We start from the raw sequence: 57,320 nt of genomic DNA on the forward strand, positions 1-57,320 counted from the left end.
CGGCCCCGCGCGCCACCCGCGCGGCCTCGTCGAGACCGGAGAGGTCCCCGTCGTCGACACCGGTGCCGCGGGCGGTCGTGATCTCCGCGTCGGGGAACTCGGCGGCGAGTGTCTCCCGCAGGGTGGGCAGCTCGATGCCGAGGGGGGTGCCCGGGTGGCGGACCCCGATGTGCTGGGGGAAGGAGTAGCTGCCCAGGACGGCGGCGGGGTCGTCGGCGTTGGGGCCGATCAGGGCGATGCGGTGCGGCCTGTCGAGGGGCAGGGTGCCGTCGTTGGTGAGCAGGACGACCGCCTTCTCGGCGATCTCACGGGCCAGGGCGCGGTTCTCCGGGTTGTCCAGGTCGATCCGGCCGCGCAGGGCCTCCGGGTCGTCCGCCTCCGGCCCGTCGAGCGCCGCCGGTACGGGGTTCCAGTCCGGGTCGAGCAGGCCGAGGGCCACCTTCTGGGTGAGCACCCGGCGCACGGCGCGGTCGACCAACCGCTCCGGGACGCGGCCGTCGGTGACGGCCTCGACGAGCGGCGCACCGTACGTCTTGACGTTGGGCAGTTCGACGTCGACACCCGCCTTGAGCGCGGCGCCCGCGGCGCCCGCCCAGTCGGCGGCGACGCCGTGCAGGGTCTTGAGGAAGGCGATGGCGAAGTAGTCGGCGACGACGGTGCCGTCGAAGCCCCAGGTGTCGCGGAGCAGCCCGGTGAGCAGGTCCTCGTCGGCCGCGGAGGGCATGCCGTCGGTGTCGGTGTAGGCGTTCATGACGGAGCGGGCGCCGCCCTCGTGGATCGCCATCTCGAACGGCGGCAGCAGCACGTCGGCGCGCTCCCGCGGCCCCACGGAGACGGGGGCCAGGTTGCGTCCGGCGCGGGAGGCCGAGTAACCGGCGAAGTGCTTGAGGGTGGCGACGGTCCCGGCGGACTCCAGGCCCTGGACGTAGGCGGTGCCGATGGTGCCGACGAGGTAGGGGTCCTCGCCGATGGTCTCCTCCACCCGACCCCAGCGGGCGTCTCGGACCACGTCCAGGACGGGGGCGAGCCCCTGGTGGACGCCGACGGAGCGCATGTCGCGGCCGATGGCGGCGGCCATCCGCCGCACCGCGTCCGGGTCGAAGGTGGCGCCCCAGGACAGCGGGACGGGGTAGGCGGTGGCGCCCCAGGCGGCGAAGCCGGCCAGGCACTCGTCGTGCGCGAGCGCGGGGATGCCGAACCGGTTCGTGGCGGCGATCCGGGCCTGGGTGCGGGCCAGGGAGAGGGCGCCCAGGGCGGGGTCGACCGGGACGGTGCCGAAGGGGCGGGTGAGCTGGCCCAGTCCGGCGGGCAGGAGCGCGTCGAGGTCGACGGCCTCCTCCATGTCGTGCTGGTGCGGGGCCACTTCGCCCCCGTCGTCGGAGGCGCCCACCCACACCCCGTACAGCTGGGCGATCTTCTCCTGGAGGGTCATCGCGCCGATCAGCGCGTCGACCCTCGCGGCGACGGAGGCGGTGGGGTCGTTCCAGAGGGAGATCGTGGAGGTGTTCTCTGCGGCCACGTCGGCGTTCACTTTCCTCCCAAGCCCGTCGGGCCCTGGACCAGGGCGGGACGGGCGGACCGGTGGACGAGGGGGACTTCGGGTGAGGGGGACCGCGTGGCGCCTCGGGCGTCCGCGCTCGTGTGGGCGTGGGTCAACGGCTGAACCCCGCGGTCAGACCGCTCAGCAACTGGCGGCGGCCGAAGGCGTACAGCACCAGGACGGGCAGGGTGGTCAGGACGACGGCGGCGAGCACGGCGGGGACGTTGACGCCGTACTCGCCCTGGAAGGTCCACAGGGCGAGCGGCAGGGTCCGGCGGTCCGGGCTCTGGGTGAGGACCAGCGGCAGCAGGAATCCGTTCCAGATGGTCAGGGCGTTGAAGATGCTCACGGTGAGGATGGCCGGCCGGGTGAGCGGTGCCGCGAGCCGCCACAGCGTCGTCCATTCGGTGGCGCCGTCGACCCGCATCGAGTCGAACAGCTCCTTGGGCACGTCGCGGATGAAGTTGGCGAGCACCAGCACCGACAGCGGGATGGCGAAGGCGATCGACGGGAGGATCAGCGCCGTCAGGCTGTCGTAGAGCTGCAATTTGATGATGATCAGGTAGACCGGGATCACCGTGGCCTGCAGCGGGATGGCCAGGCCCATGAGGAACAGCCCGTTCACGGCCCGCAGGAACCGCATGCGCCAGCCGCGGACGATCGCGTAGGCCGCCATGAAGGAGAACACCACCGCCGGCACCACGGCGCCGACGGTCACCACGACGCTGTTCACGAAGTAGCCCAGGAAGTCGGACTCGACGACCAGCCGGTAGTTCTCCAGTGTCGGGTCGCCCGGCGGCACCAGCGGGTTGCTCGCGTAGTAGCGGCTCCGCTCCTTGAAGCTGGTGATGAGGGTCCAGTACAGGGGCACGGCGACGACGACCAGCCAGAGCCATCCGGCCAGGCCCCCGGCCCAGTTGCGCCGGCGGGCCGCCGGGCGGGAGGAGTGGTGTCCCTCCCGGTGGGTGGTCTTCCGCGGTCGTCGTGTGCTGGTGAGCGTGGTGGTCACGTCAGGCCCCCTCGAGTTGGCTCGCGCCGGCGTCCCGGCCTCCGAGGCGGCGCAGCAGCAGGGCGAGGGCGAGACCCACGAGGACCAGGATGACCGCGATGGCGCTGGCGGGTCCCATCAGGCCGGCCTGGAACCCCCGCTTGTACATGTCCAGGGCGAGGACCCGGGTGGCGTCGCCGGGGCCGCCCTCGGTCAGGACGAAGATGAGGTCGAAGAAGGTCAGCGACCCGACCACCATCAGCGTGGACGAGGTGATGATGGTGTACTTCAGCTGCGGCAGCGTGATGCCGAAGAACTGCCGGATCCGTCCGGCTCCGTCCAACTGCGCCGCCTCGTACAGGGACTTCGGGATCTGCTGGACGCCGCCCTGGTAGATCAGGGAGTGGAACGGGACGAACTGCCAGGAGACGACGAAGACGACGACTCCGAACGCGAGCCAGGGCCGGCCCAGCCAGTCCTGGCTGAGCGCCCCGATATCCAGCCCGGCACCGAGCCCGAAGTTGGGGTCCAGCAGGGCCTTGTAGGCGATCGCGATCGCCGCGGAGCTGAGCATCAGCGGGACGAAGTACACCACGCCCAGCACCGCGCGGTAGCGCTGGCGGCCGGCCAGGAAGGTGCCGAGCAGAATGCTCAGCGGTGTCTGCACGAGCCAGGACACGGCCATCACCAGGAACGTCACCCACAGGGCGTGCGGCAGCCCGGGGTCGGTGAGCACCTCGCGCCAACTGGTCGTTCCCGTCGGGCGGATGGCGCCGATGCCGTCCCAGGTGGTGAAGCTCAGCGCGAAGACGCCGATGAGCGGGACCACGGCGAAACCGACGAAGAACAGCAGTGCCGGTGCCGCCAGCCACGGCAGGACACCGCGCGGCTCGCGATGCCGCGTACGGCCGGTGAGCGCGCCGCTCATGCGCCGGTGACCGCGTTGAGGTTGCTCGCGAACTGCTGCGGCGAGATCGACAGCTGGAACAGTTTGACGATGTTGTCCAGCAGTGTCTCGGCGGCCGCCGGGCCGAGCGCCTGGTCCCAGGACTGGACGAACACCTTGGCCTTGCTGGCGATGTCGTAGGTGAACTGGAGGAAGTCGGCGTTCTCGGAGGCGGCCAGCAGTTTCTCCGTACCGAGCCGGATCGGGACCGACCCGGTGCCGATCCACTTCCTCACCTCCTCGTCCTGGAGGACGCCGGTGGCGAAGAACTCCTTCGCGATCTTCTTCTGTTCGGCACTGGCCTTGGCGGAGATGGACAGGTAGTGGGCCGGGTTGCCGACCGTGTCGCTCTGGTCGCCCTTGCCGCCCTCGACGGGCGGGAAGGTCATGTAGCCGAGCGAGCCGCTGGGGACGAAGTCCCCGCCGTCGGTCTGCTGGATGCCGTACGACCAGGTGCCGTGCAGCATCATGGCGGCCCTGCCGGTGTACAGCAGCGCCTGGTCGGCGTTGGAGTCCGCGGTGATCGAGGAGAAGCCCTTGATGAACCCGTCGGCCTCGACCAGGTCCTGCAGTGCGGTCAGCGCCTTGATGGCGTCCGGGTGGGACCAGGCGTTCTTCTCGCCTTCGACGGCGGCCTGGAAGACCTCAGGACCGCCGATGCGGTCGAACAGGAACTCCAGCCACATCATGTTGGTCCACCGGGACTGGCCGCCGAGTGCGAACGGCGCTATGCCCTTGGCGTTGAACCTGGGCACCAGCGCCATGATGTCGTCCCAGGACTCCGGTGGTTCCACCCCGACCTGGTCGAAGACCTTCCTGTTGTAGTAGAGGACGATCGGCTGCACGGTCTCGCACGGCATCGCGTAGATCCTGCCGTCGACGGTCGCCGCGCCGAACGAGGACGGGAACAGCCCCTTCTTGATGTCGGGATGCTCGTCGAACCACGAGGTGAGGTCCTCGACCTGCTCCGCCTCCGCGTAGGTGCGCAGCGTCCCGCCGCCCCAGCCCCAGATGACGGTGGGCGCCTTCCCGGCACCGATGGCGGTCTTGATCTTCGTCTTGTACGCGTCGTTCTCGTAGGTCGTGTCGTCGATCCGCTCGTCGGGATGGGCCTTGTTGAACGCGTCCACGGCGCCGGCCCTGACTCCTTCCTGCGGCTGTCCGTTCAGGTACCAGTAGGTGGCACCACCGCCCTTGCCGGGTCCTGACGAGCCGCCGCACGCGGTCAGCGCCGCGGAGGCCGGGACGGCGGCCGCCAGGCCGAGGAGGGTACGTCGAGAGAGCGCCATGATGTTCTCCGCACTCGAGAGCCGTCGGCTTCTCGTGAGTCGTGGTGATGAGTCATGGTGAAAGGTTTTCGAAACTTCTTCTCTCCAGCTCTGTTCGTGCAAGCTAGGTTTCGACCTGATGCCGTGTCAAGACGCGTGAATTCGCTTTCCTGCGGGGAAGATCCGCGTGTGGAATCGGCGTCCGAGCAGTGCTCCGGGAATCCGGGCGGGGTTCGAAACTGTTTCGAAAAGGCCGGTCGGGGGCGGGAGTGACGTCGTGGCCGGGGGCTGACACACTGTCGGTGCAGGTCACACCGGGCCGTCGGCGTCCGGTGCCGGCTCACCGGTACGGTTGACCGGCTCCGTCCGCGTGGCCGGCCCGACCGGCGGACAGCCACACCGGTGGACCCACGGCTGAGAGGAACCGATGCGACCGAACGCCAGGCGCACCACGTTGGCGGACATCGCCCGAGCGGCCGGGGTCTCCGTCGCGACCGTGTCCAAGGTGGTCAACGGACGCGGTGACGTGGCGCCGCACACCCGCGTCCGGGTGCAGGAGCTGCTGCGTCAGCACGAGTACCTGGCGCCCGTCTTCCGCCACACCGAGACCGTCGAGAACCCGACCATCGAGGTGCAGTTCCAGGGCGGCCTCAAGTCGTACGTGGCGGAGACCCTGGAGGGCATCATCGACTCGGCCGCCGCGTCGGGGGCCTCGGTGGTGGTCGGCAAGGTGTCCGGCGCCCCGCACTGGGCCCGGGACCTGGTGGCGGCCGGGCGCCGCGCCGTCATCGCCGTCACCAGCGTGTACACCGCGGCCCACCTGAACGAGCTGGCCCGGTCCGGGCTGCCGCTGGTCGTGCTGGACCCCCTGCACCTGCCGGACAGCCGGGTCCACAGCGTCGGGGCGACCAACTTCGCCGGCGGTCTGGCCGCGACCCGGCATCTGCTCTCCCTGGGCCACCGCCGCGTCGCCTACCTCGGCGGACCGGCCATGGCCGTCTGCAACCAGGCGCGCATGCACGGCTACCGCGCCGCCATGGAGGCCGAGGGAGCGCGGGTACCGGACGGCTACGTACGGCCGGGGGAATTCACGTACGAGTCCGGCCTGCTCGGCGCCACGGCGCTGCTGGACCTCGAGGAGCCCCCCACGGCGGTCTTCGCGGGGAACGACGAGATCGCCCTCGGCGTCGTCGAGACCGCGCGCGCCCGCGGCCTGCGCGTTCCCGAGGACCTGAGCGTGGTCGGCTTCGACGACACGAGCCTGGCCCGGATGTCCTCGCCGCCCCTGACCACCGTGCGCCAGCCGCTCCGGGAGATGGGCGCCGCCGCCCTGCGCACCGCCCTGCGGCTGGCCAACGGCGAGAAGACCGAGTCGCACCACGTCGAACTCGCCACCGAACTCGTCGTACGCGCCTCGACGGCACCGCCTCGCGAGGAGACGCCGGCGCCCGGGTGAGCACGGTGGCGGGGCGCCGGCGTGGGTCAGGGGGCGAGCAGCAGGCCGTCGCCGCGCTCCTTGGCCGCGGTGTAACGCCGGGCCACGTCCTGCCAGTTGACCACCTGCCACATGGCCTCGATGAAGTCGACCTTCTGGTTCCGGTACTGCAGGTAGAAGGCGTGCTCCCAGGCGTCGAAGACCAGGATCGGGGTGGAGCCCTGGCCGACGTTGCCCTGGTGGTCGTAGACCTGCTCGACGATCAGCCGGCCGCTCAGCGGCTCGTAGGCGAGGACGCCCCAGCCCGAGCCCTGCGTGGTGGCCGACGCCTTGGACAGCTGCGCCTTGAAACGGTCGAAGGAGCCGAAGGACTCGGCGATCGCGTCCGCCAGCTCCCCCACACCGTCCTTCTCCAGCGGCTCGCCGCCGCCGTCACCGGTCATGTTGTGCCAGTAGATGGAGTGCAGGATGTGCCCGGAGAGGTGGAAGGCCAGGTTCTTCTCCAGGCCGTTGACCGAGCCCCACGTCCCCTTCTCCCGCGCCTCGGCGAGCTGTTCGAGGGTGTCGTTGGCTCCCTTCACATAGGCCGCGTGGTGCTTGTCGTGGTGCAGCTCGATGATCTCGGGGCTGATGACCGGGGCGAGTGCCGCGTAGTCGTACGGGAGCTCCGGGAGCGTGTACAGCGCCATGTCCAACGTCCTCCGCTGTTATTGCAACTCATGTGCAAGTGCAGGCTAACAGCAGGAGGTGTGGACTCGTGGCTACTCCGGCACCGCGCCCAGCGTCTTCAGGACGCCGTACACGCCGACGCACAGGATCGCCACGCTGCTCAGGACCAGGGCCGCGGTGAGCCAGGGGTTGGCGCGGAAGCGCTTCGGGACCCCGGTGTGGCGCAGCCGCCACACGGCGACGACCACGGCGAGCAGGAAGATCCCGCCGCCGATGCCGCCGATCTGCACCATCAGGACCGGCGACTGCATCCAGAGGAAGAAGCAGGTCCACAGCAGCGGCAGGCACCAGGTGAGGACGCGGATGGCGCGGGTGCGGGCGCGGACGTCGCTCCAGTCGACGACGCCGAGCAGGCCGAGGGTGTTGGTCCACAGCCGGGGCACGGAGGCGGTGGAGCCGATGAGGGTGGAGAAGAGGACGGCGAACGCGCCGACGAGGAACAGGTACTCGGCCCAGGGGCCCATCGTGTCCGTGTAGATGCGGGACAGCGTGGTGATCATCTCGTTGCCCTCGGGCACCAGGCCCTGCGGGTGGAGCACGGCCGCGCCGATGACGTAGAAGGACAGGGTGCACAGCACGCAGACGGCGAGGCCGGTGAGGGCGTCCAGGCGCATCACCTTGATCCAGCCCTCGGCGCGGCGGGCGCGCTCCTCGCTGCCGTCGTCGGGGCCGGTCCAGCGGGCGTAGCCCTTCTCCAGGCACCAGTAGGTGTACGTGGTCATCTCGTCGGCGCCGACGCCGGTGATGCCGAAGACGGCCAGCGCGATGCCGACGGTGCCGGCCGGGATCTCGAAGCCGAAGCCGCTGCCCAGTTCGCTTCCGCCGTAGCCGAACCCGGTGCCGGGCAGGCCGACCGCGAGGCTGACGGTGACGAGGGTGAAGACGACGACGGAGACGAGGCAGGCGCGTTCGACGAGGCTGTACTTGCCGGACTGCAGCAGCAGGATCGCGGCGACCGTGACGACGACGGCCCACAGCGCCAGGGAGCCCCAGCTCAGCGGTTCGCCGATGACCGGCCACAGCACCGAACAGGCCGCCGCCGTACCGCCGATGATGCCTCCGCGCTGGAACATCTTGGCGAAGTCCATGCCGATCCAGAGCCAGTTGATCCAGCTCAGCCGGCCGATGCGGGGGCCGACCTCGCGGTAGCCCTCGAGCGCGGTGCGCCCGTTGAGGATGGTCCACTGGGCCAGTTCCATCTGGACCCAGACCTTGACCGCGGTCGAGACGATCACCAGCCACAGCAGCGCGAAGCCGGCCTGGGCGCCGAGCGCGGTGGTGGTGATCAGCTCGCCGGAGCCGACGACGGCGGCCGACAGCACGAAGCCGGGGCCGAGATGGCGGATCCGGTCGCGGAAGGCGGTGGGCGCCGGGCGGGCGTCCTCGGGGCGCAGGGCGTACGGATCGGCCTGCGCGTGCTCCGCCGCTGGGGCGGTGGCGGTGGTCGACATGGCGGTGTTCCTTTGCTGGATCCGGCGCCGTCGCCGGAGCGGAAGGCAGACAGGGCGGGTAAGGGCATGGGGGGTGACGTGGTGGGTCGGTGGCGGGGTCAGCCGGCCGCGTGGCGCGGGGACTCGCCGGCGAGGACACGGAGTACGTCCTCGGCGACCATCAGGCCCATCGCGCGGTTGGCCTCCGGGGTGCAGGCGGCCATGTGGGAGGTGAGGGTGAGCCGGGGCGCCGTGCGCAGGACGTGGCCGGCCGGGAGGGGCTCGACGGCGAAGGCGTCGAGCGCGGCGGCGGCCAGGTGCCCGGAGCGCAGGGCGGCGGCGAGCGCGGTGTCGTCGACGAGGCCGCCGCGGGCGGCGTTGACGAGGATCGCGCCGGGTTTCATGGCGGCCAGCCGGGCGGCGTCGAGGAGCGGCGCCCCGGCGGGCGGGAGGTGCAGGGTGACGACGTCGGCGCGGGCGAGGAGCGCGTCCAGGACGACGGGCTCGGCGTCCGCCGCCCGCACCGCGTCGTCGGGGACGTACGGGTCGTGGGCGAGGACGTTCATCCCGAAGGCGCGCGCGTAGCCGGCGACGAGCCGGCCGATCCGGCCGAGGCCGACGACGCCGAGGGTCCGGCCGTGCAGTTCGGGGCCGAAGAGCTTGGGCCAGCCGCCCCCGGTGACGGCGGTGTGGGAGGCGCTGATCCGGCGGGCGGCGTCGAGGACGAGGCCGAAGGTGTACTCGGCGACGGCCCGGGAGTTGGAGCCGGGCGCGAAGACCACGGGGATGCCGCGTTCGCGGGCGGCGGCGACGTCGATGGTGTCGGTGCCGACGCCGTGCTTGGCGATGACCTTCAGCCGCGGGGCGGCGTCCATGACCTCGGCGGTGACCGGGTCCATGCCGGCGACGAGCGCGTCGGCGCCGGCGATCCGGACGAGCAGTTCGTCGTACGGCATCGCCCGGTCGTCGTACGGGCGGACCGGGCCCGCGCCGCCGTCGGCGAGGAGGGTCCAGGGGTCGGGCGAGTGGCGGGCGAAGGTGGGCGTGGTGATGAGGGTGGTGCGCGTGGCGGGTGTGCTCATGCCCGGCCGCCCTTCCGTGCCGCGTCCAGGTGGGTGGCGGCGATCTGCTGGAGGTGGACCACGTCGGCGGCGACGGAGGCGAAGGTGAAGCCCTCGTCGAGCCGGCGGGCGGCGCTCGCGCCGTCGCCGTTGTGGATGCCGGCGGCGATGCCCGCGGCCGCGGCGGCCGTGCGGATGCGGGTGAGGGCCTGCTCGAACGCGTCGGCCACGTCCGGGTCGGTGGAGGTCCTGCCCCCGATGGCCAGGCGCAGGTCGGACGGGCCGACGTAGACGCCGTCGAGTCCCGGGACGGCGCAGATCTCCTCGACGTTGGCGAGCCCGTCGGCGGTCTCGATCATGGCGAGGACGGCGGTCTGCTCGTGGGTGTCGGCCGGGTCCGGGCCGATGCGGAGCTGGGCGCGCATGGGGCCGTAGGAGCGGCGGCCGTGCGGCGGGTAGCGCACGGCGGCGACCGCGTCGGCGGCGTCCCGCGCGGTGTCGACGAGCGGCACGATGACGGCGGCGGCGCCCGCGTCGAGCGCGCGGCCGATGTACGTGGGGTCGTTGGCCTCGACGCGGACCATGCCGACGGCGGTGGAGCCGCGGGTGTCGGTGGCGATGAGGTTGTTCAGCAGGCCCTGGTAGCCGAAGAGGCCGTGCTGGGCGTCGAAGGCGAGGTAGTCGTAACCGAGCCGGGCGAGGCGTTCGGCGGCGACGGGCGAGTCGAGCAGCGACCAGTAGCCGATGAGGCGCTGGCGGTCGCGCAGGGCTGCTGTGAAGTGCGCGGCGGTGGTCATGGGGCGGCTCCGGGCAGGTGGGGTACGGCGGTGGTCAGCGGTGGTAGGCGGGCATCGGGCCGCGCAGCGCGGAACCGACGGCGTCGCAGGCGGCGGTCACGTCCGCGGGCAGCGGACCGGCCTGGGCGGCGGCGATGTTGGCCCGCAGGTGTTCCGGCCGGGAGCCGCCGAGCAGGAGCGCGTCGGTGGAGGGGCGGTCCAGCAGCCAGCGCAGGGCGAGTTCGGTGAGCGGGAGGCCGGCCCCGTCGGCGATCTCGGTGAGCCGGGCGACGGCGGCGAAGAGGTCCTCGTTCCAGTAGCGCTCCCGGTACATCGCGGCGAGCCTGGAGTCGCCGAAGCGGCCGGTGGCGGGGTCGGCCTCGAAGCGGTGCCGGCCGGTGAGGAGGCCGCCGCCGAGCGGGTTGTAGACCATGGTGCGCAGTCCGCTCACCGCCGCGTACTCGACGTACTCCTCCTCGATCCGGCGGGCGAGGAGGTTGTGCAGCTGCTGTGCGACGACCGGGCGCGGGGCGCCGGTCTCGTCGGCGGTGCGGGTCAGTTCGGCGATCTGCCAGGCGGCGTAGTTGGAGACGCCGAGGGCGCGGACCTTCCCCTCCGCGACGAACTCGGCCACGGTCGCGAGGGTCTCGGCGAGCGGCGTACGGCGGTCCGGCTGGTGCAGGTAGAAGAGGTCGACGTGGTCGGTGCCGAGCCGCTTCAGGCTGCCCTCGAGGGCGGCCCGCAGACCGGCCGGGGAGAGCGGGGCGTGCTCGCCCTGGTCGGGGTGCGGGATGCCGGCCTTGGTGGCGAGCACGATCCGGTCCCGGCGCCCGGGCAGCAGGCCGGCGAGGATCCGCTCGCTCTCGCCGCCCGCGTAGCCGTTGGCCGTGTCCACGCCGGTGAGGCCGGCGTCGAGGGCGGTGTCCAGCATGGCGGCGGCGCCCGCGCGGTCGACGGTGTCGCCGAACGTCATGGTGCCCAGGACCAGGCGGGAGAGCGGTACGGGGACGGACGGGAGCTCGATGCCCTGCGGGCTTTCCTGGGGGCTTCCTTGGGGGCTTCCCTGTGCGCTTCCCTGCGGGCTTCCGTGCGGGCCGGGGCGGGTGCCGGTGCTCACGAGTGGTTCCTTCCGGAGCGGGCGGGTGGCTTCTCGGTGGGTGAACGCTCGCACGGCTGCGCGTTATGCGCAAGAGTCTCGCGCGAATCGCGCAAGCTATGTCATCATCGGGGCACTACGACGCCGAGTTCCTGGAGGAGGTCCGCATGTGCCGTCGAAGTGACGCCCCGGTCGTCGCGCTCGCCGACGACCTGTCGGGGGCGGCGGAGGCGGCCGCGCTGCTGCGGCTGCCCGCGCGGCTCATACTGAACCCCGCCGAGCTGGGAATATCCGGTGCCGCCGGGGAGGCCGTGGTGGTGGACCTCGACTCGCGGTACCTGGACGGCGGGACGGCGGCCGCTGCCGTACGGGCCGCGCTGGGCGCGGTGGAAAGGCCCCCGTCCGCCGTCGGCGCCCCCGCGGACACGGACAGGGACACCGCCGGGTCTCGCGCGTTTCGCGCAGTCAACTCCTCCGAGGCGTACGGCGATCCGCTCTGGTTCAAGAAGTGCGACTCGCTGCTGCGCGGGCCGGTGGGCGCGGAGGCGGCCGCCTTCGCGGAAGGGGCCGAGGTCCTGGTGATCGCGACGGCCCTGCCCGCCGCCCGGCGCGTGGTGCGCGGCGGCGTGGTCCTGGTCGACGGGGTGCCGCTGCACGAGTCCCCGGCCTGGCGCGCCGAGGAGCGCGCCGCGCCGCGGTCCGTCGCCGGGGCACTGGCACCGCTGCCGACCGCGGACGTACCGCTGGAGACCGTACGGCAGGGCCCCATCGCGCTGGCCGGCCGCTTCCGGGAACTGGCGGCCCGCGGACGGCACCCGGTCTGCGACGCGGAGACCGACACCGACCTGACGGTGATCGCCACCGCGGCGGACCTCCTCGGCCCGGGCGCCCGTCTCCTGGGCAGCGGCGGCCTGGCGGCGGCCCTCGGCCGCCGGCTCGCCGCGCGGCGCGCGCACGGGCCGCCGGCGGGAGCCGGACCCGCGGCCGCCCCGCCGAGGGCGACGGCGGCGCCGGCCGGCGTCTCCGCCCAGGTGGCTACCGGGGACGGGGCGCCGTCGGCGGTCGGGGGCGTCGCGCGGCCGCTGCTCGTCGTCGCCGGGAGCGCGGAGCCGGTGGTGGCCGAGCAGGTCGCCCTGCTGGTCGCGGCCGGGGCCCGGCACCTGCCGCTGGCGCCCGGAGAGCTCGCCGGGGCGGACGGCGTCGTCCTGCCCGCGCTCGCGCCCGGCGCGGTGACCGTGGTGACCGTGGACGGGTCCGGCGGGATCCGGCCCGGTGCGGCACGCGCGGTCGTGGCCGGACTGGCACGGGCCGTCTCCGCCGTGCCGGGGCGCCCGGACCTCGTCCTGACCGGGGGCGAGACGGCCCGCCGGGTGCTCGACGCGCTCGGCGTGACGGCGCTGCGGCCGGTCGGCGAGATCCACCACGGCGCCGTGCACTGCAGGACCGCGGACGGCCGGTCGGTCGTCACCCGCCCCGGGAGCTTCGGCGGCCCGGACTCGTTCGTCCGTATCGCGGCGGCACTCCGCCCCCGTCATCCCTCTCAGCAAGGAGTCACCCAGTGAACGCGCAGCAGCCCCTCCCCCTCATCGGTGTCACCATGGGCGACGGCGCCGGTATCGGGCCCGAGGTGATCGTTCCGGCGGTGCTGGACACCGCGACGCTGAACCGGTGCCGGCCGGTGGTGATCGGGGACGCCGCACGACTGCGGGAAGCGGCCCGGATCCTCGGCACCGACTGCGAGATCGTGTCCGTGCCGACGCCGGCGGAGGCCGAGTCCGTACCCGGCCGGATCAACGTCGTCGACCTCGGCCTGCTCCCCGCCGACCTGCCCTGGGGCACCCTGTCCGCCGTCGCCGGGAACGCCGCGTACGAGTACGTCAGGCGGGCCGCGGAACTGGCGCTCGCCGGTGAGATCGACGGCATCTGCACCGCCCCCCTCAACAAGGAGGCGCTGCACGCCGCCGGGCACGTCTACCCCGGCCACACCGAACTGCTCGCCCACTTCACCGGGGTGGAGGAGGTGTCGATGATGCTCTCCACCGAGAAGGTGAAGGTCATCCACGTCACCACCCACATCGGCCTCATCGACGCCGTCAACCGGATCGAGCCCGGCCTGGTCGAGCGGACCGTGCGCCGCGGCCACGAGGCCATGGTCCGCGCCGGAGTGGCCGCGCCCGTCATCGGCGTCTGCGGCATCAACCCGCACGCCGGCGAGAACGGCCTGTTCGGCTACGGCGAGGAGGAGGAGAAGATCGTCCCCGCGCTGGAGACGGTGCGCCGCGACGGCATCGACGCGCGCGGCCCGCTGCCCGCCGACACCGCGTTCTTCCTGGCCTCCAGGGGCGACTACGACCTCATCGTGGCGATGTACCACGACCAGGGCCACGGCCCCGTCAAGGTGCTCGGCATCGAGGCGGGCGTCAACCTCACCGTCGGCCTGCCGGTGATCCGCACCTCCGTCGACCATGGCACGGCCTTCGACATCGCCGGTACGGGCAAGGCCGAGGCCGGTAGCATGATCGAGGCGCTGCGGCAGGCCGCCGAGATGTCCACCGCCCGCTGAACCCACGTACCGCGAAGGACACTTGATGCCGCCCAACGGATCCCAGGCTCGGCGCGAGGAGATCCTGCGACTCGCCACCACCACCGGCCTGGCCAGCGTCGAGGAGCTGTCACGGCACTTCGGCGTGACCGCCTCCACCATCCGCCGCGACCTCGCCCGGCTCACCGCCGACGGCCGGCTGGCCCGCACCTACGGCGGGGCGATGGCGCTGAACGCGCACCCGGAGGCGTCGCTGCGCCAGCGCACCACGGAGGCGTACGCGCAGAAGCGGGCCATCGCCCGGTGGGCGGCGGCCCAGGTCCGGCCCGGTGAGACCGTGCTGCTGGACGCGGGGTCGACGGTCGGGGCGCTGGCGCACGAGCTGCGCACGGCGCGGGACCTCACGGTCGCCACCACCGGCCTGACCGCGCTGCACGAACTGGCGGACGTCGAGTCCGTCCACGTGGAGTGCCTCGGCGGCACGCTGCGCCCGCTCAGCCAGGCCTTCGTCGGCCCGCTGACGGAGGCGGCGCTGGAGCGGATGACGTTCGACCGGGTCTTCCTGTCCGCGGACGGGGTGACCGCGGACGGTGGGATCTGCGAGGCGGACCTGCGGCAGACGCGGCTGAAGGAGCTGATGGCCCGGCGGGCCGCCCGGACGTACGTGCTGGCGCACGCGGCGAAGTTGGGGCGGGCGCCGTTCCACGCGTGGGCCACGCTGCCACAGGGATGGACGTTGGTGACGGACACCTCTGCGGCGGAAGCGGATGTGGCGGCGTTCGTCGAGCGCGGTACGCGGGTGGTGCTGGCGGAACCGGTGGGAGAGCCGGCACCGTCGGAAGGAGGACCGGCGTAACCGCGGGCAGTCGTGCCTCCCCCGGTGCCTCAGCCTGGGAGACACCTCCGGGACGGCGGGGCACCTCCCGCTCATGGGGTCCCTCCCGCTCGAGTGAAGTCGCGAGCGGGGAGAAGCCGAGAGCGGGGGAGGCGCCCCGCAGGCACCGGGCCGTGCGACCCACCCCCGGCTCACACCGACGCGGGGGCGTACCCGGGCAGTCGCTCAGGCACGCCCCCGCGGCGTGAAGGGGACGGCGCGGCCACTCAGCCGGCCGGTGTCCTCGCCAGGCGCCAGCCCCCGCTGCGGCTGCGTTCGGACCAGAAGTCGGCGTACCGGCCTTCCTGGGCGATGAGTTCGTGATGCGTGCCGCGCTGGGTGATCCGGCCGCCGTCGAGGACCAGGATCTGGTCGGCGGCCTGCACCGTCCGCAGCCGGTGGGCGATCACCAACAGGGTCCGGTCGCGGGTGAGTTCCGACAGGGCGTCCTGGACGGCCCGTTCGTTCTCCGGGTCCAGGGACGCCGTCGCCTCGTCCAGCAGGACGATCGGCGCGTCCTTGAGCAGCGCGCGGGCGATGGAGATCCGCTGCCGCTCACCGCCCGACAGTGCCGCACCGCCCGCTCCGACCTGCGCGGACCACCCGCCCGGCAGCCGCTCGGCGATCTCGTCGACCCGCGCCTGCCCGGCGGCCCGGCGCACCTCCGCGTCGGTGGCGTCGGGCCGGCCGGCCCTGATGTTGTCCTCGATGGTGCCCTCGAAGAGGTAGACGTCCTGGAACACCATGGAGATCCGGGACATCAGGTCCTCGGCCGGCAGCTCGCGGACGTCCGCGCCGCCCACCCGCACGGCGCCCCCGTCCACGTCCCAGAAGCGGGCGATCAGGCGGGCGATCGTCGTCTTGCCGGAACCGGACGGCCCGATCAGCGCGGTCATCGTGCCCTCGGGGATGCGGAAGCCGACGCCGTCCAGCACCGTGCGGCCGTCGCCGTACGAGAACTTCACCGCGTCGAACTCGATGCCGGAGCCGTCCGGGCGGGCCGGGTGCTCCGGCTCGGGCAGCGGTTTCTCGTCCAGCAGCCGCCGCACCCGGTCGAGTGCCGCGCCCGTCGAGCGCAGCGCGGAGCCGAGGTTGGCGGCCTCCGCCATCGGCTCCACGAACCGCGCGGCGAGCACCAGCAGGGCCAGCAGTTCGGGCACGGCGAGCGATCCGCCGAGGGCGAGGTGGGTGCCGTACACGAGGATCACCGTGAAGGCCGCCTGCACCGTGAGCGTGAAGCCGACCTGGCCGGGGACACCTGCCGCCATGACCCGGCGTCCGGCGTCCCGCTGGGCGGACAGCGCCTCGTCGAGCCGGCTGCCGCCGGCGGTGCGGGAGCCGGGGAAGGCGCGCAGCACCGGCTGCGCCTCGGCGTACTCGATGACCCGGTTGGCCGCCTCCGTCATGGCGCCGGCGCGCAGCCGGTCGGCGGTGGCGGTGCGGTGGGTGCTCCAGCGCAGGACCATCGCGAGGAACGGGGCGGTACAGGTCGCGGCGAGCGCGAGCCGCCAGTCGAACAGGTACATGAGCGCCACCACGGCGGCGGGTGTGAGCAGCCCGCTGATCAGCGGGCGGAACAGATAGCCGGGGACGCGCATGACACCCATCACGGACTGGGTGGTGAGCGTGCTCAGCTCTCCGGTGCGGGTGGGGCCGAACCAGCCGAGGGGCAGTGTGGCGACGTGGTCGCCGATGCGGTGGTGCAGGACACGGGAGAGGGCGGCGCCGGCCTGGAAACCGGCCCGGGTGGCGAGGTAGTGGACCACGGACTGTGCCAGGGCCGCGGCGGCCAGGGCCCACACCCATGGCCAGGCCTGCTCCGGCTTCTCGCCCAGCAACCGTTCGAGCACCGGCACGATCAGGACGAACGCCGCCGCCTGCAGGACCGCTCCGAGGACCTGGAGGGCGAGTACGTTCCGCAGCAGCCGCCGTTCGGCGGGGCCGACCACGGCCATCAGCCGGCGGATCATCGGACGGCCTCCTCGATCGCGGGAGGGACGGTGCCGCCGTCCGCGGACTGCCCCAAACCGCCGGGCCGCCAGGCGGTGCCGCGCTCGTGGGCCCGCCACATCCCGGCGTACGTGCCGCGCAGGGCCAGCAGTTCGGCGTGGGTGCCCCGCTCCACCACACGCCCGCCGTCGAGGACGACGATCAGGTCGGCGTCCTTCACCGTGGACAGACGGTGTGCGACGACCAGCAGGGTGCGGCCCCGGGTGAGCTGCGACAGGGCGTCCTGGACCGCCGCCTCCGACTCGGGGTCGGCGTACGCGGTGGCCTCGTCCAGGACGAGGACGGGGGCGTCGGCGAGCATGGCCCGGGCGATGGAGAGGCGCTGCGCCTCGCCACCGGAGAACCGGGCGTCCTCGCCGACCACGGAGTCGTAGCCGCGCGGCAGTTGGGTGATCCGGTCGTGGATACGGGCGCGTCGCGCGGCGTCCTCGAGCTGTTCGCCGGTGGCGTCCGGCCGGGCGAGCAGCAGGTTGGCGCGGACGGTGTCGCGCAGCAGCCGTACGTCCTGGAAGACGAAGGACATCCGGCGGTGGATCTCCTCGGGTGCGAGGTCGCGCAGATCTGTGCCGCCGATTCGGATGGTGCCCTCGTCCGGGTCCCAAAAGCGCGGCAGCAGCGACGCCAGGGTGCTCTTGCCCGCGCCCGAGGGGCCCACCAGTGCGGTGGTCGTCCCGGGTTCCAGGGTCAGGTCGACACCGTCGAGGACCCGGTGCCCGCCGTCGTGCGAGAAGCCGACGGCCTCGAAGGTCACGGCTCCGGGGCCGGCCGTCACGGGGTGTGCGGGCAGGGGCAGTTCAGGAGTGGCCAGGACCTCGCCGATACGGTCCGCGGCGGCTTTCGCGGCACGTACCTCCTCCTCGGCGAAGCTGATCGTCAGCACCGGTGTGGTGATGCCGACGGCGAGCAGCGCGAACGGGACCAGGTCCGCGGGGGCGGTGCGGCCGGAGGTGACCAGGGCGGTGCCGCCGAGCAGGACGGTGAACAGCATCGTGGGTGCCGAGAGCACGATCTCGGACAGCGCCCTGGGTGCGGCCAGCGAGTCGACCCAACCACGGAAGAACGCGGCGAACCGGTCCGCCGCGTCGGTGTAGCGTCGGTGGGCGCGCCGGGTCCGGCCGAAGGTCTTCACCACGGCGATGCCCTGGACGAACTCCACGGCCGCGCCGTTGATGTCGGTCATCGCGGCGTCCAGCGCGGGCAGGTTCTTCTTGAACGCGGCGCCGGTGCGGCCGAACAGGGCGATGCCGAGGACCAGCGGGATCATCGTGATCAGCGCCAGGCGCCAGTCCACGAAGAACAGGTAGGCGAGTGTCGACAGCGGCACGGTCACGGCGGCCGTCAGTTCCAGCAGCGAGTGCGCGACGAGGTGGTGCAGTGCGTGCACGTCGTCCTGTACGGCCTTCTTCACGGCGCCTCCGCCGCGCCCCGAGAACCAGCCCAGCGGGACCCTGTCGAGCCGGGTGACGAGCCGCCGGCGGACGGAGAGCTGGAGGTCGTTCTCGGCGAGATGGCCGACGACGCTCGCGGCCACCAGGAACAGCAACCGCACCAGGAGGCAGGCAGCGGCCAGCGCGGTGGCGGTCCAGGCGCGGTCGCGGTCCACCGGGCCGTCCGCGAGCAGCACCCGGGCCAGTTCGGCGACGGCGACGAACGGGGCGATGTCGAGCAGGGCGGCGACCGCCCGGCAGAGCACCGCCAGGGTGAGCCGTCCTCGGACGGGCTGCAGTAATGACGGAAGCGCGGCGGGTTCCGCGGCCATCGTCGTCCTCCGTTCCGGGAGCGCGGCAGGGGTCGGCCGCGCGTGGGTGAGTGATGCGCAGAGTAATTACCCAGTGGGTAAAAACGGGGCTGGCTACCCACTGGGTAATTCGCGGTGACCACCCTACGACGGACCGGGCGGGCCGGGTCAAGGAGCGCCCGCGGCGCGGGGTCGGCCTGGAAGTGGATACGCTGCGCACCATGCCCAGTTCACCCGCACCCGGGGGCCGGGGGCGGCGCCCCGTCGACCGGCCGCCGATCACGCCCACGGGCATCGTCGACGCGGCGCTCGGACTCACCGAGCAGGACGGTCTCGACGCCTGGTCCACCCGGCAGCTCGCCGCCGCGCTGGAGGTCTGGCCGCGGGCCGTCTACCACCACGTCGGGGACCGGGACGCGGTGGCGGACGCCGTCGCCGACCGGGTGGTGGGCATGATCCCGCTGCCGCCGCAGGACCTTCCGTGGCGGGAGTGGTTCACCCGACTGCTGCTGGACGGGAGGCCGTTGCTCCGGCGGTATCGCGGGGTGGCCCGCCGACTGGTGCGGATCGGGCCGGTCGTCCCGTCGGCGCTGACGATGATGGACCGGGGCGTGCTGGTGCTCCAGCAGGCCGGTTTCGCCGACGGCGCGACGGCCGCCTACCGGTATCTCACCAATTCCGCCTTCATGTTGGTGACGGTCGAGGACGACCGCGCGGAGAACCTGCCGGAGGCGCGGGTGCGGCTGGCCGGGGCGCTGGCCGCGCACCGTGACGATCCCGACCACCGCGGCCTCGCCGCGGTCGGCGCCGCCGTCGCCGGCCGGGGCGCCGACGACCCGGACGCGGTCGCGGCACTGGAGGACGACTTCTACGCGTACACCGTGGAGCGTTCACTGGACGGTGTGGCGGCCGTGCTGGACAGGCCGGACCGGGGTGGCCTGCCGGGCCCGGTCCGGCCACCGGCGGCACCCCCTGCCCCCGTCACTCCTCCTCCCCCTCCTCCGGACCGGTCCTGAACAGGCGGGCGGACTTGTCCTCCTGGGCGAGGCGGCGCATGGCCAGCAGGGCCGGTTCCAGGAGGACCGAGACCACAACCGCGCGTTCGGCCAGTTCCAGCACGCCGGACACGCCTTCCATCTGCCGGACGTCCAGCTCCGAGATGCGGTCCGCCAGCCGCGCGTAGGGCAGCAGGGACCGCCAGTCGATGCCCGATTCCAGGTCCGACAGGGCGTCCAGGACTTCTCCCAGGCTCCGGATGGCGGCGGTGCCGGAGTGCACCTCCCAGCCCATCGCGGCGACCAGTTCGCGCGCGTCGGTGACACCGCGCGTCTCCTCACCCGCCTCCCGCCTCTCCCGTTCCCGCGCCTGCTTCTGCTGCCGGGTGGCGGGGCGGGCGTCGGTGACGATGCCGAAGATCTCGTGCAGATCACCGTCCTGCTCCGTGACGGCGCCCAGGATCTCCTTCACCGCCCCCACCGGCAGCCGCCGCACGCCGACCAGCGTGCGGACGAGGCGGAGGCGGCGCAGGTGCTCCTCGCCGTAGTCGGCCTGGTTGGCGGCCGTCGCCCGGCCCGGGGGGAGCAGACCGTCCCGTAGGTAGTACTTGATCGTGGGGATGGACACGCCGCTGCGGCGGCTGAGTTCCGAGATTTTCACAGATCCTCGCTTACTCACTGGCTAACGGATAACGGATCGCACTACTATCCATTAAAGGTCGAGCCGATCGGCTCACCCTTCCCACGTGACGGGGGTATTGTCATGAGCACTCTCAAAAGGCCGTTATGGTCGGTCATCCTCGCATGCAGTCTGCCGATGTTCATGGTCGCGCTCGACAACCTGGTGGTGACGACCGCGCTGCGCACCATGGCCGTCGACCTCGACGCGTCCACCGAGGAGCTGCAGTGGTTCGTCAACGCCTACGTCCTCAGCTTCGCCTGTCTGCTGCTGACCGGGGCGGCGCTGGGTGACCGGTTCGGCCGGCGCCGGGTCTTCGTGGCCGGGATCGCGGTGTTCACCCTGGCCTCGATCGGCTGCGGCCTCGCCGGCAGCAGCGAACAGCTCATTCTCATGCGGGCGTTGCAGGGGCTGGGCGCGGCGGCCGTGATGCCGCTGTCGCTGACGCTGCTCGCGGAGGAGGTGCCGGAGCGCAGGCGTGGTCTGGCCCTCGGACTGTGGTCCGCGGTCAGCGGTACGGCCGTGGCGTTCGGGCCCGTGGTGGGCGGCGCGGTGGTCGACGGCCTGGACTGGCAGTGGATCTTCTGGATCAACGTCCCGGTGTGCCTGGTGGCGATCCCGCTGGTGCTGTCCGTGCTCCGGGAGAGCTCCCTGGCCGGCACCCGGCTCGACCTGCCCGGCATGCTCCTCGCCACGGGGGGACTCCTCGCGGTCGTCTGGGCGATCGTGAACGGCGAGGGGGAGGGCTGGAGTTCGGGCCCCGTCCTGTCGGCGTTCGCCGGCGGAGCCGTCCTGCTGATCCTGTTCGCGCTGTGGGAGCGCCGGGCGGCCCAGCCGCTGCTCCCGCTCTCCTTCTACCGCGAGCGGGCCTTCGTCCTCTCCAACCTGGTCTCCGCGAGCATGTACTTCGGCGTCTTCGGGTCGATCTTCCTGCTGGCGCAGTTCTTCCAGGTGGCGCCCGTACGGACCCCGCTGGAGGCCGGTGTGCTCACGCTGGCCTGGACCCTGATGCCGATGTTCGTCGCGCCGGTCGCCGGCGCCCTGACCGACCGGGTGGGCGGCGGACGGCTGATGGCCCTCGGCCTCTTCCTCCAGGCGGCCGGACTGACCTGGATCAACCTGGTGGCCACGTCGGACACCCCGTACGCGCGCATGGTCGGCGCCATGGTCGTCGCGGGCGTCGGCATGGGCCTCGTCTTCGCACCGACGGCGGCGGTGGTGCTGGGCGCGGTCGGGCCGCGGCACCGCGGGAAGGCGTCCGGCGCCAACAGCACCGTCCGCGAGATCGGCGGCGCCCTCGGCACCGCCATCCTGAGCAGCGTCTTCATGCGCTACGGCAACGACCGTACGGCCCAGGGGTTCGTCGACGGCATGAAGCCGGGCATCTGGATCGGCGTCGCCGTGGTCCTCGCGGGCGCTCTGTGCGCCCTCGCGATCCCGCGCCCCGACGCCACCGCCCAGGCCCCCGCGGCCGAGGACCGCGAACCCGACCGGACCCCCAGCCCGGCGACCCGGTGAACCCGGCCGCCGCTCCGGCCGGAGCGGCGGCCGCACAACGCCGCCCGGCGGCGGGACCGTGACCGCGCCACCCACACCGTCGGAGGCAGCCGACCGGCCGGTCCGGCGCCCTCCACGCCTTCGGCCCCGGCCTCGCCGGACAGCCGGTCGAGCGACGCCCCTTCGGCGTCCCCGGTGACCCGGCTCGGGCGCCGGTGCTCCCGGACGCCGGTCACCACGGTTTTCCGCCCGCCTCGCCTGGTGACGGAGGGACACCGCGCGGACGGGCGTACGTACCGGGACGGCGTTCCGGGGTGTGAGGGCTCGTCCGCGGGCCGGCGCGACCGGGAGCGGCGCGGTGGTCAGCGGGGACCGGACGGGACGCCGGGCACCTCGACGGGACGGAGCACCGTCAGGGACTCCTCCCGGCGGGCCACCATCGCGAAGGGGAACCTGTCGACCTCCAGGCAGAGCTCGACGTCGTCCGGGTGGTATCCGCTCCGCAGCCCGGCGGCGAGATCGGCCGCGGCGCGGGAAGTCCTCGCGCGGTGGAGGTACGGGGCCGCCTCGACATCGTCTCCGGCCAGGGACCGGCCGATGTACTCGGCGCAGGCCAGGTCCTCGTCGGCCCGGCCGTCCTCGCCGGTGACCACGAACGTCACCGGGCCGGAGCCCTCGCTCCGCAGGAACCGTGCGGTCGGACCGGCCACCACGAAGCTCGCGCACAGGACCAGCGGCGCGTCGGCGACGGCCAGCGCGCCCACGGTCCCCGCCGTCGTCTTCTGCACCAGCGTGCGGCCGGTGAAATCGCGTGACCTGAGCAGGCCGGGTGAGTTCACCGCGTCGAAGCCCGCCGCCGGCGCCCCGTCCTTCAGGGCCAGCCAGCCCGGGTGCCCCTCCTTCAGGGCGAGCGCCTCGCTCTCCGTCGGGGCCAGCACGATCCTCTCGACGCCGCGCGAGAAGGCCCAGGCGGCCACGGTGAAGGCGCGCATGACGTCGATGACGACGGCGACACGGGGAACGCCGGTCAACTCCGGTATACCTACGAAGTGATGCTCCATCGCGCCATTCTGACGCCCCGGAGGTGAGCGTCGAGCCGCGGGAGGGGCGCCGTGCGGACCTGGCACGAGATACGCCGCTTCCCGCTCGCCGTTCGGCTCCCGCTGGTCAACCAGCTCGGCGTCGACACCGGTTTCCACCTCCTCATCCCCTACCTCACCGAGGACCTGGGCATGTCGGCCGTCGTCGGCGCCCTCGCCGACCTCATGTCCCAGCCGCGCCTCACCCGCGCCCTCAAGCGACGCGGGGACCGGGCCCGTTGGGTCGCGGCGGGGCTGGGCCTCGGGGTGATGGTCGCCCAGCCGTTCGTGACGGACATGGTCCCCGCCTTCGGCCGCCCCGGGCTGACCGGCACCTACTGCGGCGTCTTCCACGTCGTCTCGGGCGTCGCCGCCGCGGTCGGCAACGCCGTCGTCGGCTGGGCCGTGGACACCGGGCGGCACGGCGGCGCCGCGTGGCTGCCGTGGGTGTGCTGCGCGCCGGCCGGGCTCGCGTCCGCGCTCGGTGTCGTCCGGCTGCGCCGGCTGGAGATCACTCTCCAGTGATCGCTGTCACCCGCCTCCGTGGACAGAACACCTCACCACGCACGCCATGTGCTGGATGTTCCCGGCCCTGTTCCAGGTGGAGTGGCGCGCACGCCGGCCCAGTAGCAGCGCGGCCACGGGTTCCACCGAGTACTCGCAGTTGTCGAACACCGGCAGCAGGCGCCGGTCACGCAGCCGGCGGACCACGGCGTCCGCGACGGGCCGGCGACTGGTCACGCAGGCCGAGCGCTTCCGCGGCGGCCCGGTCAAGGAGATCCGTGTCGCGCAGCGGGGCAAGGTCAGCGGGTCTGAACTCATGGGTGAAGGACGGCGCGATGTCTGAAAGCGCCGACCGTGTCCGACCGGCACCGTCTGCCCGCCGAGCGGAACGAGCCGGGCGGACTCCGCATGGGCGTAAGCCAAGTCCGGCAACCGGTAAGCACTTTTCGGACAAACTTGAGGCCATCCGGGTGAGCAGAGACAACCCGGAGGGCGCCCACCCGCCTCTCATGGTCCGAACACCACGGCTCTGCAAGCCAGTTGGGGTCGTGCTGCTCGTCCACGTTCCATGACGCACTCGAAAGCCGGAAGCACGAGGACTGATGACCAGACTCCAGCAGGGCCGCCCCAGCCGCCTGACCCGCCCCTCCATCGCCGTCGCCGCGGCCATCGCCGTGACCGCGGGCGTCGCCGCCGCCGCGCCCGACGCGCAGACCGCGGAGCCGACGCCGAAGCTCAGCCTGATCGCCGCATCCACCTCGGTCACGCTCGACTCGTGGAAGGAGGACCCGGGGGTCTATCTCGACCTCGGGACGTACCTCACCTCCGAGAACGGCGCCTTCGAACTCAAGGTGACCCGGAAGTCCTACAAGGACCCGGTCGTCGCCCAGCAGATCCTCCGGGACGGGAAGAAGACCCGGACCAAGGCACTCCCCACCGGGCTCGTGAACGACTTCACCGGTCTGCCGGACTTCACGCAGATCACCCTCACCGACGAGGCCGGCTCGACGGTGCTGGAGAAAACCGAGACGTTCTGCCCCAACAACGCCTCCGGACGGGTCCGGCCGGACGCCCCCGCCAACTCGAAGTATCCGGAGAGCTGTCCGACGAACCCCTTCACCCTCGGTTCGGTGTGGGGTGTCGAGAACGGCTGGGCGTCCAACACCTACTCGGGGCACTACACCGAGGCGGTCCAGTTGGACGCCGGCACCTACACCGCCGAGATCAACGTGGCCAAGAAGTACCGTGATCTCTTCGGCATCGCCGACAAGCCGCAGACCGTCAAGGTGGTCGTCCGAGAGCGCAGTTGGGAAGACGAGGAGAGTGCCGGCGTCCGCAGCTCGGCGAAGACCACCGCCTCCGGGCACGGCGCCCACGCGCAGCACGACGCGCACGCGCAGCACGGCGCCCACGCGCAGCACGGGGCCGCCGCGGACACCCCGGCCCCCGGTGCCGTGACGAGCGGCGCCGGCCCCTCGTACAACGCCGGCCACGGACCCTACCCGTCGGCTCCGCCCGCCCTGCCGTGGGCGCTGAAGAGGAAGTCCCTGGGGAAGCAGGCCTTCACCGCCACCGAGGTCGGTGACGGTCCCGGGCAGACCGACGGTTCGCGGCAGGCGCCGGGCGTCCGGCCCAACGCGAAGCGGCCCGCCGGCAAGGCGTCCGTGCCCGACGTACCGAAGCCCGACCTGCGCTCGCTGCCCGCGTTCGGCATCACCGTCAGCGACGGCTACGAGGAGGTGCCCGGCAAGGACTACCTCGCCTTCAGCGCCAACGTGTGGAACGCCGGCCCGGCCAAGCTCGTCGTGGACGGCTTCCGCTCCCCGGGCGCGGAGGTGATGGACGCCTACCAGTACTTCTACGACGCCGACGGCACACAGGTCGGATACACCCCGACCGGCGGCATGGAATGGGACCCTCGTCCCGGCCACGAGCACTGGCACTTCCTGGACTTCGCCAGTTACCGGCTGCTGTCGGCCGACCAGAAGGAGACGGTGCGCAGCGGCAAGGAGGCGTTCTGCCTGGCCAACACCGACGCCGTCGACTACACGGTGAAGAACGCCGACTGGCACCCGGACAACACGGACCTGTCCACCGCGTGCGGCTACGAGAACTCCATCTCCGTCCGCGAGGTGCTCGACGTCGGCTCCGGTGACACCTACACCCAGGACCTGCCCGGCCAGTCCTTCGACATCACGGACCTGCCGAACGGCACGTACTACATCCAGGTCCTCGCCAACCCGGAGAACCGGCTCAAGGAGACCGACCACAGCAACAACAGCGCGCTGCGGGAGGTCGTCCTGGGCGGCGAGAAGGGCGCCCGTACGGTGACGGTCCCCCCGCACCACCTGGTGGACGCCAACTGACCCGCCCGTGACGGCCGGGGCGGCTCCGGCCCCAGGGACGAACCCGGAGCCGCCCCGGCCCGCCGGAACCTCCCGGCCGCGCACCCCTCCGCCCTCGCCGACGAGACCACCGGCCGGAGCACCGGCCGCCGCCCGCCCCGGTGCGGTCCGGTGGGGAGTGGCATCCACTCACACGGAGGAACGAGGTGCGCACGAGGGACGCAGCGGGTCGGGACGAGCGGTATCGCGGCAGCGAACCGGTTCGGTCAGTTGGCGGGCGGCGAGCAGTCGGGCGAGGCGCGCACCGCGACGGGTGGCGGAGAAGCGTTGCGCGAACGTCGGGGCGGGGCTTTGCGTACGTGGAGCTGGCATACCGGTCACCCTGCCGAGAGATGACGTGCCGTCAGCAGGTCCGACGCTGATACAGATCACGCTGTACCGGTTCACTCGCTGGACCGGGGTGGTTGCTGTACGTGAGCATGAGTGTGCCGAACGTGGCGCAGCGCGCTCGGCACACGGTACGGAAGCACGTGGGTTCAGGGGTCAGGGGAAGGCGGCTGCGATGGCAACGGACAACGGCGGCGGGGCGGGCGGAAACTGCGAGCCGGAGCTCTCGGACAGCTTGAAGACGTTCGGGGCGGTACTCAAGGCCCTGCGCGAGGAAGCCCGCCTGACGCAGGAGCAGTTCGCACCGCTGGTGCGGTACTCGGTCGCGTACGTCGCCAAGATCGAACAGGGCAAGCGGTTCCCGCCGCGGGACCTGCTGGACCGGTCGGAGGAGGTTCTGGGGGCGACTGCCGCACGGGTCCTGGGGGCGGCTGCGCGGAGCCTGACGCGGAAGGCGGGGCTGGCGTCGTGGTTCCGGCAGTGGGCGGGGATCGAGGAGGAGGCGATCTCGCTGTATGCGTACGAGTGCCGGGCGATTCCGGGGCTGTTGCAGCCCGAGCCGTACATCAGGGCCATCTTCGAACGGCGGCTGCCGCCTCTCTCCGAGGAACAGATCGAACGCCAGGTCGGCGCACGCCTGGAACGGCAGCAGCTTCTGACCGAACGGCCGAACACAGCTTTCAGCTTCATCATCGAGCAGGCTCTGCTTGAACGGCACATGGGCGGGCCGCAGGTGGCACGTACCCTGTTGGATCACCTACTGAAGGAAGGCTCCCGAAGGAACGTCGAGATCCAAGTGATGCCCTTGCGTCAGTACGATCACGCCGGGATCGACGGCCTGATGTACCTGGCGGAGACTCCTCAGCACGAGTGGGTGGGCTACTCCGAGGGCCAGCAGTCAAGCATTCTGATCACGTCGCCGAAAGACGTAAGCGCGATGCTCCAACGCTATGGCAAGCTGCGCTCGCAGGCTCTCGGCCGTGAAGCCACAGTAAGCCTGCTGGAGCAGATGCGAGGAGCATTATGAGTACCACTGAACTGACCTGGTTCAAGAGCAGTTACAGCGGCAGCTCTGGCGACAACTGCGTCGAGGTCGCCGTGCGAACCGAGGCGGTCCTTGTCCGCGACTCGAAGGACACCCGGAGGCGAGCACTCACCGTCTCCTGGGGTGCCTGGTCGGCGTTCACGGAGCTGGCGGCCGACTCACTCGTCTGAACTTTCCCTCTCCCACATCGAATTGGTGTTTGCGGAGCTGGTCCTCGTAGGTGACGTCGCCGCGCCGGAGACGTGTGCGAGCGCGGCGTCGAGGAGGTCGCGGAGCAGGGCCGGGGTCGGGGCGACGGCGGTGGCGAGGAGGGCCGCGTCGTCGGCGAGCGGCGCCAGTACGCAGTGTCCCCGTTCCGGGCCGCCGAGGAGGACGGGTTCCGGGAGCGGCACCGGTTCGGGGTCGACGAGGAGGAGCTGACCGGTCGCCCGGTGGCCGCCCAGTACGGCGGGGCCCTCCCACGCCGGGGCCGGGGCCCCGTAGACGGTGTGCTGGTCGAGGACCGGCCGGCCGTCGCGGCGCACGGTCAGGCGGGTGGACAGGTGGCCCGACGGTTCGGCGGTGCGTCCGAGGAGCTGCTCCTCGCGCAACAGGAGCCGGGAGGTCGCGGCGAGTTCCACCCGGTAGGTCTGGTGCAGGGTGCTGCCCCGCGTACTGATCAGCGGCCGGGGCAGCCAGTGCAGCGACGCGTGTTCGCCGACGGTGAGCCGTACGTCGTAGGTGGCGGGGTCCGTGGTGGAGCCGCGCAGGGCGATGGTGGCGGCGGACGTGGTCACCTCCAGCCGGGCGCGCGCCTCGGCGGTGACGTCGAGCGCGAGCCCGTCCCCGCCGAGCGGTGCGCTCATCGCGCCGAGCACGCAGACCCGTGCCCGCTCCCCGCGGGGCCGCAGCCGGCGCAGGTGGAAGGGGCCGTCGCTGTGCAGGAGGGGAAGTGTCGTGGTGCGGCCGTTGTGGGTGGCCCTCAGCCGGGCGGTGGCGCGGACCCCGGCGGGGTGGGCACGGGGCGTCGGAAGGTCCTCGGCCGGTGCCTGGGCGGCGGTGGCCGTCACCCGGTGGCTCCGGCGCGCCAGGCGGTGAGGCACTCGGTGACCCAGTCGGCGACCGGGCGGATGCCGTCGGCCGCGGTCAGGCTGGTGAAGGCGTACGGCAGGTCCCCCCGCTGCCTGCGGGTGTCGGCCCTCATGGTGTCCAGGTCGGCCCCCACGTACGGCGCCAGGTCGGTCTTGTTGACCACGAGGAGGTCGGCGGTGGTGATGCCGGGGCCGCCCTTGCGGGGGATGTCGTCGCCGCTGGCCACGTCGATGACGAAGACCTGGCTGTCGACGAGTCCGCGGGAGAAGGTAGCGGTGAGGTTGTCTCCCCCGGACTCGATGAGGATCAGGTCGAGCGGGCCCAGGCTCTGTTCGAGCTGCTCGACGGCTTCGAGGTTGGCGGAGATGTCGTCGCGGATGGCGGTGTGCGGGCAGGCGCCGGTCTCCACGGCGGTGATGCGCTCCGGTGGCAGTACGGCCTCGCGGCGCAGGAAGGCGGCGTCCTCCTGGGTGTAGATGTCGTTGGTGACCACGGCGAGGGACAGCCGGTCCCGCAGGGTGCGGCACAGCGCGGCCACGGTCGCGGTCTTGCCCGAGCCGACCGGCCCGCCGAAGCCGATCCGCAGGGCGCGGCGGCTGCCGTCGGGGCGCCGGGGTTCGGCACTGTGGGTGTGGCGGTGCGGCAGGGTCACGGGATGGTCCAGATGCACGGGGGCTCCAGGTCGGTGCGGTGGATACGGGTCAGGAGGCGAAGAGGCGGACGGGACGGGCGGCGTGCTGCTCGCCGGTGATGTCCAGCAGCGGAGCGGACGCGGCGGGCAGGACGGTGACGCCCTCGGCGGCCACGCGCTCCGCCGCGCCGGCCGCGGCACCGGCGACGGTGTCGCACTCGTCGGCGAGCCGTGCCAGTACCGCGGTGGCCTCGAACGGGTCGAGGCTCAGCAGGCGTACCGCCGCGGTCGCCGGGCCGCCGACGCTGTCGTAGGCGGCGGCGTGGGCGGCGTCGAGCGGGGTGAGTCCGGCGGCGCGGGCCGTGACGCCGAGGACGACCGGCTGGTGGGCGCCCTGGGGGCGGTGGCGGGCGAGGCGGTCGAGTTCGGCACTGGGCCAGGTGGCGCGGGCGGCACGCGTCAACTGCCGGCCGAGTCGGCGGGCGACGCGGCGCAGGGCCGGTGCGGGGGTGCGGGTGTCGGCGGCATCGTCCAGGGCGAGGGCGTCGTGTCCGGTGGCGGCCGCGGCGGCGAGACCGGCGGCGGTCAGTCCGGCGGTGTGCAACCGGCCGCGGCAGAACGCCTCCAGGCCGGCCGCGTCGTGGACGCTTCCGGAGGCGACGGCGGCCTCCATCCCGCCGGAGTGGGCGTGTCCGCCGGCGGGGAAGCGGCCGTCGGCCAGGAGGAGCAGGGCGGTGCGGCTCATGGCCCGCCTTCCGTATGAGGGCCGGGGCCGACCGGCCCCGGCCGGGGGTCAGAACAGGAAGTACCGCTGGGTCATGGGGAGTTCCGTCGCGTAGTTCCGTCCGACCTCCTGTCCGTCGACGGTGGTGCGGACGTCGGAGGTGGTGGCGCCGCCGATGGTGACGTCGAAGGTGTCGGGGTCGATGTCGATCTCCGGCAGCCCGTTGTTGTGCACCATGTCGGCCTTGGTGACACCCCGGGTGGAGCGGATCGCGCGCAACGGCTTGAGCAGTCCGGTCCGGGAGAGTTCGCCGTCGAGGGCGGCCTCGGCGACGAAGTTGAAGGAGTTCGCCGCCGGGGCGCGGCCCTGGAAGCCCCAGACCGGGCGCGGCAGATAGGGCTGCGGGGTGGGGATGGAGGCGTTGGCGTCGCCGATCTGGGCGTAGGCGATCTGGCCGCCCTTGATGACCATGTGGGGTTTCACGCCGAAGAACTTCGGCTCCCACAGGACCAGGTCGGCGAGTTTGCCGTCCTCGACGGAACCGACCTCGTGGTCGATGCCGTGGGTGATGGCGGGGTTGATGGTGTACTTGGCGATGTAGCGCCGGGCCCGGAAGTTGTCCGCGTCGGCGTCGTCCTCTCGCAGATGGCCGTAACGGGACTTCATGACGTGCGCGGTCTGCCAGGTCCGCAGGATCATCTCGCCGATGCGGCCCATGGCCTGGGCGTCGGAGGACATCATCGAGATGGCGCCCATGTCGTGCAGCAGGTCCTCGGCGGCCATGGTGGAGGGCCGGATCCGGGAGTCGGCGAACGCCATGTCCGCCTCGACCTCCGGGTTGAGGTGGTGGCAGACGATCATCATGTCGACGTGTTCCTTCACGGTGTTGACCGTGAAGGGCCGGGTGGGGTTGGTCGACGCGGGCAGTACGTTCGGCTTGCTCGCGAGGCTGATCATGTCGGGGGCGTGACCGCCGCCGGCGCCCTCGATGTGGAAGATGTGCAGGCCGCGGTAGTCGGCGTCGTCCTTGGTCCGGCGGTTCTTCTTGGTCGCGGCGAAGGTGTGGTGCACGAAGCCGGACTCGTTGAGGGAGTCGGCGTGCAGGGCGACCTGGACCCCGGTCTCCTCGCACACGTTCAGGGCGGCGTCGATCACCGCCGGGGTCGCGCCCCAGTCCTCGTGGATCTTGAAGCCGAGGGCGCCGGCCCTGACCTGGTCGTACAGCGCCTTCCCGGAGACGGTGCTGCCCTTGGCGAGCAGGCCGATGTTGACCGGGAAGGCGTCGAGCGCCTCGAACGTCCGCTGGATGTGCCACTTGCCGGGCGTCACGGTCGTGGCCGTGCTGCCTTCGGCGGGACCGGTGCCGCCGCCGATCAGGGTGGTCACGCCCGACGCGAGGGCCTCGTGGATCTGGCCGGGGCACAGGAAGTGCACGTGCGTGTCGACGCCGCCGGCGGTCAGGATGCGCCCCTGGCCGGAGATCACCTCCGTCTCGGGTCCCACGACGAAGGCCGACGCGCGCGGGTCGGTGTTGTCGGGCGGCGTCATGGTCTCGGGGTTGTACGCCTTGCCGATCGCCTGGATCCGGCCGTCGCGCAGTCCGACGTCGGCCTTCACCACACCCCAGTGGTCCAGGATCAGCGCCCCGGTGATCACCGTGTCCACCGGCTTGCGCTCGTGGTCGCGCGGGATGTGCGACTGCCCCATGGACTCGCGGATCACCTTGCCGCCGCCGAAGACCATCTCGTCACCGCTGCGGCCCGGCCCGCCGCTCCAGTCCGCGTCGATCCTCAGCCGGAGGTTGGTGTCGGCGAGCCGGATCCGGTCCCCGGTGGTGGGCCCGTACAGGTCGGCGTAGCGGGAGCGCGACAGCGGCTCCCAGGGCTTCGCGTCCTCGTTCTCAGTCCCGTCGGGCATCGAGGTGCTTCTCCTCTTCGCTCTTGTCGGCCTGGAGTCCCTGGACGATCCGCTCCCCCGCGATGGGCACCAGCATCACGGTGCGCGCGTCGCCGGGCTCGAACCGTTCGGAGGTGCCGGAGGCGATGTGCAGCCGCATCCCGTGGGCGTCCTCGCGGGTGAAGCGCAGCTCCTCGTTGGCCTCGGCGAAGTGGAAGTGGGAGCCCACCTGGATCGGACGGTCCGCGGGGTTGGACACCTCCAACGGCACGGGCACGGCACCCGCGTTGAACGCCACCCGGTACTCGTCCTCGTCCGGCAGCAGCTCCCGCTTCCCCGGGTGGACGTCCACCTCGGTGTCCGCCTCGTCGAACGGGTCGTGGATGGTCACCAGCTTCGTCCCGTCCGGGAACGTCGCCTCGACCTGGACGTTGGTGATCATCTCCGGTACGCCGTCCATGACCTCGTCGCGCCGCAGCACATGACGCCCGGACTCCATCACCGAGTCGACCGTCGCCCCGGCCCGCGCCTCCTCGTAGACGTGCGCCGTCAACAGCGCCATGACCTCCGGGTAGTTCAGCGGCAGCCCGCGCTCACGGCGCCGCCGGGCGACGTCCGCCGCCACGTGGACCAGCAGGCGCTCCTGCTCGTGCGGAGTCAGATGCATGCCGCCCCCTCTCCTGTTCCGTCGCTTCACCACGATCGTCGGAGAGCGGAGACCGCGACGTACGGAGAACGGCCCCGTCATGCCTGATGGAATGAAACGGAAGCACGGGTGGTGCGGAGGCGCAGCCGCAAGCACACCGTCCGCCCCTCGCCCCGATCGCGCTGCCGGCGCCGTGACCCGCGTCCGGGTGGGATCGAGCACGGCGAAGGCCACGTCCGCCATGGGCGTGAACGGCAGCGTACGCGGCTCCGCAGCCGCGTGCTCCCGGGCCGTGCGGACCGCACGGCGAACCGGCGCCGTGCTCCCGTACGGTCCTCCATGACGGACGGGTCCGGCACACGCGTCGCGTGTGCCGGACCCGTTCGTCGGATCAGCTGCCGGTCACTCCCCGGCGGCCGCCTTCTTCTTGCGCAGGAAGAACATCGCCGCGCCGCCCGCGGCCACCAGGGCCACCGCGACGCCCGCGATCACCGGGGTCGCGCTGGAGCTGCCGGTGTTGGCGAGGTCGCCCTCACCGCCGGTGGTGTCGTCGGAGGTACCGCCGGCCGGGCTCGGGGCCGAGGACGGGGTGTCCTCGCCGGTGCCCGGCGTCTCCGCGCCCGGCGTGCCCTGGGTCTTGCAGTCCAGGACGCCCTCGAAACGCTCGGAGAAGCCGTTCGGGCCGGTGATGGTGAAGTCGTAGGCCGCGTCCTCGTCGACCGGGACGGTCACCGTCTTGGTCTCGCCGGCGCCGACGGTGTGCTCGGTGCCCGCGAGTTCGAAGGTGAACGGGGTGTCGCCCTCGTTGCTCGCGGTGACGTCGACGCCGCCCTTGGCGCAGTTCTTCTCCGCCGTGACCGAGGGGATGGCGCCCTTGGTGGCCCAGTTCGCGGTCGCCTCGGCCGTGACCGTGGACTCGCTGGAGCCGGCCAGGATCTGCGTCTGGCTCTTGCTGGCACTCGCGAACGCGCGGCCGACCGGGATCTCCGTCGTGGCCTGGACCGTCAGCGAGGCCGAACCGTCGGCCGTCCCCTCGGGAACGTCGAAGTACAGCTCGCTGCCGTCACTGGCGGACGTGACGGCCTTGCCGTCCTTGTCGGTCACCTTGACGCCGGCTCCGGCGGCGTCGGCGGAAGCGGCGACGGTGACCTGGCCGGCGTCGGTGCGCACGGTCACCGGGCCGAGCTTGCCACCGGCCTTGCCGGAGACCGCGTTGGGCTCCAGCGTGAGGGAGGTCTTCGGCTCCTTCAGGTTCTGCGCCTGGCCCTCGAGCCAGTCGGCGAGCTTCTCGGCCTGCGCGTCACGGGCCTCGACCTTCGCCCCGTCCGAGAACCGCCAGATGGCCACCTGGGTGCCGGCCGCCGCCGTCTTGGGCGTGAGCCCCTCGGCACCCGCCTTCTGCGCCAGCGCCGTCAGGTCGTCGACCTGCGGGTACGAGTTCTGGAGGATCCAGAGGATCTTTCCGGCGTTCTCGTTGGCGCCGAGCGAGGTACCGGCCCAGGGGGTCTCCAGGTACGTCGCCTTGTTCTGGGTCGGGTTGTGGATGTCGATGCAGTACGTCTGCAGTCGGCCGCCGCCCTCGACGTTCATCTCGAACAGGCCGGCGGAGATGTCCTTCGTCTTGCCGTTGCCGACGTCCAGGCGGGCCGAGTCGAACGTCTTCAGCCCGTCGAGGGTGGCGACCGCACCCCCCTGGTGGTGGGCGTCCCCGTCGTCGGCGGCGGCGTTGCCCGCGCCGGCGAGAAGGCCCATGGTGAGCAGTCCGGCCGCGGCCGCTCCTGCGGCGACACGTCGTCCGGTGGTGCGCCGCCCGGTCATGGCGGACGCGGAATGAAGAGCAAACACAGATTTCCCCTCCGGCGGGACCCGCAACGGGACACGCGAGTTGTGTTCACACGTGATGCGTGGTGGAAGAGTCACGCCAGTCGTCTCAAGTGCTGGACCAGCACACGAGGATCTTATGGAGGGAAGCGTTGCGGATCTCCGTTCCCGACGCCGTACGGCCGTTCCGAAGCGGAACCGTTACGTCACGCGACCGGAGTGTCCCCATCCATCCAACCTTCACAACGCACCTGGGGAGTCTGCACACCTACTCTCCGGTAGTGGACGGCGGCGACTCCGCCACGACGGGCGCCGACGGGACACGCCGTGCGTGGAATCAGTCGCAGGACTCACGGTAGGTCAGGTGCGGGAACATCTGTCGCCACCGGTCCTCGGGGATGCTCGAGGGATAGGCCGTGCACAGGTCCTCGTAGAGGCCGTCGGTGGCGAAGTCGAGCACGTAGGTCGTCTCCGGGGTCATGCCGGTGGCGTCCTCGGCGGCGACGGCCAGCCACCGGGGGCCCCGCGGGGACGTCACCGGCGGCACGTGTACCGCGTTCGCGGTCTCCAGGGTGAGGAGTTCGGGGGTGTTCCAGCGCCCGTCCTTCCCGATGGACCAGAGACGATAGGGCAGGCTCGTCACCGCGTGACGGCCGTCGGAGGTCATGTCGATCGAACCGACCGCGCGGTCGAACAGGAGGTCGTGGCCCGTCCTTTCGGGGTGTGCCGGATCGGAGACGTCCCAGAACTCGACGCTTCCGTCGGCCAGTGTCACCGCCAACTCGTCCTTCCCCACGGGGAAGTAGCCCCCGGGTGCGGCAGGAAGCAGGCCGCCCTTGACGGGGCGCGTGGGGCTGGAAAGGTCCCAGAGCCGGATCTCGTCCCCCGGCGCCTCGGTGATGAGCAGCCGTGACGCGCCGTAGTACATGGCGTTCTCCATCGACGCCGCGTCCTCGATGCGGTCCCCCTCGCGGGGCCGGGCGGGGTCGGAGACGTCCCAGAACCTGATGTGCCGGCCGTCCTCCTTCGTCGCCAGTGCCCGTTCCCCTGCGAACCACAGGCTTCCGGTGCTCCAGAGCGGGCTGCTCGCCCTCACCTCGAGAGTGCCCCGGCGCACGGGTTCCGCCGGGTTCCGGATGTCCCACAGCGCGGTGTCGGGTTCCTCGTGCGAGCCCACCGCGAGGAGCGTGCCGTCGGGACTCACGGCGATGCTGGGGTTGTCGGCGGTGAACCGGATGCCGGACCCCTTCTTCACGGTCCCGTCCGGCTCCAACCGCCACACCTGGAGGGTGTGTTCCAGCCCTCCGGTCCAGTGGTGGGCCAGGAAGAGGTGCTTCTCGCGGCGTGTCAGGAAGAACTTCGCCTCCCATCCCCTCGGCAGGGTGTACCGGACCTTCGGCTCTTCGAGGTCGCTGACGTCCCACACCTTCGTCGTGCGGTCCCCGTCGTCGTCCTGCGTGGCGATGACCAGCTCACCGTCGGTGCTGAACGGGCTGGTGCCGGTCTGGGGAAGGACGTGGATGCCGCCCGTGAACGCCGGTGCCCAGGGCCGGTCGGGCCACACCCGTATCTCTCCGCCCACCTCGCCGACCGCCAGGTACCTGCTGTCCGGGCTGTACGCGACCGACTGGGTCGGTTCGCCCGTCGGCAGCTTCGCATCGTGTGGGGGGTCCACCAGCTCCGACACCTTCGCGGTCGCGTCGGCCCGTACGACGCCGTCGTCGCGGTCGGCTCCCGCCAGGAACCTGCCGTCCGCGCTGAAGGCCAGGGACGGAATGCCCAGGCTGTCGAAGCCCCAGGTGTCCAGGTACTCCTCCACCTCCACGCGCCGCAGGTCCTGCCCGTCGACCATCTCCCACCAGGCGATCTTCCCGTACCCACCGGTCGCGACCACCAGGTCGCGGCGGGGGTGGGCGGCCACCGCCATGACCGTCTCGGCCGGTTCCGTGTCCCGCAGCACGGGCCGGTCCGGGTCGCCGACGTCCCACAGCCGTACCTGCGCGGGCTGCCCGCTGCCCTCCTCCCCGTTGCCGTTGCCCGTGATCAGGTGGCTCCCGTCGCGCGTGAAGGCCAGGGAGATCAGGTGCGGCTCGGCGACCGTCCGCTGCGCCCGCAGCGTGGGCCGGGCCGGATCGGCCACGTTCCACAGCCGCAGCAGTCCCTTCGCGCTGCCCGCCGCGAGGGTTCGGCCGTCCTTGCTGAAGGCCAGCGTGTACGTCGTCCGGTGGGCGAGCCGCACCAGGGCGAGCCGTCTCGGCTCGTACGGGTCCGCGGTGTCCCACAGCGTCAGTTCGTCCGCCGACTGCGCGGCGAGGATCCGGGAGCGCGGGTGGAAGGCGATGACCGGACTGCTCGTCAGCTGGAACCGGCCCGCTTCGGCCGGCCTGGTCGGCGCGGACACGTCCCACAGCTGGACGCGTCCGCCGTCGGAGCCGTCGTCCCGGTGGCTCGCGGCCAGGACCTTCCCGTCGGGGCTGTAGGCGAGGTTGAGGACGGCCTCGCGATGCGGCTTCCCGGGCACGAGGTGGGTCGGTGTGATGGTCATCGAGGCCGTGTAGAGGCTGGAGCGGGTCTCGGAGGTCACCGCCGTGCGGTAGGCGGCCAGGCTCAGGCGGAGCGCGGTCTGCGGGTCCTGCTTCCGCAAGGCGTCCGCCCGAGCGGCCAGTTCCCTGGCGATCAGGCTCTTCTCCCGGCTCTCCGCCTGCCCGTTCTCATGGGCGGCCCAGCCGAAGAGGGACACCGCCACCAGGGACAGGACCGAGAGGGAGGCGATCCACGCCCGTGTGACGAGGCGCCGCCGGCGCTGCGCGTGGTCGCTCGCGGCGACGAATTCGTCCACCACCCGGGGGACGGGCACGCGGACCACGGCCGGTGCGGCCGTGCCGGCCGAGTCGTCGCCGGCCACGTGCGGGGCTTCGCGGGCCGGCCGGCCGCCCAGGGACCGCAGGACTCTCCGAGCCGGCCCCCGGACCCGCCGGCCGTCCGGGACGGGCGGGGCCTGACGAGACCCCCGGGCGTGCTCCGCGGTGAGCTTCTTCGCCTCCGCCAGGGCGTCGCCCCCGTAGAGACCGCTCGGCTTCCGTCCGGCCTCGGCCCAGCCTTCCGCCGCCGCGGTCAGCCGGCGGAGTCTCAGCAGGTCGTCCCGCACCTCGTCGATCCAGCCGCTCAGCCTCGTCCACGCGTGCAGCAGCGAATCGTGGCCGAGCTGCGCCCCGCCCTCCTCGTCGACGACGACCAGGCGGGCGTCCGCGAGCCGGCGCAGCAGGTCCTCGTTCCCGGCCGCCTCCGCCGGAGGCACCCGGCGGCGGACCAGCCGCCCCTCGCCGTCGACGACGTGGACCATGGCCAGCAGGAGGCTCCGCAGAGCCGTGCGGCCGGCGTCGTCGAGGGAGTCGTGGATCCTCTCCGCGGCCGTGGCCACCGCGCCCCGTATGCCGCCGGCGGCCGCGTATCCGGCGTACGTGAGCGTCGTCCCCCGGCGCCGCAGCCAGATCTCGGGGAGGGCGTAGGCCAGGAAGGGCAGTGCCGCGGCGTCACCCGTGGTGCGCCGCTCCTCGTTCACGTCGCGCCGCAGGAGCTGCGGCACGCCCTCCTCCCACCGCAGGCCCGCGTACTCCGCCGGGCGCACGATCGCGGCCTCGACCTCCTGGTCGTCCAGCGCGGGCACGGCGAAGTGGCCCGCCCGCACGACGGGCGCCAGACGGGGGTCGCCCAGGGCGTCGCCGTAGTAGTCGGCGCGCAGCGCCAGGACGATCCGCGGACCGGACGTCGCGCCCTCGACCCCCGCCTCGTCCGCTCCCGCGGTGAGGGCGGCGGCGAACCGCTCGCGTTCGGCGTCGTCCGAGCAGAGCGTGAAGTACTCCTCGAGCTGGTCGACGACGAGGAGACGCGGCGCCTGCCCGGCCCCGGACCCGTCCTCCGTCGCCGCGGGCCGGCTGAAGCGTCCGCGTTCCAGATCCCGTACGACGTCGGAAGGCGTCCTGCCCACCGCCGCCGCCCACTCCTCGGCGAGCCGGTGGAAGGGCCGCTCGCCCGGCGCCGGCACCAGCCGCACGGGACCGAGACCCGCCTGTTCCGCGGCCACGCCGAGCCCGGCCCGCAGCAGCGAGGACTTGCCGACCCCCGACGGTCCCACCAGGACCACCGGCTCACCGGGGCGCGCCTGTTCGACACGGCGCAGCAGTTCCCGGGTCAGCTCCTCGCGGCCGAAGAAGAGCCGGTGCTGCTCGGGGAGGAAGGGAAGGAGGCCGGGGTAGGGGCAGACGGCGTCGGGGTCCGGGGCGTCGGCCGCCCGCTGTCCGGTGTGCGGGCCCGGCAGCGGTTCGTACCGCCGGTTGACGGCGAGGGTCAGCTCGCCCATGCGCGCGGTGCCACCGCCGTACGGGCGAGCGGCGCTGCCCTGGAGCCGCTGGTCGAGCAGCCGGTAGACGCCGCCGAGCGTCAGCCGCTTCGGAGCGCCGGCGTCGCCCTCCCGCAGCAGGTCGAGCAGGTGGCCGCTGAAGAGGGTGTGCTCCGCGCCCCGCGGGGCGTACGCCAGGGCGTCGCGCATCGCCGAGGCGAGCAGGTAGCTGCCGTCGGGCCGGGCACCGGCGAACGGGTTCGCGGCGGCCGGCCGGCCGGGCTCCCGCGCGTTTCCGGCGAAACAGCAGTCGAGGATCACGACCGGGTCGGCGGCGGCGTCGCTCAGGTAGCGCTCGACCTCCGTGTAGGGGACGGAGTGCGCCGTGTCGGTCTGGGACTTGGTCCTCGCCGTCGCCAGGTAGAGCCGCCCGCCGGGTCCGCGCAGCCCGTGCCCGACGAAGTAGAGGAGGACGGTTCCGCGCTCGTACCGCTGCTCGGTGGGCTCGGCCCGGCCGATGACCGTCGCCAGCGCCTCCAGGACGTCGCTCGGCGACGCCGGATCGGTGAGGAGCGTGACCCGGTCGCCCATGCCGCACACCGTGCTCAGGGTCTCGGCCACGTCCCGCGCCGACCGGAGGGCGGACGGCAGGGCGGGCAGCAGCCGTCCCGGATGGGTGGCCGTCCCGACCACCAGCGCATGGCAGCCGGCCGCCGCCAGATCCGTTCCGGCCGGTGGAGTCGGCGCGTCCCCCGCGGCCATGGTCAGCCCGCGTCCCGTGAGGGGCCGACGCGGCCGTCGTCCCCCGCCGTGCCCCGTGTCTCCTGGACGCCTTGTGCTTCCTGCGGCCTCGGCGTTTCCCGCTCCGCCGGTGGGTGCCGGTCCTGCCGGAGCGCTGCGGCGACCTGTTCGGCCAGCTCACTGGCGCCTTCGGCGGTCAGGCCGCGCACCTTCTCCGAGGAGACCACGACCTGGGTGCCGTCCGGCAGGCTGAGGGTGACGGTCTGAGTGCCCCGGCGGCCCTGCAGCCACACCACGACGGCCGCCCCCAGGGCCGCCGTCGGACCGCCGGGAGCCAGCAGCAGCGAGACCAGCTCCCCCAGGGCACCCATGGCCCCGCTCGGCGGCGTGGCGGGAACCTCCCGGCGGACGAACGCGCGCAGATCCGGGTCCTGGCGGAGCCACGCGTAGAGATCGTCCAAAGCTCCGGCCGCGTCCTCGGCGTCGACGGCCAGTGTCACTCTCATCTCTGCTGCCCTTCAGGTGCGAACGTGATGCTGGAGTCATCAACTGTCCACTCGGAAGCACAAGTTGGCAACGTAAAAACGCGCCTCGGGGACGGCGGCGAGGGGCGTGCACCACTGCGCCGAAAAGCACCGTGAAGTCCGTTGTCCGAGCCGCGGATTACGCTGCCCGGAAGATGATCGACAGGTTGCGGTTCGTCCTCGAAGGGCCGGAACCAACCGGAAGGCCGAGGCATGGGCAAGGACGAGGTGACGGTTTCCTACGCCGAGGGCTGGGACGCCGGCGCCCACCGCGCGATCGGGCCGCTGACGCGGGCGGAGGCGGAGGAACGGGACAGGGCCGGGGACCCCTATGTGGTGCTGCACCGGGTCCCCGGGCGCGCGATCCCCGCGGAGGCCCGTCTCGTCGCCTGGCGTGACCACTTCGTCGGGCAGTGGGCCTATGACGAGTCGGGGCGACGGACCCACGACGTCGGCCTCCGGCTGCTGGAGGACGACCGCCTGTTCCTGCGACGGTACGTGGCCGGTACGCCGCACCGGAGCAGCCGGACCTGGCGCCCGACGCCTGGCGGCTCACGGTGGAACTCCTCCCCGACGGCAGGGGCAGGAAGATACTGCAAGAACGCGGTGAGAAGGGCGGGTCGTACAGTCCAAGAGCAGTTCCTTGAGGAAGGAGCTGCCGAAGTCGGCGGCGAAGGTGCGCCGGATCCGGCAGGTCATCCGCCGGTGGGGCGGCATCCGTGCCGCGATCTCGCGGGTGATGAGCGCCCGTACCCGCTACCTGCGCATGCAGCGCCCGGCCACCATGATGATCACGTCGGGTTCCGCGATCCTCAGCCTGGACGCCGTCTACGACAAGTGCATCAAGACGAAGCCGTGACCCCCCGGGACCACCGGCCCTGAGCGGTCGGCGGCCCCCGCCCCATCCGTACGACGGCCCGCTCCGGCCGGGAGGCTCCCGGCCGGAGCGGGCCTGCGGGAAGGATTTCCCATGAGTTCCCCCAGTCCCCTCCTCGTCGTTCCCACCGTCCTGTGGACCGCGGTCGCCGCCGTGGCGGTGATCACCGTGATCGTCCGGTCCGTCCGGAGCAGGCGCCGGTCCGCGGACACGGCCGGCTCTCCCGCCCCCTGGGATCCCTACGGCCCCGACTTCACCGTGGCCGTGGTGGCGGCGGCCGTCGGGTACGTCGTCGGGGCCCTGATCACGCAGCGTTTCACCGTGGGCCAGGCCGCGCTGGGCATTCTGTGGCCCACGCTCGCCGCGACGGCCCTCGCGCAGGTGGCCCGGGGGCGCCTGCGCGGGTCGGCCCCGGCGGTCACCGCGCTGTTCGCCGCCGTGGGGGCCGCACTCCTCGGCGTGCTGCCCGGCTGATCCGCGGCGGGTGTGGGCTCCGCCTCGTGACCGCGGACAGCGGACGCCGCAGGCTCCGTGTGCCCGGCGCCGTTCCGGCCCGGAGCCGTTTCCGCCCGGTGTCTCAGCGTCGCCGGGGGCGCAGCACCCCGGCGAGCAGGACGACGAGGAGTCCGGCCAGGGGTACTACGAGCAGGCCCGTGCGCAGGCCGGCCGCGTCGGCGACGAGTCCGACGACGGGCGGGGAGCACAGGAAGCCCAGGCGCATGAGCCAGGAGACGAGGGTGAGTCCCGATCCGGGCTTGAGGCCGGGCAGTTCGTCGGCCTCGTGCATCGCCGCGGGTACGAGGGTCGCCACGCCGAATCCCGCCGCGGCGAAGCCGAGGACCGTCCCCGGCACCGTGGGGACGGCCAGCGCCAGGCCCATGCCGGCCGCGGCGACGGCCCCGCCGGCGCGGGCCACCCGCCGCTGGCCGAACCGGTCCACGAGCCGGTCACCGATCAGGCGGCCGACGAACTGCGCTCCGACCAGGGCGATGAATCCGCAGGCGGCCAGTGTCACCGACGCGTCCAGGGAGTCGGCGAGGTACAGCGCGGCCCAGGAGTTGCCCGCGTCCTCGACGAGGGTGCCGGCGGTGGCGATGAGGACGAGAGCGGTGAGCACGTACCCGGTGCGCCGGGAGGCCGTCGTGTTCCGCGCCCGCCGCGGGTCGCCGTCCGCGGCGCCCCCTCCTTCCCCGGCCGGCTCGGTGTCGGGCCCGGGCAGGCAGTGGCGCAGGGCGGCACAGGCGGCGATCCCGAACACCACGCCCGAGACGAGCAGGTGCTGCCCCCGGGACAGGTCCAGGGCGACCGCGCCGGCGGCCATGGCTCCTCCGGTGACGGCACCGATGGACCAGATGGCGTGGAAGGAGTTGATGATGGAGCGTCCGTAGCGGCGCTGCACCCGCAGGCCGTGGGCGTTCTGCGCGACGTCCGTGATCGCGTCCATGGCCCCGGCCAGGAACAGCGCCGCCGCGAACACGGCCACCGAGTCGGCCAGGCCCGCGGCGAGGACTCCCGCGCCGGTCAGCAGGGTGCCGGCCACCGCGACGCGGGCCGACCCCAGCCGGCGGACGAGCACTCCCGCCGCCAGGCCCGCGGCGATGGCACCGGTCGGGAACGCCGCGACGGCGAGCCCGTAGGCGGCGTTCCCGATGCCGAGATCGGCCTTGATCTGCGGATACCGCGGCAGCAGGTTGGCGAACAGCGCCCCGTTGGTGAGGAACAGCACGGCCACGGCCGCACGGGCCCGCCGGTCGGCCCGGGTGGGCTGCTGCAGTACGTCGACAGTCATGCGGGGAGCCTACAGGCGGAGCGTACGGTCGTACATTCTCAGTGTGCACGACCGTACGCATCCGCATCGCACACGGTCCGAGAGCTCCGGGAAAAAATGCCCGCTAGATTGCTGGGCATATTGTTGACAATCTTGTAGCGTGCGTCACGCCTTGACCCCGAGGCATCGGCGGAGCACCTGGTGCTCGATGAGGGGAGACCCATGCAGCGGCTGACCGCTTCCCACGGACGTGACGCACTCGCCCACCCGACGAGCGTGCGGGCGGAACGCCCCGTGATCCGCACACGCCTCCTGAGAGGCGTGGCGCTCGCGGGTTCCCTCGTCCTCACGTCCGTCGTAGTACCGGCCACCGTCGCGGCGGCCGCCCCCGCGCAGAGCCGTGGCCCTGCCGCGGACCCCCAGGACGCGGCGCTCGCCTTCGACTCCTCCGGCTACACGACGATCACCGTCACCGTCGACGGCCGTCCCGTGACCGTGCGCTGGTACAAGGAGATCTGCTACGTCGCGAACCCGGTCGCCGCCGCGGCACAGCAGTCCGGTGGTCCCACCGGGGGCAGCACCACCATCACCGACACCGCCTGCGGCTACCAGAGCATGAACGTGTTCGTCCCCGAGAGCGCCTTCGGCGACCAGCGGGCGCCCATCTACTTCGCCGTGAACAACAGTGGCTGGATGGCCAGTTACCTACGGGCGAGCGTGACCGCCGGTTCCTCCTACGACAGTTCGACCAGCAACGTCGGCGCCGCCTTGAAGGCCGGATACGTCTTCGTCGACGTCGCCAACCGCAGCCGCGGACTGGTCGGCGCCGACGGCTCGTCCCCCGGCAAGGCCCCCGCGGCGGTGGTCGACGCCAAGGCCGCCGTGCGCTACCTGCGCCTCAACGACACCGCGATGCCCGGCAGCGCCGAACGGATCGTCGTCAACGGCACCAGCGGCGGCGGCGCGCTGGCGTCGATCCTGGGCGCCTCCGGCAACAGCGCCGAGTACGCCCCGTACCTCGCCGCGATCGGCGCCGCCGGCGTCGACGCCAAGGGGCGCAGCACCCTGCGCGACGACGTCTTCGCCGTCAACGCCTACTGCCCGATCACCGACCTCGGCAACGCCGACATCGCCTACGAGTGGCTCTACAACGCCCTCGGCACCCGCGACACCACCGGGCAGAACACCTCGCCCGAGGGGGCCGCGGAGATGGCGGCCCGGTTCGCGGCGTACGAGAAGAGCCTCAACCTGCGCAACCCCGACGGCTCCCGGCTCACCGCCGCGACCATGCTCGACGCCATCGAGGAGGAGGTCGTCCGCTCCGCGGAGACCTACCTGGAGGCGGACCCCGCCCACACGATCCCGCCGCTGGGCGGCACCTTCGAGATCACGTCGAGGGGCACCACCACGTCGTACGTCAACGACTGGATCGACGTCGACACCGCCACCCGCACGGTGCGCTCCGTCGACATGACGAAGTACCTCGCCTTCGTCGCCACCCAGGCCACACTGAAGACGACCCCGGCCTTCGACGCGGCGGGCGTCGACGGGAACACCACCAGCCGCACCGAGACCAACCTCTTCGGCCCGCCGACGCAGACGTACATGAACTACACCGAGTACGGCTGGAACCACAACGACGTCGCCGGCGACGGCAGCGGCCTCGACGACACCGGGCTGACCTGGAAGCAGTACACGAGCAGGAGGAGCACCACCGTCGACGACCAGGTCCACCTGATCAACCCCATGGACTTCATCGGCACCCGCGCCGACACCGCGCCGAACTGGTACGTCCGCCACGGCACCCGCGACCGGGACACCTCCTTCACGGTGTCGGTCAACCTCGACCGGGCGCTCGCCGCGGACCAGCAGGTCGAGGACCTCGACCACCGGCTCGCCTGGAACCAGCCGCACGCCGGCAACTTCGACGTGCCCGAAGCCATGGCCTGGATCGCCGAGGCCGTCCGCACGGCCGGCGACCCGCCGGCCGGCCGTCGTTCCCGGTAGCCGGGCCGGGGTGTCACGGGCGCGGGTGCGGCCGGCGCGCATCCCCGTGCCGGCCGAAGCCCCGCGTCGCGGCACCACGTGGGCGACCGCCCCCGTACCGAACGGCCGTACGCCGCGCCCACGGGGCAGACGCCACCGCCCGCACCGGAGTCGTGCCGTGCCGGTGAGGGCGCGGCGCGGGTCTCCCGCCGACGCGTTCCCGCGCGTACGGTGCCGTCCTCAACCCCGCAGGCACCAGTCGACGAACCGGGTGATGCTGGCGTCCACCCGGGCGTCCTCGTCGGCGACCGCGGCCGTGCAGAAGTAACGGACCTCCTGGAAGTCCAGCTCCATCGCCTGCACGAGGCTGCGCAGGCCGAGGCCGTCGCTGAGCCAGGCGCGGGCGCGGTCACTGTCGTCGAGGCTGTTGGGCACCAGGCCGTGCCCGGCGAGCAGGTCCGTCTTGCTGATGGCGACGGCCAGGCGCGAACGCTTCAGCGGCGCGTCCATCGCGGCCACCGCCTGCACCGACCGGCCGTAGACCTCCTCCGGATCGACCGTCGAGGCGAGGGTGCGGTCCAGCAGCGGACCCGGCGCGGGTTCGAGCGAGGTCCAGAAGGCCTTCACCGCCATGGGGTCGAGGACGAAGACGAAGGTGCGGGCGGCCCGGGCGTAGCGCAGCGCGTCCGTCTCGTCGCGGTCGACGAACCGCTCACCCGCCGTGTCGAAGAGGTGCACCAGCCGCTCGGTGCGGCCGGTGCCGAGGACGAAGGAGTGCGCCCGGGGCAGTTCCTTCTGGGTGGCGAGGGTGTGACCCCTCATCCGCAGTACCTCGCGCAGTACCTGGTACTTGGCGTCCGATTCGTCGTCGGCGAGGGTGAGGGCCGGGCCGCCGTCCGCCGCCGCGTTCTCCAGTGTCAGCAGCATCGCCGCCATCAGCTGGGTCTTGCCCGCGGCCCGTCCGCCGATCAGCGGAAGGACCACTTCGGGCATGTGTCCGGCGTCGGTGTTCATCGGCTTCCCGCAGTGCGGGTGCACGCAGTACGCCTGGAGCCGCTCGTCCCTGCTCATCAGCATCAGCAGGGTCGGCATGCGCTGCCCGCACTCGCAGCGGCGCCGGAAGACGCCGTAGGTGCCCGGCCGGATGTCCGCGTGCCGGCGCCGGCAGGTCGCGCGGGGGCAGTCGTAGGCCGGGTAGGGGACGCGTTCGAAGCAGTGCGGGCAGAGCATCCCGGTGCGCAGCCGCTTGGCCCACAGCACGATCCGGTCGACGGCCCTCAGGGTGCCGGCGACCAGTCGGGCCCCGCCCGTCAGCAGGACGAGGACGAGTCCGTGCAGCGCCAGCAGCGCGGCGAGCGGGGGCAGCGCCAGGACGGCGCCCAGGCACAGGCCCAGGTACAGCGTCAGCCCGTACGGCACCGTGACCGCCCGGTGCCGCGCCGGGGCGACGAACTGTCCCGAGGTCACGGCACGGAAGGAGTCACCGACGGTCCGCGCGTACGACCGCCGCTCCAGTGTGAGGAGTTGGCGCAGGTCGCGGAAGCCCGGTCCGAAGAAGTAGTTGCGGTACGCCTTCACGTCCTCGTCCTGCGGACGGTAGGGCGGCAGCGTCCGGAACTCGGGGGTGCGCCGGTACAGGACGCCGATCAGCAGCCGGACGTGGCCCCACAGGAGCTCCGCCGCCAGCGCGAGACCGCGCAGCAGCACGACGGCCGGGGCGACCGTCAGGTAGACGGAGAGCACGGCGAGGTAGAGCACGGGTACGAGGACCCAGACGATGATCTCGGCCACCGGACGTCACCGTCCCTTCTTCTCGTCCGGGGAGCCGTCCTTGCCAACGCGGCGGGGCAGCCGCATCTTCCGGACCAGCTTCCGCGTGCCGCTCAGGCGGGCCTCGGCGTACTCCCGGTAGAAGTCGGCGAGCCCCGGGTGGTGGGGGCGTACCGCGTCCTCCAGCCGTCTCAGGTCGTCGGTCCGCCAGTACTTGCCGGTGTGGTGGCGGATCTCGTGGACGAGTTCCCGCTGTGTCTGCGGAAGCCGTCCGGTGACCGTGGGCAGCGCGGTCACGGCGGCGACGTGGCCGAGCAGGACGTCGTCGATCCGCCCGGCGCCGGTCGCCGCCCGGTGCACGGCCACGAGGTACCGCTCGGCGAGCGAGTGGCTGAAGCCGGGGAGCTCGTCGCGGAGCCGGCCGACATCGGCGGGCAGGGCCAGCATGGCCGGCACCAGGCGGTACCGCCTCAGTGCCTGCGGTGCGGTCCACAGGGCGGTGCCCGGGACGTCGAACGCGAGGGCGAGTTCGGTGGCCTCGCGTTCCTCGCGCAGCGCCCGGTCCAGTTCGAGGACGGTCCGGACGCGTTCCTGCGCGGACGGCGGCAGCCAGGCGAAGCACCCGGGCGAGGAGAGCGTCTCGCACAGCCGCAGGCAGGCCGACAGGTCTGCCTCGTCGTCGATCCGCTGGTTGACCGCGCGGTCGAACCACTCGCCGACCGCCTCGTCCACGTGCCCCGCGCCGGACAGCCCCCGGGCGATCCGCAGTGCCTCCTGGTGGGTCCAGGTCCGTGAGGGGTGCCGCCACAGGCCTCGCAGCAGTTCGGCGTCGGGTGAGGTCCGGCCGCGGAGCTCCAGGATCGCGAACATGATCTCGACCGTGCGCGAGGGTTCCCGTTCGGCCCGTGCCCGCCAGTGGTGCTCCAGGAGCAGCGGGCGGTCGCGCAGGTCCCGTTCACCGAGCAGGTCGGCGGGGAACCGCGTGAAGAGCTGCTCCTGCCCGTCCCTCTCCTCCAGGGCCTCCTGTACCGCCTCCGCCAGGGCCTCCCGCATCCGCGGCACCCCCTCGACGAGGTCCACCACCTCTCGCCGCAGGCCGGGGCCCGGAGTGGCGGAACCGAGCAGGGCGCGGGCCAGGGCGAGCGTCTCGCGTTCGACGAGGTCCGGTGCCGGCGTGAGGCGGGCGCCGTGCGCCCAGAGCAGCAGCCGCACCCGCTGCCGGGCCGTGGTGGCCTCCGTCCGCAGCAGCCGTTCCCACAGGACGGTGGCCCGTTCGCGCTCCGCCGGGTCGGTGAGCGGCACGGGTGCGGTGGCGTCCTCGGCACCGGTCATGTGGGCCCGCATCCGGGACTCGTGCAGTTTGCCCTCGATCTCCCGGTGCGCGGCCGGGTCGCCGCCCGCCTTCGCGGCGGCGCTGAGCACCGCCAACTGCCCCTCGTCCAGGTCCCGGTACTCGCGGTGCAGGCCGGCGGCGACGGCGGCCCGTCGCGCCCCCAGGTGGTCGGCGTCGGCCAGCCAGCCGATCACCGCGCGCACGTCGGCGCCGGTGAGGGCGATGCCGCCCGAGGCCGCCGCGGCGGCGACGGGGGCGTACCAGTCGTCCGGTGTCTCCTCCCGGCCGTGGACGTAGTCCGCCGTCCAGGACCAGACGGGCCGGACGGAGCCGACGCCGATCCGGGTGAGCAGCGGCACCAGGCGGGGGACGGCGACCTCGGGGAAACGGCCCCGGGAGAAGTCGAAGACGGTGTAGGCGGCCTCGTCGTCCGTGCCGAAGTCGAGCGGTGCCTCGGGCACCGTGCCGATCAGGTGCAGCCTGCTGCGGGCGGGCCGGAAGACGTAGGTGGCGAAGGAGAGGCGGCGGGCCAGCGGGGGCGGCAGCAGGTAGGAGACGGCGGCGAACCAGTGCGCGATCCGGCCGGTCGACTCGTCGACGACCACCACCGAGCCGTGCTCGGTGAGGGCGGCGAACACGGCGGCCAGCAGCTCCGGCAGCCGCGCCGCGTGCGGGTGGGAGCGGAGGAAGTCGCGTACCGCCCCGGGGCCGAGCGGGCCGCGCGGGGGCGTCGCCGCGAGCACCGGGATCTCGGTGTGCGGGGACGTGGCGCGGGTCCACACCGGCGAGTCCCACAGCTCGATCCCGAGCATCCCGCCGCCGGCCGCCGGGAAGTCCTCGCTGTGCAGGGCGTGGGCGAAGTAGTTGCCGAAGCGGCGGGCGGAGTCCCGGCCCACGTACCGCACGCACAGCACGGTGGCGGCCCGGCCCCGGGGGTCGTGGGGCCGGTAGCAGAGGTTGACCGGGCAGCGCTCGAGCAGTTCCGGGGTGTCCGACTCCACCATGGAGCGCGGCGGTTCGTATCCCGCGAGGGCCTCCACGGCGTGCCGGGTCTCGGCGCTGACGCCCGCGCTGACGGCGTTGAACTGGAACCCGGAGAAACCGCTGAGCCCGTGCTCGCAGGAGGTGTAGTACAGCTGCTGGAAGCGCGCCGCCGGGCCGGCCGGCCGCGGGGGCGCGGCCTCGCCGGTCATCCGCGTCCCGCCTTCGGCACCGAACCGAACTCGGAGAGCAGCCACAGCAACGGGTCGGCCACCCGGTAGGGCTGGATGCCGGTGGGGGCGACCCGGGCGTCGGGGGTGGGGTTGCGGCCGAGGGCGGAGACGCCGAAGTACCGGTAGCGCGTGTAGTGGTTCTCCAGGAGCTGGTCGATCTGGACGCCGTCCCAGTCCTTGAGGAGCCTGCGCACCTCCTCGTGGACGCTGAGGCTGTCGCCCACGTCGAAGCGGGCGCTGGGCGGTGCGTGGTCGCGCAGCGGGCTGCCGGCGTCCAGCAGGTGCCAGAAGGCGTCCATCTTCGAGAAGACCACCGCGATCGGCGTGTCGATCTTCTGCGCGGGCCGGCCGCCGCGGGGTGCGAGCAGCAGGCCGGTGACGCGGGACAGGAGGTCCATGGGCGCGTCGAGGCCCTCGGTGCCGGGCATCGGCGTGCCCGGCAGGGCGCTGTCGCGGGCGTCGCGCATCTGCAGCGGGTCCAGCAGCAGGACGATGCCGTCGGCGCCGGTGAGGTAACGGGTGTTGAGTTCCACGCTCTCCCGGGAGTTGAAGTCCTCGCCCGCGGTGTCGAAGAACGACAGGACGGTGTGCTGCGGGCGTTCGCCGAGGAGGGTGCGCCGGTGCAGGCTGAAGCGGAAGACCAGCGGGTCCACCCGGTTGAGGTTGGTGGACGCGGTCTGGGTGCCGGGGAACATCTGGTTGTCGCGGTAGAGGCGGTCCTCGTAGTCGGCGCTGTAGCGGCGCATCGTCGCGTCGTCCAGGCCCATCAGAGCCGCCCCGAACGCCTCGCCGACCCTGTGCTTCATCTCGTGCAGCAGCACCGTCATGTAGACGGTCTTGCCGGACGCCTTCGCACCGACCATGGCGATCAGACGGCTGTCCACCCTGCCGAACTGGACGGGCAGTTCCGAGTGGCACACCGGGCAGATCCGGTAGGTGCTCTCGCCGTCGCACCCCGGGCACACGGCCGTCGGTCTGCGGCCGTCCGCGGCGAAGACCGGGCCGAGGTCGTGGCTGGGGCGCGGGCCCCTGCGCTCGTCCAGCACCTCGTCGCGCACGCGCCGGCACTGTTTGCCGGTCCGGCTGAGGCGGCAGTTGCAGCGGAAGCGGATCTCGCGCGGGGCGAAGTTCTCGTAGCAGTACGGGCAGGTGAGTCGTCTGGCCATCAGGTCACTCGCAGTCTGTGCAGCGCCGTCGGGCGGATCTCGACGGCGGCGTCGGTGGCGGCGTTGCCGTCCGCGGGGAAGCAGACCAGCCAGGAGGGGCCCCGGGTGGCGGGCAGGGGGAACTCCACGGTCAGCGGGGTGCCGGCGGGCAGTCGCTGCGCGGGCACCTCGTGCAGCACGGTGCCCTCGGCGGTGCTGGTGGGGCGGAACCGGCCGAGGCTGTGGACGATGCGCAGGGCGGGCAGGTCGCAGCCGGTCACGGAGGTGAAGGCGACCGACGCGACCCGGCCCTTGAGGCGCCGGCGCACGCTCGGCTCGTACTCCACCACGGGCGCCTGAGCGGGCACGAGCAGCGACGAGGCGCCCTCGCAGTCCGCGCCGGAGTCCGCGACCAGGGCCTCGACGGTGAGGGTGACCGCGTCCCGGCCGACGGCCAGTTCGAGGCCGCCGTCGTGTTCGTAGACCCGGCGCCGGCAGATCATGTCGCCGTCCCTCGGTACGCCGTCCGGTCCGGCGGTGCCTCCCTCGCGGCGCCAGCGGACGCGGGCGCTGAGGGCGCCGTCGGGCCAGGCCCACAGGACGAGGAGGTGGTCGCCGCGGCGCAGGGCCTGGAGCCGGCCGACCGGGAGCGCGAGGTGGGCCCGCGGGTCCGCGGGCGGACCGGCGGGCGGACCGGCGGGGCTTGGGGCGGGGGGATCGACGGGGTGGGAGGCGTACGGGTCCGGCCGCGGCTCCTGGGCGGCGGCGCGAGGCCGGGCCGGCCCGGCGGGTCCGGGGGCGGCCGGGGACGGCTGTGAGTCCTCCGGCGCGGGGCGGGGGCCGGGGACGGTGGAGGGCGTGGAGGGTGCGGGCGGAGGACCGGTGTCCGGAGCCGGCGGGCGCGGGTGACCGGGGCGCGGGGGACGTCCGTCCTCGGCTGTCCTCGGGGGTGTGGCGGGGACCTGGCGCGTACCGGCCGGGGCGGGCGGCGGGGCGTCCCGGCGCGCTTCCGGTTCGGGGTCCTCGGGCAGCGGCTGCCACGGGCGGGGGTCCGGGTCCGGTACGGGGTCCGGTACGGGAGCGGGGGCGGTGAGGGCGTCCGGCAGCAGGTACCGGTCGTCCGTCCGGGCCGGGCCGGCGGCGGGGCCGGTGACGATGCGCAGGACACCGAAGTCGCGCAGCTCCAGCAGCCCTCGTACGACGGCGAGTTCGGGCAGGTGGCAGCGGACCGTGAGGCCCTGGGCGGCCGGCAGCTCCTCGATCTCGGCCCGCCGGCCGGGCATCGCGCACAGGCCGCCGGCCAGCAGGACGGTGTCCACCGCGGGTTCCGCCGTGGACAGTTCCCCGGCCACGGCGGCGAGGGCCCGCTCCCTCAGTGGCGTCACGGCCCGCTCGAAGTCGGCACGGTCCAGGTCCAGTCGGTGCCGGCCACCCGTCCCGTCCGCCACGGTCCCGGTGACGCGGTCCGAACCGCCCGGCGCGTGCCGCAGGAGCTCCGCCGCCCGGCGCGGGTCCACCCCGTCCGGCAGCCGGCCGGCGAGGAGAGCGGCGAGTGCCGCGTCCCAGTCGTCACCGCCGAGCGGGTGGCTGCGGGTCCGCACGACGCGCACCGTGAGGTCGGGCGTGATGGCCAGGACGGTCAGGTCGAGCGTCGTCGCCCCCTGGTCGCAGACCAGCACCGTACGGTCCACGCCCTCGGAGACCGCGCCGTAGTGCAGCGCCACGGCCACCGGGTCCGGGACCACGCGGGCGACGTCCAGCCCGGCGCTCTCGGCCGCGCGCCGCAGTTCGTCCTCCCGCCCGCCGGACGCGGGTATGCCGAGGACCGCCTGCCGGTCCGGTTCCGCCGCGGCGGCGGCCGTGCCGCTCGGGGCGGGCCCGAACAGCAGGGGCAGCGCGCGCTGTGGGTCGCGGACGCCGTCCACGCCGTCGAGTTCGGTCGCGTCCACGGCCGGGCCGCCGTCGGGGCCGATCCGTCCGACGCGTCCGAAACGGTGCCCGAGGTCGATGCCGATCATGCTCCCCCGTCTCCTTCCCGCACGGCCGGCGCGGTCCCGTCGGCCGTGACGCACACCGTGCCGTCGGCCGCGACGCCCACCCGGATCCGGGTGCCCGGGGCCGGCCGGTGCTCCAGCAGGTGGCGCACGACGGCCGCGCGCACCTGTTCGAGTTCGTTGCGGATCTGCCGTCCGCCGTACGCCTGGTGCTCGGGGTCCGCCATCCGCTCGGTGATCCACGGGTGCAGGGTCCCCGTGTCGTGGACCAGCTCGACCCGGTGCCGTTCGCGCACCGACTCGCCGAGCTGTCCCAGCAGCCGGTCGGCGATCCGGACGGTGTGCTCGCGGCGCAGCATGTCGAAGACGACCACGCCGGGCTTGAGCCGTCCGTAGATCTCCGGCCTGCCGATCTGCCGGAACTTCTCCTCCACCGCTCTGGTGAAGTGCGCCCGCAGCGCGGCGTAGGGGAGTTCGCCGTCGCGCTCGCTCAGCAGGTCCCGCACGGCGTCGGCGCCCGTGTTGGAGGTGAAGATGATCAGGCACTGGGAGAAGTACGCGGTCTGGCCGCGTCCGTCGGTGAGCCGGCCGTCCTCCAGGATCTGCAGGAACTTGTCCAGCACCTTGGGGTGCGCCTTCTCGATCTCGTCGAAGAGCAGCACGCTGAACGGCCGTTCCTGCACCCTGCGGGTCAGCTCGCCGCCCTGTTCGTAGCCGATGTAGCCCGGTGGCGCGCCCGCGAGGCGCTCGGCGGCGTGCTCCTGCTGGTACTCGCTCATGTCGAACCGGGCGTAGGCGCTCTGGTCACCGAACATCAGCTCGGCGACGGATTTGGCGAGTTCGGTCTTGCCGACGCCGGTGGGACCCACGAAGAAGAACGCGCCCCGGGGGCGGGCGGTCCCCGAGGTGCCGAAGTCGACGCCGACGAAGGCGGACTGGAGGGCCGACGCGACGGCGTCCACCGCCGTGGACTGGCCGACCACCCGGGTCCCGAGCACCGCGGCGGCACCGGCCACGGTCTCCCGGTCGAGCTGGGTCCAGGGATCGACGCTCACGTTGAGCCGGTGCTGCTCCAGCAGCTTGTCCGGCTTGCCCAGGGGCACTCTGCGCAGCCACGAGGTCCGGGCGAGGGCCTCGATGTCCCAGCCCGCCATGCCGTCGGTGGCGCCGACCAGTGCCTCGAGGTCGGCGCGCGAGGCGTCCTGAGCGCCGTTGAAGTGCCGTCGCAGCCAGGTCAGCCAGAGGCGTCGCTCGCTGGGGTCGGGCGGGCCGATGTGCAGGGTCGCGATCCGCGGGTCCTCCAGGTGGAACCAGCCGGGCAGCCGTCCGACGTCGCCCACCGCGCACAGGACGGCGTTGCGGGCGTGCGGGGCGGGTCCGGTGGCGGAGCGCGGGGACACCGCGTCCGTCATCGCGGCGCGCAACCGCAGATAGCCCAGGTGCGAATCGGGCTGGCCGGGCGGGAGGTGGTGGTCGACGTCCTCGAAGACGAAGGCCGTGGCCGTGTCGGGCGAGGCGACGAGGCGGTGCACGGTGGCGACGACGTCGTCGAAGGTACGGGGCCGGCCCGGCGTCCGCGGGGTCAGCAGGCGGTCCCGGCCGCGCTGCCGTTCGTCACCGCGCCGGGAGCTCGCGGTGCGGGACGTGCCGTCGCCCGCCGCGTCCGCCGTGCCGCGTCCCTCCCAGGGCCGGGCCGCCGTTCCGTCGGCCGGCGGGCGGACGGGACCGTCCACGGGCGATCGGCCCGAGCCGTCCGCCCCGCCGCCGCGTGCGCCGGGGTCCGCGGCGCCGGGCACACCGCCCGGTGCGCCGCCGTGTTCGGTGTCGCGGGGTGCCCGGCCCGTGCCGGGCGTGCCGTCGGGTCTCCCGGACGGTGCGGGGCCGCCGCCGGTCCCGCGGGTCCCGTCGGCCGGGAGGCCGGCGGTGAGGCGGTCGAAGCGATCGGCGTGGCCGGGCAGCGGGAAGGTGAGCCCGGCGACCGGGTCCCACCAGCCGACCACCTCCGCGCCGCGTGTCTCCAGCATCCCGGCGACCACCTGCCGGAAGGAGGCGGGCCGGTCCTCGAACCACCAGCGGTCCCTGATCTGCCCGTTCAGGATCACCTGGCGCCCGCGCCGCAGCTCCCACCCGAGGGAGACGGCCCACAGCGGCATCATGCCGTCCGCGGCGGCCGGCTCGCCGTCCCGGGCGGTGCCGCCCGGGTGGTCAGGACGCGCGGCCGGCCGGGCACCCGTGCCGCCGGCGCCGTTCGCCCGCTTCCCCCAGTCGACCGTGCTCACCGCGTCCACCGCCACTCCTCCGCGCCCGGCAGCCGTCCGGCCTGCCGCGAGGGCGGCTTGCCCTGCCAGGTGAGCTCGCCGGGAACGAAGCCGTCCTGCTCGCCGACCATCTCGTGCACCCGCTCCAGGAGGTCCTCCGTGCGGTCGCAGACCGCGCCCTCGGGCGCCGGCTCCAGGGTCACGTCGGGCTCACCGTCCACGTGGTAGACGAGTACGGGTGTGCCGCCGGTGTCCGTGGCGATCGTCGTCTCGTAGCTCGCTCCACTGGGCCGCTCGAAGCGCAGGACCAGGCGCTCGCCCTGGTCCTCGCCGCCGAGGAAGGCGAACCCCTCGCCGAGCATGGCGTCCTGCAGTGCCTGCCCCAGGTCCATCCGGCGGGTGTGGGCCAGTTGCAGTTCGTCCAGGCGGGCCTCCGCCTCGGGGAGCAGTTCCTCCAGGGCCGCGACCGCCGTGAGGGCCTCGTCCGCCGCGCCCGCCTCGAGGTGCGCGGCGGCGGCGCGCAGGGCCTCCTCGATCCGCCCGGCGAGTCCGGTGTCGGCGAGCTCGCGGGCCTCGTCCGCCGCGTCCCGTGCGGACCGGTGCACGACGTCGAGCCGGTCCGCCGCCTCGCCGAGCACCGCCGTCCGGCGTTCGTGTTCCGCCTCCAGGCGTTCGCGTTCCGCCTCCTCGGCCGCTTCCTCGGCCGCCGCCCGTGCCGCGGCGTGCTCCTCGGCCCGCCGCCGTTCCTCCCGCGCCTCCCGGTCGCGGCGCAGCTCGTCCTCGACGCGTTGCGCGACGGTCGCGGCGTGCCGGGTCAGCGCGTGCTCCACCGTGCCGAGCAGTGCCTCGAAGCGGGTCCGGCCGTCCGGGCCGGCCGTGGCGCGCAGCCGGTCGAGCAGTTCCGCGCAGTACCGCCGGCCCTCCGGGTCGTGCTCCGCCGCGTCCGGTCCCGTCTCCGCGAGCCGCCGCTCGAAGCCGGCCAGGACGGCGCCGGGGTCGGTGTCCCGCTCCCGGCCGTCCCCTCGCCGGCTCAGCAGGACGACGCGCCCGCGCAGTTCCTCGATCGGCCCGTCGAGCCGGTCCGTGGTGCCGATCCTGCTCCGCAGGTCCAGCAACCACTGTTCCAGCTCTCGCAGTTCGCCGGTGAGCGTGCCGTCGTCGGACGCCCGGACACGGCCGAGCAGGTCGCGCACCTCGTCGAGGCGGCGCGCGTCGGCGCCGGCCTGCTCCCGGCCCAGCCGGGTGGCGTGGGCCTGCTGTTCGGCGGCGCGCCGGGCCGCGAGCTCGTTCTTCCTGCGCTCGGCCGCGGCCCTGGCCCGTTCCCGGCGCGCGGCCGCCTCCCGGGCGCGCTTCGCGGCGAGTTCGGCACGTTCCCTGGCGCGCTGCTCCTCCCGCCTGCGGCGTGCCGCCTGCTGTTCGCGACGCCGCCGCTCCTCACGCTGCCGGTAGGCGGGGGCGACCGTGACGGTGCTGTACTTCGGTGATCCGCTCATGCTTCCCTCCGTGCCCGGGTGTGCAGCACGAAGCCCCGCGCCGCGAGTTGTTCCTCGAAGCCCTCCCGGAACCCGGGGGTCGGCGGCACCCCGGCCCAGGAGAGCGATCCGTCGGCCTCCAGCGAGAGCTCGACACCCGCACTGGTGTCGGGCTCGGCCGCCAGGTGCGCGTAGCGGCCGGTGAGGGCGACGATGCGCTGGTTGGCCGAGCCGCGCCAGCGCAGACTGCCGTGGCGCGCGGCCACGTAGGGTCCGTCGACGAGGAGGTCGAGGCGCCGCAGCAGGGCGCGCCGGTCCGGGCCGCCCGCGCGCAGCGCCTCGTACCGGAATCCCGAGTACGCCATCGCGCTGAGGTCCGGCCTGCGCGCGCGTGCGGCGTCGAGCAGCGCCGCCAGGCCCGCCGCCTGGCTGAAGGGTTCACCGCCGGAGAGGGTGACGCCCTCCACGTCGGGCAGTCCGCAGAGCCAGTCGGCGAGTTCGTCCACGGTGTGGGCGGTGCCTCCCTCGAAGGGCAGTGTCTCCGCCGCCACGCAGCCGCGGCAGCGCAGCGGGCAGCCCTGGACCCAGAGCACGGCACGGGTCCCCGGGCCGAGGACGGTGCAGTGGTCGAGCCTGCGGGCCACGGAGAGCCGCGGCACCCCGGTCGTTCCCGTCGCCCCGGTCACGGTCGTTCCCCTCACCTCGGTCATGCGGTGTTCTCCTCCGTGGTCTTCGCCGCCTCCGTCCCGCCGGCCCGGTCGGCCAGGTCGCACCAGGGGCACCAGGGCCGCTCCACCGTGTGCACGTGCAGGGCGTTCGCCCCGCAGGTCCGCAGCCGTCCCGGGGCCGACTCGGCGGCCAGTGCCCCGGCCCAGACCGCCGCCGTGGGCCGGGTCCCGCCGAAGGCGGCGCGCAGGAGGTCCGTGAGCCGGCGGGGCAGCAGGTCGAGGGGCGGCACGGAACGGGGCAGCAGCACCGACGTACGGTCGAGGAGGCGGCACCGGCCGTGCAGGACGTTGTCGTCGTAGGAGAGGTAGTCGCTCCCGTCCGCGGGGTGTCCGGCGAAGGGGTGGAGGCCGCCCATCAGCAACTGGTGGACGAGGACGGCGAGCACGAAGTCGTCGGAGGTCCGGTCCGGCGGGGTGCCGGCGGGCGCGCCGATCCGTTCGGGGGCCGTGTAGCCGGTGGTGCCCATCCGCCCCGGGAACAGCTCGCCGCCGTCCGTGAACTGCCAGGAGTCCACGTCCGCCATGCCGACCTCGCCCCGGTCGTCCACCCAGAGGTTGTCGGGCTTGAGGTCGCCCACCACATAGCCCTCGGCGTGCAGGTCCGCGAGGAGGCGGGCGAGCGAGCGGGCGGCGGCCAGCGCGGTCGCCCAGGTCGCCCGGGGCAGCGGGGCGCGGCGGGCGGCCGGGGTGAGCAGGTGCGCGAACGGCCGGTGGGCGTGGCGCATGTCGGTCATCACGTAGCCGTCGATCCCGTCGGCGTCCGGGCCCGCGGTCCGTACCCCCACCATCGGCCAGGCGACCCGCACCGTCGTCGCGGGGAGCAGCCGCACCGTGCGCGGCTCGCGGCGCTGCCGGACCAGCCGGGCTATGCGCCGGCGGTAGGCGGCGGGGTCGGGCGGGTCGGGGACGAGCTTGGCCACCAGCGGGCGCGCGTCGTCGACGCCGTACACGACGCCTTCCGAGCCGCTGCCGATCCGCTCGGTCAGGCGCCACTCGCGTCCGTTGCGGGACACCACCGTGAGGGCCATGGTCATCCCCCGTCGACCAGGGCGCACAGCACGGTCAGGTCGTCGCCGGTGCGGGCCGCCTCCGGTCCGGAGAGCAGGGCGCGCAGGGGCTCGGCGTCACCGCCGTTGGCGCGGAGGGTGGCGGCGAGCCCGCAGAAGAACCGCTCGGACGGCAACGGGCCTGCTTCCGGGGGAAGTTCACGCACCGAGGGGTGGTCGAGGGTCAGCGCGGCACAGCCGTCCGTGGCCAGGACGACTCCGCTGAGTTCCGGTTCCCACACCACGAACGACCGCGTGCGCAGCGCGGCTCCGGGCGAGGAGAGGAAGACGGGTCCCGGCCCCCCGGGCTCGGGCGGCGGCAGGACGAGATGGCACCGCTCGGCCCCGGTCCCGGTCCCGGGGCCGGCATCG

The 57,320-nt window shown here is 73.1% G+C and carries 45 protein-coding genes (2 of these 45 cut by a window edge); 13 read left to right on the top strand and 32 right to left on the bottom strand.

Annotated features, from left to right (window positions below):
• The 4 genes from ACH5AO_RS10345 to ACH5AO_RS10360 form a co-directional block, all read right to left on the bottom strand.
• Window positions 1-1,531: the 5' portion of a glycoside hydrolase family 3 N-terminal domain-containing protein gene (locus ACH5AO_RS10345; protein ID WP_398923817.1), read on the bottom strand. The gene continues 848 nt to the left of window position 1, outside the view; the window shows 1,531 of its 2,379 coding nt (coding positions 1-1,531); its start codon is at window positions 1,529-1,531; its stop codon lies off the left edge, out of view.
• Between the two features lie 121 nt (window positions 1,532-1,652).
• Entirely contained in the window at window positions 1,653-2,549 is an 897-nt protein-coding gene (locus ACH5AO_RS10350) for a carbohydrate ABC transporter permease (RefSeq protein ID WP_398923818.1), read from the bottom strand.
• Between the two features lies 1 nt (window position 2,550).
• Window positions 2,551-3,456: a carbohydrate ABC transporter permease gene (locus ACH5AO_RS10355; protein ID WP_398923819.1), complete on the bottom strand. Its 906-nt coding sequence runs from the start codon at window positions 3,454-3,456 to the stop codon at window positions 2,551-2,553.
• Complete coding sequence (locus tag ACH5AO_RS10360) at window positions 3,453-4,763, bottom strand: extracellular solute-binding protein (protein WP_398923820.1); 1,311 nt, start codon at window positions 4,761-4,763, stop codon at window positions 3,453-3,455. The genes ACH5AO_RS10355 and ACH5AO_RS10360 overlap by 4 nt, the downstream gene beginning before the upstream one ends.
• Before the next feature lie 406 nt (window positions 4,764-5,169).
• Here ACH5AO_RS10360 and ACH5AO_RS10365 point away from each other — a divergent pair, with 406 nt between their 5' ends.
• Window positions 5,170-6,198, top strand: coding sequence for a LacI family DNA-binding transcriptional regulator (locus tag ACH5AO_RS10365; RefSeq protein WP_398923821.1), 1,029 nt, complete (start codon window positions 5,170-5,172; stop codon window positions 6,196-6,198).
• A gap of 26 nt (window positions 6,199-6,224) precedes the next feature.
• Here the strand turns inward: ACH5AO_RS10365 and ACH5AO_RS10370 are convergent, their stop codons facing one another.
• The 5 genes from ACH5AO_RS10370 to ACH5AO_RS10390 form a co-directional block, all read right to left on the bottom strand.
• The gene (locus tag ACH5AO_RS10370; protein ID WP_398923822.1) at window positions 6,225-6,866 is read right to left on the bottom strand and encodes a superoxide dismutase; all 642 of its coding nucleotides are present in this window, start codon (window positions 6,864-6,866) and stop codon (window positions 6,225-6,227) included.
• A 72-nt stretch (window positions 6,867-6,938) separates the two neighbouring features.
• Window positions 6,939-8,357: an Nramp family divalent metal transporter gene (locus ACH5AO_RS10375; protein WP_398923823.1), complete on the bottom strand. Its 1,419-nt coding sequence runs from the start codon at window positions 8,355-8,357 to the stop codon at window positions 6,939-6,941.
• A gap of 98 nt (window positions 8,358-8,455) precedes the next feature.
• Window positions 8,456-9,418 carry a phosphoglycerate dehydrogenase gene (locus tag ACH5AO_RS10380; protein WP_398923824.1) on the bottom strand — a complete coding sequence of 321 codons (963 nt, stop codon included), beginning with the start codon at window positions 9,416-9,418 and terminating at the stop codon, window positions 8,456-8,458.
• The gene (locus ACH5AO_RS10385) at window positions 9,415-10,194 is read right to left on the bottom strand and encodes an HpcH/HpaI aldolase/citrate lyase family protein (RefSeq protein ID WP_398923825.1); all 780 of its coding nucleotides are present in this window, start codon (window positions 10,192-10,194) and stop codon (window positions 9,415-9,417) included. The genes ACH5AO_RS10380 and ACH5AO_RS10385 overlap by 4 nt, the downstream gene beginning before the upstream one ends.
• 34 nt (window positions 10,195-10,228) lie before the next feature.
• Window positions 10,229-11,290, bottom strand: a complete 1,062-nt coding sequence (locus tag ACH5AO_RS10390) for an aldo/keto reductase (protein ID WP_398923826.1) — start codon at window positions 11,288-11,290, stop codon at window positions 10,229-10,231.
• A gap of 146 nt (window positions 11,291-11,436) precedes the next feature.
• On the opposite strand from ACH5AO_RS10390, the gene ACH5AO_RS10395 reads away from it, so the two are divergent.
• Genes ACH5AO_RS10395 through ACH5AO_RS10405 form a run of 3 tightly spaced genes read left to right on the top strand, consistent with a single transcriptional unit; the run spans window position 11,437 to window position 14,667 of the window.
• A complete protein-coding gene (locus ACH5AO_RS10395) occupies window positions 11,437-12,831 on the top strand; it encodes a four-carbon acid sugar kinase family protein (protein WP_398923827.1) in 1,395 nt (464 codons plus the stop codon).
• Window positions 12,828-13,832, top strand: a complete 1,005-nt coding sequence (gene pdxA, locus ACH5AO_RS10400; protein ID WP_398923828.1) for a 4-hydroxythreonine-4-phosphate dehydrogenase PdxA — start codon at window positions 12,828-12,830, stop codon at window positions 13,830-13,832. The genes ACH5AO_RS10395 and pdxA overlap by 4 nt, the downstream gene beginning before the upstream one ends.
• Before the next feature lie 25 nt (window positions 13,833-13,857).
• Complete coding sequence (locus ACH5AO_RS10405; protein WP_398923829.1) at window positions 13,858-14,667, top strand: DeoR/GlpR family DNA-binding transcription regulator; 810 nt, start codon at window positions 13,858-13,860, stop codon at window positions 14,665-14,667.
• Window positions 14,668-14,912: 245 nt separating this feature from the next.
• Here ACH5AO_RS10405 and ACH5AO_RS10410 read toward each other — a convergent pair whose 3' ends face one another.
• Together ACH5AO_RS10410 and ACH5AO_RS10415 are read right to left on the bottom strand one after the other, a co-directional pair.
• Entirely contained in the window at window positions 14,913-16,655 is a 1,743-nt protein-coding gene (locus ACH5AO_RS10410) for an ABC transporter ATP-binding protein (protein WP_398923830.1), read from the bottom strand.
• Complete coding sequence (locus ACH5AO_RS10415) at window positions 16,652-18,454, bottom strand: ABC transporter ATP-binding protein (protein WP_398923831.1); 1,803 nt, start codon at window positions 18,452-18,454, stop codon at window positions 16,652-16,654. The genes ACH5AO_RS10410 and ACH5AO_RS10415 overlap by 4 nt, the downstream gene beginning before the upstream one ends.
• 200 nt (window positions 18,455-18,654) lie before the next feature.
• Between ACH5AO_RS10415 and ACH5AO_RS10420 the strand changes: the two genes are divergently transcribed.
• Window positions 18,655-19,449 (top strand): TetR/AcrR family transcriptional regulator, encoded by a 795-nt coding sequence (locus ACH5AO_RS10420; RefSeq protein ID WP_398923832.1) that lies wholly within the window; start codon window positions 18,655-18,657, stop codon window positions 19,447-19,449.
• Here the strand turns inward: ACH5AO_RS10420 and ACH5AO_RS10425 are convergent.
• Window positions 19,415-20,089, bottom strand: a complete 675-nt coding sequence (locus tag ACH5AO_RS10425) for a MerR family transcriptional regulator (protein WP_398923833.1) — start codon at window positions 20,087-20,089, stop codon at window positions 19,415-19,417. The two genes, ACH5AO_RS10420 and ACH5AO_RS10425, sit on opposite strands and share 35 nt — an antisense overlap.
• Window positions 20,090-20,191: 102 nt before the next feature.
• Here ACH5AO_RS10425 and ACH5AO_RS10430 point away from each other — a divergent pair, with 102 nt between their 5' ends.
• On the top strand, window positions 20,192-21,625 hold the full coding sequence (locus ACH5AO_RS10430) for an MFS transporter (protein ID WP_398923834.1): 1,434 nt from the start codon (window positions 20,192-20,194) through the stop codon (window positions 21,623-21,625).
• 341 nt (window positions 21,626-21,966) lie between these two features.
• Here ACH5AO_RS10430 and ACH5AO_RS10435 read toward each other — a convergent pair whose 3' ends face one another.
• Window positions 21,967-22,665 (bottom strand): 2-phosphosulfolactate phosphatase, encoded by a 699-nt coding sequence (locus ACH5AO_RS10435; RefSeq protein WP_398923835.1) that lies wholly within the window; start codon window positions 22,663-22,665, stop codon window positions 21,967-21,969.
• Window positions 22,666-22,716: 51 nt separating this feature from the next.
• Between ACH5AO_RS10435 and ACH5AO_RS10440 the strand changes: the two genes are divergently transcribed.
• Entirely contained in the window at window positions 22,717-23,208 is a 492-nt protein-coding gene (locus tag ACH5AO_RS10440; protein ID WP_398923836.1) for a hypothetical protein, read from the top strand.
• Between the two features lie 6 nt (window positions 23,209-23,214).
• Here ACH5AO_RS10440 and ACH5AO_RS10445 read toward each other — a convergent pair whose 3' ends face one another.
• Complete coding sequence (locus tag ACH5AO_RS10445; protein WP_398923837.1) at window positions 23,215-23,424, bottom strand: hypothetical protein; 210 nt, start codon at window positions 23,422-23,424, stop codon at window positions 23,215-23,217.
• A gap of 365 nt (window positions 23,425-23,789) precedes the next feature.
• On the opposite strand from ACH5AO_RS10445, the gene ACH5AO_RS10450 reads away from it, so the two are divergent.
• From ACH5AO_RS10450 to ACH5AO_RS10460, 3 genes are all read left to right on the top strand, one after another.
• Window positions 23,790-25,553: a lysyl oxidase family protein gene (locus tag ACH5AO_RS10450; RefSeq protein WP_398923838.1), complete on the top strand. Its 1,764-nt coding sequence runs from the start codon at window positions 23,790-23,792 to the stop codon at window positions 25,551-25,553.
• 541 nt (window positions 25,554-26,094) lie between these two features.
• A complete protein-coding gene (locus ACH5AO_RS10455) occupies window positions 26,095-26,946 on the top strand; it encodes a helix-turn-helix domain-containing protein (protein WP_398923839.1) in 852 nt (283 codons plus the stop codon).
• Complete coding sequence (locus tag ACH5AO_RS10460) at window positions 26,943-27,134, top strand: DUF397 domain-containing protein (protein WP_398923840.1); 192 nt, start codon at window positions 26,943-26,945, stop codon at window positions 27,132-27,134. Before ACH5AO_RS10455 ends, ACH5AO_RS10460 begins: the two co-directional genes overlap by 4 nt.
• Here the strand turns inward: ACH5AO_RS10460 and ACH5AO_RS10465 are convergent.
• The 8 genes from ACH5AO_RS10465 to ACH5AO_RS10500 form a co-directional block, all read right to left on the bottom strand.
• Window positions 27,123-28,013 carry an urease accessory protein UreD gene (locus tag ACH5AO_RS10465; RefSeq protein WP_398923841.1) on the bottom strand — a complete coding sequence of 297 codons (891 nt, stop codon included), beginning with the start codon at window positions 28,011-28,013 and terminating at the stop codon, window positions 27,123-27,125. The two genes, ACH5AO_RS10460 and ACH5AO_RS10465, sit on opposite strands and share 12 nt — an antisense overlap.
• A complete protein-coding gene (gene ureG, locus ACH5AO_RS10470; protein ID WP_398923842.1) occupies window positions 28,010-28,705 on the bottom strand; it encodes an urease accessory protein UreG in 696 nt (231 codons plus the stop codon). The genes ACH5AO_RS10465 and ureG overlap by 4 nt, the downstream gene beginning before the upstream one ends.
• Window positions 28,706-28,736: 31 nt before the next feature.
• Window positions 28,737-29,411 carry an urease accessory protein UreF gene (locus ACH5AO_RS10475; RefSeq protein WP_398923843.1) on the bottom strand — a complete coding sequence of 225 codons (675 nt, stop codon included), beginning with the start codon at window positions 29,409-29,411 and terminating at the stop codon, window positions 28,737-28,739.
• 48 nt (window positions 29,412-29,459) lie between these two features.
• Window positions 29,460-31,307, bottom strand: a complete 1,848-nt coding sequence (locus ACH5AO_RS10480) for an urease subunit alpha (RefSeq protein WP_398923844.1) — start codon at window positions 31,305-31,307, stop codon at window positions 29,460-29,462.
• Window positions 31,291-31,953 (bottom strand): urease subunit gamma, encoded by a 663-nt coding sequence (locus tag ACH5AO_RS10485; RefSeq protein ID WP_398923845.1) that lies wholly within the window; start codon window positions 31,951-31,953, stop codon window positions 31,291-31,293. The genes ACH5AO_RS10480 and ACH5AO_RS10485 overlap by 17 nt, the downstream gene beginning before the upstream one ends.
• Before the next feature lie 381 nt (window positions 31,954-32,334).
• A complete protein-coding gene (locus ACH5AO_RS10490; protein WP_398924050.1) occupies window positions 32,335-33,750 on the bottom strand; it encodes a Cys-Gln thioester bond-forming surface protein in 1,416 nt (471 codons plus the stop codon).
• 340 nt (window positions 33,751-34,090) lie between these two features.
• On the bottom strand, window positions 34,091-38,854 hold the full coding sequence (locus ACH5AO_RS10495; protein WP_398923846.1) for an AAA family ATPase: 4,764 nt from the start codon (window positions 38,852-38,854) through the stop codon (window positions 34,091-34,093).
• A 2-nt stretch (window positions 38,855-38,856) separates the two neighbouring features.
• Complete coding sequence (locus tag ACH5AO_RS10500; RefSeq protein WP_398923847.1) at window positions 38,857-39,339, bottom strand: hypothetical protein; 483 nt, start codon at window positions 39,337-39,339, stop codon at window positions 38,857-38,859.
• Between the two features lie 661 nt (window positions 39,340-40,000).
• On the opposite strand from ACH5AO_RS10500, the gene ACH5AO_RS10505 reads away from it, so the two are divergent.
• Both ACH5AO_RS10505 and ACH5AO_RS10510 read left to right on the top strand, forming a co-directional pair.
• Window positions 40,001-40,216 carry a hypothetical protein gene (locus tag ACH5AO_RS10505; RefSeq protein ID WP_398923848.1) on the top strand — a complete coding sequence of 72 codons (216 nt, stop codon included), beginning with the start codon at window positions 40,001-40,003 and terminating at the stop codon, window positions 40,214-40,216.
• Window positions 40,217-40,327: 111 nt separating this feature from the next.
• Complete coding sequence (locus ACH5AO_RS10510; RefSeq protein WP_398923849.1) at window positions 40,328-40,708, top strand: hypothetical protein; 381 nt, start codon at window positions 40,328-40,330, stop codon at window positions 40,706-40,708.
• A gap of 103 nt (window positions 40,709-40,811) precedes the next feature.
• On the opposite strand, the gene ACH5AO_RS10515 is transcribed toward ACH5AO_RS10510, so the two are convergent.
• Window positions 40,812-42,023 (bottom strand): MFS transporter, encoded by a 1,212-nt coding sequence (locus tag ACH5AO_RS10515; RefSeq protein ID WP_398923850.1) that lies wholly within the window; start codon window positions 42,021-42,023, stop codon window positions 40,812-40,814.
• A gap of 273 nt (window positions 42,024-42,296) precedes the next feature.
• Here ACH5AO_RS10515 and ACH5AO_RS10520 point away from each other — a divergent pair, with 273 nt between their 5' ends.
• Window positions 42,297-44,009: a subtype B tannase gene (locus tag ACH5AO_RS10520; protein WP_398923851.1), complete on the top strand. Its 1,713-nt coding sequence runs from the start codon at window positions 42,297-42,299 to the stop codon at window positions 44,007-44,009.
• Between the two features lie 219 nt (window positions 44,010-44,228).
• On the opposite strand, the gene ACH5AO_RS10525 is transcribed toward ACH5AO_RS10520, so the two are convergent.
• The 9 genes in view from ACH5AO_RS10525 to ACH5AO_RS10565 are tightly spaced (at most 6 nt apart) and all read right to left on the bottom strand, a layout consistent with a single transcriptional unit that may run on beyond the window.
• A complete protein-coding gene (locus tag ACH5AO_RS10525; protein WP_398923852.1) occupies window positions 44,229-45,779 on the bottom strand; it encodes a hypothetical protein in 1,551 nt (516 codons plus the stop codon).
• A gap of 6 nt (window positions 45,780-45,785) precedes the next feature.
• On the bottom strand, window positions 45,786-48,284 hold the full coding sequence (locus ACH5AO_RS10530) for a GTPase-associated protein 1-related protein (protein WP_398923853.1): 2,499 nt from the start codon (window positions 48,282-48,284) through the stop codon (window positions 45,786-45,788).
• Window positions 48,281-49,471: a hypothetical protein gene (locus ACH5AO_RS10535; protein ID WP_398923854.1), complete on the bottom strand. Its 1,191-nt coding sequence runs from the start codon at window positions 49,469-49,471 to the stop codon at window positions 48,281-48,283. The genes ACH5AO_RS10530 and ACH5AO_RS10535 overlap by 4 nt, the downstream gene beginning before the upstream one ends.
• A complete protein-coding gene (locus ACH5AO_RS10540; RefSeq protein WP_398923855.1) occupies window positions 49,471-51,468 on the bottom strand; it encodes an Hsp70 family protein in 1,998 nt (665 codons plus the stop codon). The genes ACH5AO_RS10535 and ACH5AO_RS10540 overlap by 1 nt, the downstream gene beginning before the upstream one ends.
• Window positions 51,465-53,732: an AAA family ATPase gene (locus tag ACH5AO_RS10545; RefSeq protein ID WP_398923856.1), complete on the bottom strand. Its 2,268-nt coding sequence runs from the start codon at window positions 53,730-53,732 to the stop codon at window positions 51,465-51,467. The genes ACH5AO_RS10540 and ACH5AO_RS10545 overlap by 4 nt, the downstream gene beginning before the upstream one ends.
• A complete protein-coding gene (locus ACH5AO_RS10550; RefSeq protein WP_398923857.1) occupies window positions 53,720-55,195 on the bottom strand; it encodes a hypothetical protein in 1,476 nt (491 codons plus the stop codon). The genes ACH5AO_RS10545 and ACH5AO_RS10550 overlap by 13 nt, the downstream gene beginning before the upstream one ends.
• Window positions 55,192-55,884 carry a 4Fe-4S single cluster domain-containing protein gene (locus ACH5AO_RS10555; RefSeq protein WP_398923858.1) on the bottom strand — a complete coding sequence of 231 codons (693 nt, stop codon included), beginning with the start codon at window positions 55,882-55,884 and terminating at the stop codon, window positions 55,192-55,194. The genes ACH5AO_RS10550 and ACH5AO_RS10555 overlap by 4 nt, the downstream gene beginning before the upstream one ends.
• Entirely contained in the window at window positions 55,881-56,936 is a 1,056-nt protein-coding gene (locus ACH5AO_RS10560) for a hypothetical protein (RefSeq protein ID WP_398923859.1), read from the bottom strand. The genes ACH5AO_RS10555 and ACH5AO_RS10560 overlap by 4 nt, the downstream gene beginning before the upstream one ends.
• On the bottom strand, window positions 56,933-57,320 hold the end of the coding sequence (locus ACH5AO_RS10565; protein WP_398923860.1) for a protein phosphatase 2C domain-containing protein. 425 nt of this gene lie beyond the right edge of the window; only the last 388 of its 813 coding nucleotides appear in the window; the start codon falls outside the window, past its right edge; the stop codon is at window positions 56,933-56,935. Before ACH5AO_RS10565 ends, ACH5AO_RS10560 begins: the two co-directional genes overlap by 4 nt.

The organism is Streptomyces sp. NPDC018964, from assembly GCF_044390325.1.
GTDB lineage: Bacteria > Actinomycetota > Actinomycetes > Streptomycetales > Streptomycetaceae > Streptomyces.

Coding starts and splice junctions, on each gene's coding strand:
- ACH5AO_RS10355 (WP_398923819.1), bottom strand. CDS start 3,456: ATGAGCGGCGCGCTCACCGGCCGTACGCGGCATCGCGAGCCGCGCGGT.
- ACH5AO_RS10360 (WP_398923820.1), bottom strand. CDS start 4,763: ATGGCGCTCTCTCGACGTACCCTCCTCGGCCTGGCGGCCGCCGTCCCG.
- ACH5AO_RS10365 (WP_398923821.1), top strand. CDS start 5,170: ATGCGACCGAACGCCAGGCGCACCACGTTGGCGGACATCGCCCGAGCG.
- ACH5AO_RS10370 (WP_398923822.1), bottom strand. CDS start 6,866: ATGGCGCTGTACACGCTCCCGGAGCTCCCGTACGACTACGCGGCACTC.
- ACH5AO_RS10375 (WP_398923823.1), bottom strand. CDS start 8,357: ATGTCGACCACCGCCACCGCCCCAGCGGCGGAGCACGCGCAGGCCGAT.
- ACH5AO_RS10380 (WP_398923824.1), bottom strand. CDS start 9,418: ATGAGCACACCCGCCACGCGCACCACCCTCATCACCACGCCCACCTTC.
- ACH5AO_RS10385 (WP_398923825.1), bottom strand. CDS start 10,194: ATGACCACCGCCGCGCACTTCACAGCAGCCCTGCGCGACCGCCAGCGC.
- ACH5AO_RS10395 (WP_398923827.1), top strand. CDS start 11,437: ATGTGCCGTCGAAGTGACGCCCCGGTCGTCGCGCTCGCCGACGACCTG.
- ACH5AO_RS10405 (WP_398923829.1), top strand. CDS start 13,858: ATGCCGCCCAACGGATCCCAGGCTCGGCGCGAGGAGATCCTGCGACTC.
- ACH5AO_RS10410 (WP_398923830.1), bottom strand. CDS start 16,655: ATGATCCGCCGGCTGATGGCCGTGGTCGGCCCCGCCGAACGGCGGCTG.
- ACH5AO_RS10415 (WP_398923831.1), bottom strand. CDS start 18,454: ATGGCCGCGGAACCCGCCGCGCTTCCGTCATTACTGCAGCCCGTCCGA.
- ACH5AO_RS10420 (WP_398923832.1), top strand. CDS start 18,655: ATGCCCAGTTCACCCGCACCCGGGGGCCGGGGGCGGCGCCCCGTCGAC.
- ACH5AO_RS10430 (WP_398923834.1), top strand. CDS start 20,192: ATGAGCACTCTCAAAAGGCCGTTATGGTCGGTCATCCTCGCATGCAGT.
- ACH5AO_RS10435 (WP_398923835.1), bottom strand. CDS start 22,665: ATGGAGCATCACTTCGTAGGTATACCGGAGTTGACCGGCGTTCCCCGT.
- ACH5AO_RS10450 (WP_398923838.1), top strand. CDS start 23,790: ATGACCAGACTCCAGCAGGGCCGCCCCAGCCGCCTGACCCGCCCCTCC.
- ACH5AO_RS10455 (WP_398923839.1), top strand. CDS start 26,095: ATGGCAACGGACAACGGCGGCGGGGCGGGCGGAAACTGCGAGCCGGAG.
- ACH5AO_RS10460 (WP_398923840.1), top strand. CDS start 26,943: ATGAGTACCACTGAACTGACCTGGTTCAAGAGCAGTTACAGCGGCAGC.
- ACH5AO_RS10475 (WP_398923843.1), bottom strand. CDS start 29,411: ATGAGCCGCACCGCCCTGCTCCTCCTGGCCGACGGCCGCTTCCCCGCC.
- ACH5AO_RS10480 (WP_398923844.1), bottom strand. CDS start 31,307: ATGCCCGACGGGACTGAGAACGAGGACGCGAAGCCCTGGGAGCCGCTG.
- ACH5AO_RS10485 (WP_398923845.1), bottom strand. CDS start 31,953: ATGCATCTGACTCCGCACGAGCAGGAGCGCCTGCTGGTCCACGTGGCG.
- ACH5AO_RS10490 (WP_398924050.1), bottom strand. CDS start 33,750: ATGACCGGGCGGCGCACCACCGGACGACGTGTCGCCGCAGGAGCGGCC.
- ACH5AO_RS10495 (WP_398923846.1), bottom strand. CDS start 38,854: ATGGCCGCGGGGGACGCGCCGACTCCACCGGCCGGAACGGATCTGGCG.
- ACH5AO_RS10500 (WP_398923847.1), bottom strand. CDS start 39,339: ATGAGAGTGACACTGGCCGTCGACGCCGAGGACGCGGCCGGAGCTTTG.
- ACH5AO_RS10510 (WP_398923849.1), top strand. CDS start 40,328: ATGAGTTCCCCCAGTCCCCTCCTCGTCGTTCCCACCGTCCTGTGGACC.
- ACH5AO_RS10515 (WP_398923850.1), bottom strand. CDS start 42,023: ATGACTGTCGACGTACTGCAGCAGCCCACCCGGGCCGACCGGCGGGCC.
- ACH5AO_RS10530 (WP_398923853.1), bottom strand. CDS start 48,284: ATGACCGGCGAGGCCGCGCCCCCGCGGCCGGCCGGCCCGGCGGCGCGC.
- ACH5AO_RS10535 (WP_398923854.1), bottom strand. CDS start 49,471: ATGGCCAGACGACTCACCTGCCCGTACTGCTACGAGAACTTCGCCCCG.
- ACH5AO_RS10540 (WP_398923855.1), bottom strand. CDS start 51,468: ATGATCGGCATCGACCTCGGGCACCGTTTCGGACGCGTCGGACGGATC.
- ACH5AO_RS10550 (WP_398923857.1), bottom strand. CDS start 55,195: ATGAGCGGATCACCGAAGTACAGCACCGTCACGGTCGCCCCCGCCTAC.
- ACH5AO_RS10555 (WP_398923858.1), bottom strand. CDS start 55,884: ATGACCGAGGTGAGGGGAACGACCGTGACCGGGGCGACGGGAACGACC.
- ACH5AO_RS10560 (WP_398923859.1), bottom strand. CDS start 56,936: ATGACCATGGCCCTCACGGTGGTGTCCCGCAACGGACGCGAGTGGCGC.